Source organism: Streptomyces sp. UG1 (assembly GCF_049974585.1).
In the GTDB taxonomy this organism is placed as follows: domain Bacteria; phylum Actinomycetota; class Actinomycetes; order Streptomycetales; family Streptomycetaceae; genus Streptomyces.
Genome location: NZ_JBNGGG010000019.1, coordinates 1 through 57,671, shown reverse-complemented (window position 1 = coordinate 57,671; position 57,671 = coordinate 1). Strand labels below are relative to the sequence as shown.

General features: G+C 71.7%; 45 protein-coding genes and 3 pseudogenes (1 of these 48 running past the window's edge). 20 read left to right on the top strand and 28 right to left on the bottom strand.

The window, feature by feature from the left end; genetic code table 11:
• Nucleotides 1–550, bottom strand: partial view of a DUF4232 domain-containing protein gene (locus tag ACP4J3_RS21855; RefSeq protein WP_426536927.1) — the 5' portion only. 134 nt of this gene lie to the left of the window's left edge; 550 of the gene's 684 nt are visible here — the first part of the coding sequence; the start codon lies at nt 548–550; the stop codon falls past the left edge of the window.
• Nucleotides 551–578: 28 nt separating this feature from the next.
• On the bottom strand, nt 579–2,966 hold the full coding sequence (locus ACP4J3_RS21850; RefSeq protein WP_426536925.1) for a SpoIIE family protein phosphatase: 2,388 nt from the start codon (nt 2,964–2,966) through the stop codon (nt 579–581).
• A gap of 143 nt (nt 2,967–3,109) precedes the next feature.
• Here ACP4J3_RS21850 and ACP4J3_RS21845 point away from each other — a divergent pair, with 143 nt between their 5' ends.
• Nucleotides 3,110–6,217, top strand: coding sequence for a glycoside hydrolase family 2 TIM barrel-domain containing protein (locus tag ACP4J3_RS21845; protein ID WP_426536923.1), 3,108 nt, complete (start codon nt 3,110–3,112; stop codon nt 6,215–6,217).
• Nucleotides 6,218–6,366: 149 nt separating this feature from the next.
• The gene (locus ACP4J3_RS21840; RefSeq protein ID WP_426536921.1) at nt 6,367–8,610 is read left to right on the top strand and encodes a glycoside hydrolase family 9 protein; all 2,244 of its coding nucleotides are present in this window, start codon (nt 6,367–6,369) and stop codon (nt 8,608–8,610) included.
• Between the two features lie 12 nt (nt 8,611–8,622).
• Here the strand turns inward: ACP4J3_RS21840 and ACP4J3_RS21835 are convergent, their stop codons facing one another.
• The 3 genes from ACP4J3_RS21835 to sigJ form a co-directional block, all read right to left on the bottom strand.
• Nucleotides 8,623–9,411: an acyl carrier protein gene (locus ACP4J3_RS21835; protein WP_426536919.1), complete on the bottom strand. Its 789-nt coding sequence runs from the start codon at nt 9,409–9,411 to the stop codon at nt 8,623–8,625.
• Nucleotides 9,412–9,568: 157 nt separating this feature from the next.
• Nucleotides 9,569–11,035, bottom strand: coding sequence for a cytochrome b (locus ACP4J3_RS21830; RefSeq protein ID WP_426536917.1), 1,467 nt, complete (start codon nt 11,033–11,035; stop codon nt 9,569–9,571).
• Nucleotides 11,032–11,955: an RNA polymerase sigma factor SigJ gene (gene sigJ / locus ACP4J3_RS21825; protein ID WP_426536915.1), complete on the bottom strand. Its 924-nt coding sequence runs from the start codon at nt 11,953–11,955 to the stop codon at nt 11,032–11,034. The genes ACP4J3_RS21830 and sigJ overlap by 4 nt, the downstream gene beginning before the upstream one ends.
• Nucleotides 11,956–12,151: 196 nt before the next feature.
• Here sigJ and ACP4J3_RS21820 point away from each other — a divergent pair, with 196 nt between their 5' ends.
• The 3 genes from ACP4J3_RS21820 to ACP4J3_RS21810 all read left to right on the top strand — a co-directional run bounded on the left by ACP4J3_RS21820 (nt 12,152) and on the right by ACP4J3_RS21810 (nt 14,853).
• Complete coding sequence (locus ACP4J3_RS21820) at nt 12,152–12,397, top strand: hypothetical protein (protein WP_426536914.1); 246 nt, start codon at nt 12,152–12,154, stop codon at nt 12,395–12,397.
• 3 nt (nt 12,398–12,400) lie between these two features.
• Complete coding sequence (locus ACP4J3_RS21815; RefSeq protein WP_426536912.1) at nt 12,401–12,778, top strand: toxin Doc; 378 nt, start codon at nt 12,401–12,403, stop codon at nt 12,776–12,778.
• 458 nt (nt 12,779–13,236) lie between these two features.
• Complete coding sequence (locus ACP4J3_RS21810; protein WP_426536910.1) at nt 13,237–14,853, top strand: RICIN domain-containing protein; 1,617 nt, start codon at nt 13,237–13,239, stop codon at nt 14,851–14,853.
• A 396-nt stretch (nt 14,854–15,249) separates the two neighbouring features.
• Here ACP4J3_RS21810 and ACP4J3_RS21805 read toward each other — a convergent pair whose 3' ends face one another.
• The 3 genes and pseudogenes from ACP4J3_RS21805 to ACP4J3_RS21795 all read right to left on the bottom strand — a co-directional run bounded on the left by ACP4J3_RS21805 (nt 15,250) and on the right by ACP4J3_RS21795 (nt 17,782).
• Nucleotides 15,250–16,419 (bottom strand): alpha-hydroxy-acid oxidizing protein, encoded by a 1,170-nt coding sequence (locus ACP4J3_RS21805; protein ID WP_426536908.1) that lies wholly within the window; start codon nt 16,417–16,419, stop codon nt 15,250–15,252.
• 73 nt (nt 16,420–16,492) lie between these two features.
• Nucleotides 16,493–17,184: pseudogene (locus tag ACP4J3_RS21800) on the bottom strand (alpha/beta fold hydrolase).
• Between the two features lie 40 nt (nt 17,185–17,224).
• Nucleotides 17,225–17,782, bottom strand: coding sequence for a hypothetical protein (locus ACP4J3_RS21795; RefSeq protein ID WP_426536906.1), 558 nt, complete (start codon nt 17,780–17,782; stop codon nt 17,225–17,227).
• A 325-nt stretch (nt 17,783–18,107) separates the two neighbouring features.
• On the opposite strand from ACP4J3_RS21795, the gene ACP4J3_RS21790 reads away from it, so the two are divergent.
• On the top strand, nt 18,108–18,542 hold the full coding sequence (locus ACP4J3_RS21790; protein WP_426536904.1) for a protease inhibitor: 435 nt from the start codon (nt 18,108–18,110) through the stop codon (nt 18,540–18,542).
• A 140-nt stretch (nt 18,543–18,682) separates the two neighbouring features.
• Here ACP4J3_RS21790 and ACP4J3_RS21785 read toward each other — a convergent pair whose 3' ends face one another.
• Nucleotides 18,683–19,105, bottom strand: a complete 423-nt coding sequence (locus tag ACP4J3_RS21785; protein ID WP_426536902.1) for an STAS domain-containing protein — start codon at nt 19,103–19,105, stop codon at nt 18,683–18,685.
• A 208-nt stretch (nt 19,106–19,313) separates the two neighbouring features.
• On the opposite strand from ACP4J3_RS21785, the gene ACP4J3_RS21780 reads away from it, so the two are divergent.
• Nucleotides 19,314–19,682, top strand: coding sequence for an ArsR/SmtB family transcription factor (locus ACP4J3_RS21780; protein ID WP_426536900.1), 369 nt, complete (start codon nt 19,314–19,316; stop codon nt 19,680–19,682).
• Nucleotides 19,679–20,209: an SRPBCC family protein gene (locus ACP4J3_RS21775; protein WP_426536898.1), complete on the top strand. Its 531-nt coding sequence runs from the start codon at nt 19,679–19,681 to the stop codon at nt 20,207–20,209. Before ACP4J3_RS21780 ends, ACP4J3_RS21775 begins: the two co-directional genes overlap by 4 nt.
• Before the next feature lie 4 nt (nt 20,210–20,213).
• Here the strand turns inward: ACP4J3_RS21775 and ACP4J3_RS21770 are convergent, their stop codons facing one another.
• The 5 genes from ACP4J3_RS21770 to ACP4J3_RS21750 form a co-directional block, all read right to left on the bottom strand.
• On the bottom strand, nt 20,214–23,030 hold the full coding sequence (locus tag ACP4J3_RS21770; RefSeq protein ID WP_426536896.1) for an NHLP bacteriocin export ABC transporter permease/ATPase subunit: 2,817 nt from the start codon (nt 23,028–23,030) through the stop codon (nt 20,214–20,216).
• 1 nt (nt 23,031) lies between these two features.
• Entirely contained in the window at nt 23,032–25,254 is a 2,223-nt protein-coding gene (locus tag ACP4J3_RS21765) for an NHLP family bacteriocin export ABC transporter peptidase/permease/ATPase subunit (RefSeq protein ID WP_426536894.1), read from the bottom strand.
• On the bottom strand, nt 25,251–26,057 hold the full coding sequence (locus tag ACP4J3_RS21760; protein ID WP_426536892.1) for an HlyD family efflux transporter periplasmic adaptor subunit: 807 nt from the start codon (nt 26,055–26,057) through the stop codon (nt 25,251–25,253). The genes ACP4J3_RS21765 and ACP4J3_RS21760 overlap by 4 nt, the downstream gene beginning before the upstream one ends.
• A 94-nt stretch (nt 26,058–26,151) precedes the next feature.
• Entirely contained in the window at nt 26,152–26,367 is a 216-nt protein-coding gene (locus ACP4J3_RS21755) for a type A2 lantipeptide (protein ID WP_194049189.1), read from the bottom strand.
• Between the two features lie 475 nt (nt 26,368–26,842).
• Nucleotides 26,843–27,256: a PaaI family thioesterase gene (locus ACP4J3_RS21750; protein ID WP_426536889.1), complete on the bottom strand. Its 414-nt coding sequence runs from the start codon at nt 27,254–27,256 to the stop codon at nt 26,843–26,845.
• A 190-nt stretch (nt 27,257–27,446) separates the two neighbouring features.
• Between ACP4J3_RS21750 and ACP4J3_RS21745 the strand changes: the two genes are divergently transcribed.
• Nucleotides 27,447–28,787 (top strand): S1 family peptidase, encoded by a 1,341-nt coding sequence (locus ACP4J3_RS21745; protein WP_426536887.1) that lies wholly within the window; start codon nt 27,447–27,449, stop codon nt 28,785–28,787.
• A gap of 173 nt (nt 28,788–28,960) precedes the next feature.
• Here the strand turns inward: ACP4J3_RS21745 and ACP4J3_RS21740 are convergent, their stop codons facing one another.
• Nucleotides 28,961–31,111: a SpoIIE family protein phosphatase gene (locus ACP4J3_RS21740; protein ID WP_426536885.1), complete on the bottom strand. Its 2,151-nt coding sequence runs from the start codon at nt 31,109–31,111 to the stop codon at nt 28,961–28,963.
• 193 nt (nt 31,112–31,304) lie between these two features.
• Between ACP4J3_RS21740 and ACP4J3_RS21735 the strand changes: the two genes are divergently transcribed.
• The 5 genes from ACP4J3_RS21735 to ACP4J3_RS21715 all read left to right on the top strand — a co-directional run bounded on the left by ACP4J3_RS21735 (nt 31,305) and on the right by ACP4J3_RS21715 (nt 37,569).
• The gene (locus ACP4J3_RS21735; protein WP_426536883.1) at nt 31,305–33,761 is read left to right on the top strand and encodes a SpoIIE family protein phosphatase; all 2,457 of its coding nucleotides are present in this window, start codon (nt 31,305–31,307) and stop codon (nt 33,759–33,761) included.
• A gap of 95 nt (nt 33,762–33,856) precedes the next feature.
• Nucleotides 33,857–34,924, top strand: a complete 1,068-nt coding sequence (locus ACP4J3_RS21730) for a glucose-1-phosphate thymidylyltransferase (protein WP_426536881.1) — start codon at nt 33,857–33,859, stop codon at nt 34,922–34,924.
• Nucleotides 34,921–35,901, top strand: a complete 981-nt coding sequence (gene rfbB / locus ACP4J3_RS21725) for a dTDP-glucose 4,6-dehydratase (RefSeq protein ID WP_426536879.1) — start codon at nt 34,921–34,923, stop codon at nt 35,899–35,901. The genes ACP4J3_RS21730 and rfbB overlap by 4 nt, the downstream gene beginning before the upstream one ends.
• The gene (rfbD, locus tag ACP4J3_RS21720; RefSeq protein ID WP_426536877.1) at nt 35,898–36,779 is read left to right on the top strand and encodes a dTDP-4-dehydrorhamnose reductase; all 882 of its coding nucleotides are present in this window, start codon (nt 35,898–35,900) and stop codon (nt 36,777–36,779) included. Before rfbB ends, rfbD begins: the two co-directional genes overlap by 4 nt.
• Nucleotides 36,766–37,569 carry a class I SAM-dependent methyltransferase gene (locus ACP4J3_RS21715; RefSeq protein WP_426536875.1) on the top strand — a complete coding sequence of 268 codons (804 nt, stop codon included), beginning with the start codon at nt 36,766–36,768 and terminating at the stop codon, nt 37,567–37,569. The genes rfbD and ACP4J3_RS21715 overlap by 14 nt, the downstream gene beginning before the upstream one ends.
• On the opposite strand, the gene rfbC is transcribed toward ACP4J3_RS21715, so the two are convergent.
• Nucleotides 37,563–38,180, bottom strand: coding sequence for a dTDP-4-dehydrorhamnose 3,5-epimerase (gene rfbC, locus ACP4J3_RS21710; protein ID WP_426536873.1), 618 nt, complete (start codon nt 38,178–38,180; stop codon nt 37,563–37,565). The genes ACP4J3_RS21715 and rfbC overlap by 7 nt on opposite strands.
• Nucleotides 38,181–38,184: 4 nt before the next feature.
• Nucleotides 38,185–40,122, bottom strand: coding sequence for a glycosyltransferase family 2 protein (locus ACP4J3_RS21705; protein WP_426536871.1), 1,938 nt, complete (start codon nt 40,120–40,122; stop codon nt 38,185–38,187).
• Nucleotides 40,123–40,279: 157 nt separating this feature from the next.
• Here ACP4J3_RS21705 and ACP4J3_RS21700 point away from each other — a divergent pair, with 157 nt between their 5' ends.
• On the top strand, nt 40,280–40,786 hold the full coding sequence (locus ACP4J3_RS21700) for a metallophosphoesterase family protein (RefSeq protein WP_426536869.1): 507 nt from the start codon (nt 40,280–40,282) through the stop codon (nt 40,784–40,786).
• A gap of 217 nt (nt 40,787–41,003) precedes the next feature.
• Here ACP4J3_RS21700 and ACP4J3_RS21695 read toward each other — a convergent pair whose 3' ends face one another.
• The 7 genes from ACP4J3_RS21695 to ACP4J3_RS21665 are packed head-to-tail and all read right to left on the bottom strand — an operon-like array spanning nt 41,004 to nt 48,719.
• The gene (locus ACP4J3_RS21695) at nt 41,004–41,612 is read right to left on the bottom strand and encodes an SRPBCC family protein (RefSeq protein ID WP_426536867.1); all 609 of its coding nucleotides are present in this window, start codon (nt 41,610–41,612) and stop codon (nt 41,004–41,006) included.
• 32 nt (nt 41,613–41,644) lie between these two features.
• A complete protein-coding gene (locus ACP4J3_RS21690; RefSeq protein ID WP_426536865.1) occupies nt 41,645–42,751 on the bottom strand; it encodes an XdhC family protein in 1,107 nt (368 codons plus the stop codon).
• On the bottom strand, nt 42,744–44,144 hold the full coding sequence (locus tag ACP4J3_RS21685; protein WP_426536863.1) for a vWA domain-containing protein: 1,401 nt from the start codon (nt 44,142–44,144) through the stop codon (nt 42,744–42,746). The genes ACP4J3_RS21690 and ACP4J3_RS21685 overlap by 8 nt, the downstream gene beginning before the upstream one ends.
• Nucleotides 44,145–44,149: 5 nt before the next feature.
• Nucleotides 44,150–45,025: an AAA family ATPase gene (locus tag ACP4J3_RS21680; RefSeq protein ID WP_426536861.1), complete on the bottom strand. Its 876-nt coding sequence runs from the start codon at nt 45,023–45,025 to the stop codon at nt 44,150–44,152.
• Nucleotides 45,026–45,040: 15 nt separating this feature from the next.
• Nucleotides 45,041–45,895, bottom strand: a complete 855-nt coding sequence (locus tag ACP4J3_RS21675) for an FAD binding domain-containing protein (RefSeq protein ID WP_426536859.1) — start codon at nt 45,893–45,895, stop codon at nt 45,041–45,043.
• Nucleotides 45,892–48,252 carry a xanthine dehydrogenase family protein molybdopterin-binding subunit gene (locus ACP4J3_RS21670; RefSeq protein WP_426536857.1) on the bottom strand — a complete coding sequence of 787 codons (2,361 nt, stop codon included), beginning with the start codon at nt 48,250–48,252 and terminating at the stop codon, nt 45,892–45,894. The genes ACP4J3_RS21675 and ACP4J3_RS21670 overlap by 4 nt, the downstream gene beginning before the upstream one ends.
• Entirely contained in the window at nt 48,249–48,719 is a 471-nt protein-coding gene (locus ACP4J3_RS21665; RefSeq protein WP_426536855.1) for a (2Fe-2S)-binding protein, read from the bottom strand. The genes ACP4J3_RS21670 and ACP4J3_RS21665 overlap by 4 nt, the downstream gene beginning before the upstream one ends.
• Nucleotides 48,720–48,971: 252 nt before the next feature.
• Here ACP4J3_RS21665 and ACP4J3_RS21660 point away from each other — a divergent pair, with 252 nt between their 5' ends.
• The 4 genes and pseudogenes from ACP4J3_RS21660 to ACP4J3_RS21645 all read left to right on the top strand — a co-directional run.
• Complete coding sequence (locus ACP4J3_RS21660; protein WP_426536853.1) at nt 48,972–50,942, top strand: GTP-binding protein; 1,971 nt, start codon at nt 48,972–48,974, stop codon at nt 50,940–50,942.
• Nucleotides 50,943–51,015: 73 nt separating this feature from the next.
• Nucleotides 51,016–52,875 (top strand): cellulase family glycosylhydrolase, encoded by a 1,860-nt coding sequence (locus tag ACP4J3_RS21655; RefSeq protein ID WP_426536851.1) that lies wholly within the window; start codon nt 51,016–51,018, stop codon nt 52,873–52,875.
• A gap of 65 nt (nt 52,876–52,940) precedes the next feature.
• Nucleotides 52,941–53,105 (top strand): annotated as a pseudogene (locus ACP4J3_RS21650) (MerR family transcriptional regulator); the annotation flags it as partial.
• A 2-nt stretch (nt 53,106–53,107) separates the two neighbouring features.
• Nucleotides 53,108–53,413 (top strand): annotated as a pseudogene (locus ACP4J3_RS21645) (nucleotide disphospho-sugar-binding domain-containing protein); the annotation flags it as partial.
• On the opposite strand, the gene ACP4J3_RS21640 reads toward ACP4J3_RS21645, so the two are convergent.
• On the bottom strand, nt 53,414–54,661 hold the full coding sequence (locus ACP4J3_RS21640) for a YncE family protein (protein WP_426536849.1): 1,248 nt from the start codon (nt 54,659–54,661) through the stop codon (nt 53,414–53,416).
• A 147-nt stretch (nt 54,662–54,808) separates the two neighbouring features.
• Between ACP4J3_RS21640 and ACP4J3_RS21635 the strand changes: the two genes are divergently transcribed.
• Nucleotides 54,809–55,471, top strand: coding sequence for a TetR/AcrR family transcriptional regulator (locus ACP4J3_RS21635; protein WP_426536847.1), 663 nt, complete (start codon nt 54,809–54,811; stop codon nt 55,469–55,471).
• A 100-nt stretch (nt 55,472–55,571) separates the two neighbouring features.
• Here ACP4J3_RS21635 and ACP4J3_RS21630 read toward each other — a convergent pair whose 3' ends face one another.
• The 3 genes from ACP4J3_RS21630 to ACP4J3_RS21620 all read right to left on the bottom strand — a co-directional run.
• Nucleotides 55,572–56,783, bottom strand: a complete 1,212-nt coding sequence (locus ACP4J3_RS21630) for a glycosyltransferase (protein ID WP_426537144.1) — start codon at nt 56,781–56,783, stop codon at nt 55,572–55,574.
• Between the two features lie 173 nt (nt 56,784–56,956).
• A complete protein-coding gene (locus tag ACP4J3_RS21625) occupies nt 56,957–57,280 on the bottom strand; it encodes a hypothetical protein (protein ID WP_426536845.1) in 324 nt (107 codons plus the stop codon).
• Nucleotides 57,277–57,671 (bottom strand): cbb3-type cytochrome c oxidase subunit I (locus ACP4J3_RS21620; RefSeq protein ID WP_426536843.1); only part of this gene is annotated, 395 nt, incomplete at its 5' end. The genes ACP4J3_RS21620 and ACP4J3_RS21625, both read right to left, overlap by 4 nt.

The window sequence follows — 57,671 nt, the reverse complement described above, 5'->3', positions numbered from 1 at the left end:
GCACGGCGGTGCGGGCGCCGCTGATCTCGGGGCTGGCGAAGGTCAGGCCGGCCCAGGCACTGCTGCCCGGGGTCAGTGTGACGGTCATGGGCGTGTCGGGGGTGCGCTTCGGGTCCGGGCCGAGCTGCTTGCCCGACGCGTCCACGAACGCGGCACCGGGATAGCCGTGCAGGGTGCAGGTGTGGCCGCCGGTGTTGGTCAGCACGATCGGGAAGTTGCGCTGCCCGGCCCCCGGGCTGGGCCGGCCGATCGCCGCGCGCAACTCGGAGGTGTGGCAGCGGCTGCCGGGCCCCGCGGACTGGGTCGCGGGGCTGGCGGTGTCGGCGGCGCCCGGTGAGGTCGTGCCCGGCTCGGGCGTGGGGCTCCCGGTGCCGGTCGCGGCCGGTGCCGTCGTACGGCCGGCCGTGCCGGGCGGTGTCGACACGGCGCCGGTGGTGTCGCCGCCGTTGCCGCACGCCGTGAGCAGGCTCAGCAGTGCGACCGCGCCGACGAGGGGAGTCGCCCGGTGTGTCGCCCGGTGTAAGGAGGGGCATACCCGTGCAGGTCCCATGTATCACGACTCCCCGTTATGGCGTCGGTTACTCGCCCTCTTCGAGAAGTGCGATCTCGGCCCAGATCGTCTTGCCGTCGGCCGTGTGCCTGTTGCCCCAGCGCTGGGTGAGCTGCGCGACCAGCAGCAGTCCGCGGCCGCCCTCGTCGAAGGTCTTGGCGCGGCGCAGATGCGGTGCCGTGTGGCTGGTGTCGGACACCTCGCAGATCAGCCTGGCCGCGTCATGGATCAGCCGGAGCCGGATGGGTCGGGTGCCGTAGCGGATCGCGTTCGTCACCAGCTCGCTCACCACCAGCTCCGTGGTGAACGACGCCATGGTCAGGTTCCAGACGCCGAGTTGGTCCAGGACCTGCTTGCGGATCGGCGCGACGAGGGCCGGGTCCGCCGGGATGTCCCAGGTCGCCACCCGCGAGGCGGGCAGCCCCTGGGTGCGGGCCAGCAGCAGCGCCACGTCGTCCGCGGCGCCGCCCTGCGGGAGCAGCGCGTGCAGAACGCGGTCGCAGGCCTCGTCCAGCGAGTCCGACAAGCCCGACAGCGCGTCGCACAGGATCGCGCGGCCGGCGTCGACATCGCGCTCCCGGCTCTCGATCAGGCCGTCGGTGAACAGGGCGAGCACCGTGCCCTCGCGCAGTTCGAACTCGGCGGACTCGAACGGCAGCCCGCCCAGGCCCAGCGGCGGCCCGGCGGGCAGCTCGATCTCCCGCGGCGCGCCGCCGGGCGGGATCATCACGGGCGAGGGGTGTCCGGCCCGGGCCAGGGTGCAGCGCCGGGAGACCGGGTCGTACACCGCGTACAGACAGGTGGCGCCGACCTCGCCGGAGCCGCCCTCGTGGCCCGCCTCGTCCGACAGCCGCACGACCAGGTCGTCGAGGTGGGTGAGCAGTTCGTCGGGCGCCAGGTCGATGTCGGCCAGGGTGCGCACGGCGGTGCGCAGCCGGCCCATGGTGGCCGAGGCCTGGATGCCGTGGCCGACGACGTCCCCGACGACCATCGCCACCCGCATCCCGGACAGCGGGATCACGTCGAACCAGTCGCCGCCCACCCCCGAGCGCGCCGCCGGGAGATAGCGCGACGCCGCCTCCACCGCGGCCGTGCGCGGCAGGGAGCGCGGCAGCAGGCTGCGCTGCAGGGCGAGGGCGGTCTCGCGTTCGCGCGAGTAGCGGCGGGCGTTGTCGATGCAGACCGCGGCGCGGGCCGTCACCTCCTCGGCCAGCAGTGCGTCGTCCGGCGTGAACGGCTGGGAGTTCCGGAACCGGGTGAGCACGGCGACGCCCAGGGTGGTGCCGCGGGCCTGGATCGGTACGGACATGGTGGTGTGGATGCCGTATTCGCGGATCCGCTCGGCGCGCACCGGGTCCCAGGCGAGCCACTCCTGCAGGTCGCCGGTCGACATCGAGGCCACGATGGTGTGGCCCGCCAGCAGCGCGTCGGCCTGCGGTGACGGGGCGGGGTACACATCCAGATGCCCGGGCTCGACCACGGCCTCGGGGCTGCCCGGATTGACGGACTGGTGCGCCATCCTGCGCAGGGCGATCGGTGCGGTCAGCCGGCCGGTGGGCGATTCGCCGCCGTGCTCCGGGGGGTCCAGCAGATCGACGCTGATGAAGTCGGCGAGGGCGGGGACGCAGATGTCCGCCAGTTCCTGGGCCGTGCGGGTGACGTCGAGGGTGGTGCCGATACGGACGCTGGCCTCGTTCACGAGCTGGAGCCGCTTCTGGGCCAGGTACTGCTCGGTGAAGTCGTGCGCGGCGACGGTCACGCCGCGCACCCGGCCCTTGGCATCGGTGATCGGGGCCAGCCGGGCCAGCCAGGTGTTCGCGCGGTCGTCGCCGACCGGGACGTAGGTCCGTACGTCCGTGCCCCGGCCCGTGGTGAGCACGCGAAGCAGTTGCCGCTCGATGTCCTGGCTCTGCGGTCTGCCGGTCAGCTCGGGCACCCGCAGCCCGCGCACATGCTCCTCGGAGAGGCTGAGGATCTCCGCCATGACGGGGTTGATCCTGCGCAGCCGGAGCCGCTCGTCGTAGATCGCGACGGCACACGGGGACGCGAGGAGCCCGACGTCGTCCAGCGGGTCGTCGGGCAGCCGGGGGCCGTCCCCCTCGATCGGGGTGACCACGAGCCACTGGTGGTGGCCGTCGTCCCGCGGCCGCACCCGGTGGGCCAGCAGCCACACGGACACGGTGCCGCCGTCGCGGTGGCGCAGCGTGAGGATGCCGTCCCAACGGTCGCCGTCCGGGGTGCGGGACCCGCGGCCCGCCTCGCCGGCCAGGAGCTCCGCGGCGGGCCGCCCCACGACTTCGGCGGCCCGGTGGCCCAGCAGCCGCTCGGCGCCCGCGTTCCACTCGACGAGCAGACCGTCGTCGTCGACGACCGCTCGAGCTGTCGCGGCGTCGTCGAACGGATACTCCGGGCTCATTGCTCCAGGCTAGTCCGTTCCAGCCCCGTCCAACCCTGATCCCACTGGCCGCACTCTTGACTGTCCCGCGCGCCCACCAGTCAGAATCTGTTCGCTCACGATCAGTTGTGAGTACTTCTGGGCCCTGATGAGGGAGAGCCGCCATGACAGTCACTCGAAGATCGTTACTGCTCGCCGGCACGGCCGCGCCGGCCGCCGGAGCCCTGCTGAACACCTCGACGGCACACGCCGCTCAGGCCGTCGCGGCCGCCGGGAAAACCTCCGGCCGCCGCACGGTCCCGCTGCGCGACGGCTGGCGCTTCGCCCTGGTGAACCCGAGCGGGATCACCGACCCGACCGGTGCCCACGCCGACGCCGCCGAGCCCGGCCACGACGACTCGGACTGGCGCGAGGTCGCCGTGCCGCACGACTGGTCCATCGAGTCCGCCCCGACCACCGAGCACGGCACCACCAGCGGCACCGGCTTCTTCCCGGGCGGCCTGGGCTGGTACCGCCTCACCTTCACCCTGCCGCCCGCGCTCGCGGGCAAGCGGATATCGGTGGAGTTCGACGGCGTCTACATGGACTCGTACATCTACTGCAACGGCACGGAGGCCGGCCGTCACCCCTACGGCTACACCGGATTCGCCCTCGACCTCACCGACCTGCTGCACACCGACGGCAGCACCGAGAACGTCCTCGCGGTCAAGGTGCAGAACCGGTTGCCCAGCAGCCGCTGGTACTCGGGCAGCGGCATCTACCGCGAGGCCCGCCTCGTCGTCACCGAGCCCGTGCACGTGGCGCGCTGGGGCACCCACGTCACGACGCCGGAGATCACCGAGGAGCGGGGCGTGGTCCGGGTGCGGACCTCGGTGGTGAACGCCTCCGGCGGCGGCACGGACGTCGAGATCGTCTCGCGGATCGTCGATCCCCGGGGCCGTACCGTCGCCCGTACGTCCGCCACGGCCGCCGTCACCGACAGGGCGACCGAGACCCACGAACTCACCGTCCCCGACCCGAAACTGTGGGACTTCGCGACCCCGCACCACCGCTACACCCTGAAGACGGAGCTGCGCGTCGGCGGCAGGACCACCGACACCTACCGCACCACCTTCGGCTTCCGCACCTTCCGCTTCGACCCGGACGAGGGCTTCCACCTCAACGGCGAGTACAGCAAGATCAAGGGCGTCGACCTCCACCACGACCTCGGAGCCCTGGGCGCCGCCGTCAGCATCGACGCGATCCGGCGGCAGATGACCATCATGAAGTCGATGGGCGTCAACGCCTTCCGCACCTCCCACAACCCGCCCTCGCCGGAGATGATCCGGGTCTGCGAGGAGCTGGGCATCGTGATGCTGGTGGAGGCTTTCGACTGCTGGCGGACCGGCAAGACGCGCTACGACTACGGGCGGTTCTTCGAGGAGTGGTGCGAGAAGGACGCCACCGAGATGGTGCTCGCGGCCCGCAACTCGCCCGCCGTGCTCATGTGGTCCATCGGCAACGAGGTCCCCGACTCCACCTCCGCCGCCGGGCTCGCCATGGCCGACCGCGTCATCGACGCCATCAAGGCCGCCGACGACACCCGCCCGCTGATCATCGGTTCCGACAAGTACCGCAGCCTGCCCGCCAAGGGCTCGGCGGCCGATCTGATGCTGGCCAAGCTGGACGGCCTCGGCCTCAACTACAACACCGCCAAGTCGGTGGACCAACTGCACGCGGCCTACCCGCACCTGTTCCTCTTCGAGTCCGAGTCGTCCTCCGAGACCTCCACCCGCGGCACGTACCAGGAGCCCGAGCGTCTCAACACGGGTGAGAACCACACGCCGGGCAAGCGGGCGACCTCGTCGTACGACAACAACCTCGCCTCCTGGACGATGAGCGGAGAGTACGGGCACAAGAAGGACCGGGACCGGAAGTGGTTCGCCGGGCAGTTCCTGTGGTCGGGCATCGACTACATCGGCGAGCCCACGCCGTACGACGTCTTCCCGGTGAAGGCGTCCTTCTTCGGCGCGGTCGACACGGCCGGCTTCCCGAAGGACATGTACTACCTGTTCCAGAGCCAGTGGGTCGACGAGCCGATGGTCCACCTGCTGCCGATGACCTGGAATCACCGGGAGGGCGACACGGTCGAGGTGTGGGCGTACTCCAATGTCGACACCGTCGAGCTGTTCCTCAACGGCAAGTCCCTCGGCACCCGGACCTTCGACACCAAGAAGACCCTCGACGGCCGCGCCTACCTGGAGACCACCGAGGCGACCGGCGACGACAAGACCTTCACCGACGGGCCCTACCCCGGCAGCTACACCAGCCCCAACGGCAGCGCGGGCAAACTCCACCTCACCTGGAAAGTGCCGTACCGGGCAGGGGAGTTGAAGGCCGTGGCCCGCAGGCACGGCAAGGTGGTCGCCACCGACGCGCTGCGTACGGCCGGTGCGCCGACGGCCGTGCGGCTGACCGCCGACCGCACGGCACTGACCGCGGACGGCCATTCGCTGGTCTTCGTGACCGCCGAGGTCGTGGACGCCCGGGGCGTGCTCGTGCCCGACGCCGAGCACCTGATCACCTTCGAGGTGGCGGGCGGATCGCTCGCCGGGCTCGACAACGGGCGGCAGGAGAGCGCCGAGCGCTATCAGGCGAGCACGCGCACCGCCTTCCATGGCAAGGCGCTCGCGATCGTACGGTCCGGGACGAAGCCGGGCACCCTGAAGGTGACCGCACGGGCGGAGGGGCTGCGGCCGGGCGGCGTGGCCGTCAAGCAGACCCCGGCCCGGTCGGTGGCGCTCACCCCGGCCGCGGTCTTCGAGCCCGACCACCCGGCGCCCCCGGAGTACCCCTTCGCGGACGCCAGTTACTCCGGCAGGGCGGACACCCTCCCCGCCGCCATGCTCGACGGCGACCCGGCCACCGGCTGGTCCAACGGCTTCTCAAAGGCGGCGACCGCGCTGCTGCCCTCCTTCGACGGGGCCAGGACCGAGGACTGGGTGTCCATCGACTTCGGACGGGCACGGACGTTCGACCGGGTGGAGGTCTCCTTCACCGTGGACGCCACGCACACCCTGCCCGCGTCCGTCGCGGCCGAGGTGTGGGACGGCCGCCGGTATCTGCCGGCCGAGGGGGCGGACGTCGACTGGGCCGACACCTCGGACACCCCGACCGCCATCACCTTCGATGCCGTACGCGGCTCCCGGCTACGGCTCACGCTGGTCAGCGCCCATCCGGGGGAGGCGCGTGGGGCGGTGCGGATCAGCAGGCTGGAGGTGCCGACGAGCTGAGCCGCTGAGCGGTCCGGACGGGACGCTCTCCCGCCAGTCACGTCCGGACCGTTGACGGACTGTCATGTCGGCAACAAGCATGGCTGCGTCCGCATCTGGGAGCGCTCCCACCGCGAGCGTCACCCGCACCTCACCCGAGGAGCCCAGACGTGAAACGACGCAGAACCGCCCTGTTGTCCCTGACGGCCCTGCTGGCGGCGGGGCTCATCGCACTCCCGGCCGCCCCGGCCGGCGCCGAAGAGGTGGAGCAACTCAAGAACGGCACCTTCGACAGCACCACCGAGCCGTGGTGGGCGACCAGCAACGTCACCGCGGGCCTGTCCGACGGACAGCTCTGTGCCGACGTCCCCGGCGGCACCGCCAACCGCTGGGACGCCGCCGTCGGCCAGAACGACATCACGCTGGTGAAGGGGGAGTCGTACCGCCTCTCCTTCACCGCGAACGGCTCGCCCGCGGGGCACGTCGTGCGCGCCCTCGTCGGCCTGTCGGCGGAGCCGTACGACACCTACTTCGAGGTGACGCCGGAGCTGAGCGTCTCCGGGAACTCCTACGCGTACACCTTCACCTCACCCGTCGACACCCCGCAGGGCCAGGTCGCCTTCCAGCTCGGCGGCAGCGCCGACGCCTGGCGCTTCTGCATGGACGACGCCTCGCTCCTCGGCGGTGTCCCGCCCGAGGTGTACGAGCCCGACACCGGACCCCGGGTGCGGGTGAACCAGGTCGCCTATCTGCCCGCCGGGCCGAAGAACGCCACGCTCGTCACCGACGCCACCGCTCGGCTCCCCTGGAAGCTGAAGAACGCCGGTGGTGCCGTGGTCGCCCACGGCTGGACCGTTCCGCGCGGCACCGACGTCTCCTCCGCGCAGAACGTCCACTCCATCGACTTCGGCGCCTACCGCAAACAGGGCCAGGGCTTCACGCTGGTCGCCGACGGCGAGGAGAGCCGGCCCTTCGACATCGGGACGGCCGCCTATGAGCGGCTGCGCCTGGACTCCGCGAAGTACTACTACACGCAGCGCAGCGGCATCGCGATCCGCGACGATCTGCGCCCGGGCTATGCCCGCCCCGCCGGACACGTCGACGTCGCACCCAACCGGGGCGACGGGGCCGTGCCCTGCCAGCCGGGGGTGTGCGACTACACGCTCGACGTCACCGGCGGCTGGTACGACGCCGGCGACCACGGCAAGTACGTCGTCAACGGCGGCATCTCGGTGTGGGAGCTGCTGAGCACGTACGAGCGTGAACTGCTGGCCCGCACCGGCAAGCCGGGAAAGCTGCGGGACGGCACGCTCGCCATCCCGGAGAGCGGCAACAAGGTGCCGGACCTCCTGGACGAGGTCCGCTGGGAGCTGGAGTTCCTGCTGAAGATGCAGGTGCCCGCGGGGCAGCCACTGGCCGGCATGGCGCACCACAAGATCCATGACGAGCAGTGGACGGGCCTGCCGCTGATGCCGCACGACGATCCGCAAAAGCGCGAGCTGCATCCGCCGTCCACCGCGGCCACCCTGAACCTGGCCGCGACGGCCGCGCAGGCCGCGCGCCTGTACAAGCCGTACGACAAGCGGTTCGCGGCGAAGACACTGGCCGCCGCCCGCACGGCGTGGTCGGCGGCGCTCGCCCACCCCGACCGGTACGCCTCCGAGAGCGACGGCGTCGGCGGCGGCGCCTACGCCGACAGCGACGTCACCGACGAGTTCTACTGGGCCGCGGCCGAGCTGTATCTGACCACGGGGGAGAAGCAGTTCGCGGACCGCGTCCTGAACTCGCCCGTGCACACCGCCGACGTCTTCGGCGCCCTCGGCTACGACTGGGCCAGGACCGCCGCGGCGGCCCGGCTGGACCTCGCGACCGTGCCGAGCAAGCTGCCCGGCCGGGACAAGGTCCGCCGCTCGGTGATCAAGGGCGCCGACCGCTACCTGGCCACCCTGAAGGCACAGCCGTACGGCATGCCCTACGCCCCCGAAGGCAACCTCTACGACTGGGGCTCCAATCACCAGATCCTGCACAACGCCGTCGTCATCGCCACCGCGTACGACATCACCGGCGCCTCGAAGTACCGCGACGGCGCCGTGCAGAGCATGGACTACCTCTTCGGCCGCAACGCGCTGAACATCTCGTACGTCACCGGCTACGGCGAGGTCAACGCCCACAACCAGCACGCCCGTTGGTATGCCCACCAGCTCGACCCGAGCCAGCCGAACCCGCCCGACGGCACGCTCGCGGGCGGGCCGAACTCGAGCATCCAGGACCCCTACGCACAGAGCAAACTCCAGGGCTGCGTCGGCCAGTTCTGCTACATCGACGACATCCAGTCCTGGTCGACGAACGAGCACACGATCAACTGGAACTCCGCCCTGACCCGGATGGCCTCGTTCGTGGCCGACCAGGGATGAGGACAGCCCTGGTCAAGGAGTGACGTTCTTGACCGGGAGGTCCTTGCTCGCGCCCGCCACGTAGTAGTCCTTGGGCGCGGAGAAGATCACGAACTCGTTGTCGTAGTCCCGGATCTTGGCGCGGACGGTGAAGTTGCCGCGGGCGTCCGTGGTGGTCTGGGCGTTGTGGGAGCTCTCGAAGTACGTCCGCAGGAACACCCGGGTGCCGGCGATCGGGCCGTGCCCGGCGGGCCAGGCGATCCTGCCCTTCACCACGAGGGTGTCGCCCTCGCGCACCGTGGTCTTGTTCACCCGGTACGCGAGGGCGCTGGTGACCGGCCGCACCTTGACGGTCGTGTCCGCGAACGCCATGTGGAAGTCGGTGGGATCGGTGTCGTAGACCGCCCGGAACATCACTTCGTGCCGCGGGAACAGATACGGGCTGGGCGTGCTCTCCACCCGGTCCGCGGGGACGTCCTCGAGGGTGAAGTGCCCCTCGGCGTCCGTGCGGACGGTGCCCAGGTCACGGGTCTCCCACTCGGTCGGGTCGATGGGGTCGCCCCATGGGTTCCAGGTGTCGAACAGCACGGACTCCTCGAGCCGGACCGGCGCGTCGGCCACGGGCGTGCCGTCGGTGCGGGTCAGGGTGCCGGTCAGGTCGACCGTGCGGTGGGCGTAGTCGGTCGTGGCGGTGCTGCTGTCGAGCGTCACCACGTACTCGTCGCCGTCCGCCGCGTGGGCGGGCGGTAAGGCCACCGCCGAGGCGGCGACGAGCAGGACGGCGACGGCGGTCGATCGGGCTGCCGTTGAGCGCAGGTGCATGGGAACTCCGTTGGTGAGGTGAGCCGTTGTCGTGCCCGAGGCACCGAAGGTGTCGGTATGGGGTGTGACAGCGGGCCGGCACCGCGGGTTGTAAGGGGCCGTGCGGCGTTACGGCCCCAGTACACGCCGTTCGACTGCTGGTCGCCTTCCCGTTGCCCTACGGTTCGTGCTCGACCAGCTCGCCGGGCCGTTCATGAGCGGTGAGGGTGTGGAGCCGGGCCTGGCTCAGCGGCTCGTGCACCTCGACGTACTCGCCGTGCGGGAGCCGCTTGATCACACCGGTCTCGCGGCCGTGCGCCACCCGCTCCCGGTCCCGTAGTTGCAGCCCCAGGCAGATGCGGCGGGTGACGACGAACACGGCCACCGGGACGACGAGCGTCGCGATACGGATCGCCCAGGTCACGGTGTTGATCGACAGATGGAGGCGGGTCGCCACGATGTCGTTTCCGCCGCCGGCCAGCAGGATCAGATAGAGGCTGATCCAGGCCGCGCCGAGCCCCGTACGGACCGGCCGGTTGCGCGGGCGGTCGAGGATGTGGTGCTCACCCCTGTCGCGCGTGACGCGGGCCTCCAGGAAGGGATACACGCCGATGAGGACCAGCAGCAGCGGGAAGACCACGACCGGGATCAGCACCCCGAGCACCAGCGTGTGCCCCCACAGGGTGATCTCCCAGCCCGGCATGATCCGCACCAGGCCCTCGGCGAAACCCAGGTACCAGTCGGGCTGGGCGCCGGTGGAGACCTGGTCGGCGCGGAAGGGGCCGTAGGACCAGACCGGGTTGATCGTCGCCACGGCCGCCATCAGGGCGAGCGCGCCGAAGACCAGGAAGAAGAACCCGCCCGCCTTCGCCATGTACACCGGCATGAACGGGGCGCCGATCACATTGCGCTCGGTGCGCCCCGGGCCCGCGAACTGGGTGTGCTTGTGGTACACGACCAGCAGGATGTGCGCCACGACCAGCGCCGCCATGATGCCCGGGACCACCAGGATGTGCAGCGAGTAGAAGCGGGCCACGATGTCGTCCCCCGGGAACTCGCCGCCGAACAGGAACATCGACAGATACGTCCCGACGATCGGGACCGACAGCAGCGCCCCGTTCACGAACCGCAGGCCCGTCCCCGACAGCAGGTCGTCCGGCAGCGAGTAGCCGAACAGCCCCTCGAACATGCCGAGGAACAGCAGCGTCCAGCCGAACAGCCAGTTGACCTCCCGCGGCTTGCGGAACGAGCCGGTGAAGAAGTGCCGCATCATGTGCGCGAGCATCCCGGCGACGAACACCAGCGCCGCCCAGTGGTGCACCTGCCGCATCAGCAGCCCGCCGCGCACGTCGAAGCTGATGTCCAGCGTGGAGGCGTACGCCTCGGACATGCGCACGCCGTTCAGCGGGAGGTAACTGCCGTGATACGTCACCTCGTTCATCGAGGGATGGAAGAAGAAGGTCAGATACACGCCGGTCAGGATCAGCACGACGAAGCTGTACAGACAGATCTCGCCGAGCAGGAAGGACCAGTGGTCCGGGAAGACCTTGCGCAGGTACTTCCGGCCCAGGGAGCGGGTGCCGAGCCGGCCGTCGAACCAGTCCGCCACCCGCTCACCCCGCCCCGGCAGTTCGCGCGCGCTCATGCCTCCCCCCGCTGCACATGCGTGAGCTTGTCCGGATTGGCCACGACGTAGACGCCGGACACCTGCTCGCCGTCCGGCGTCAGGTCCAGGACCAGGACGGCGTACGGCTCCTCGCCCTGGAACAGCACCGCCGCGTCGTCGCCGTTGACCCGCCGGTAGTGCAGGTCCAGATGACGGCCGCCCCGGCGTGCCAGCGAGTCGAAGAGCCGGGCCGCCTTGTCCCGGCCGTGCACCGGACGCAGCCCCGCCCCCTTGCGCTTGCCGCCGCCGTCCGCCCACACCGTCACGTCCGGCGCCAGGATCTCCATCAGCTCGGCGATGTCCCCGCCCACCGCGGCCCGTACGAACCGCTCGGTCGCCTCCCGCCGCACCCGCGGATGCGCCTCGTACAACGGCCGCCGGGCGTGCACATGCCCGCGCGCACGATGCGCGAGCTGCCGTACGGCCGCCGGGCTGCGCTCGATGATCTCCGCGATCTCGGTGTGCGCGTAGCCGAACACCTCGTGCAGCACGAACACCGCACGCTCCAGCGGCGTCAGCGACTCCAGCACGACCAGCATCGCCAGCGACACGGACTCGGTGCGCAGCGCCGGGTCCTCGACGCCGTCCTCCTCGCCCTGGGCGACCAGCGGCTCCGGCAGCCACGGGCCGACGTACGTCTCCTGCCGGCGGCTGATCGCGGCCCGTCGCGTCAGCGCGTGGTTGACGGCGATCCGCACCAGATACGCCCGCGGGTTTGCGACCCCGTCGAGCGGCGAGCCGCCTCCGCGCGCCGTCCACGACAGCCAGGTCTCCTGCAGGACGTCCTCGGTGTCGGCGACGCTGCCGAGCATGTTGTAGACGACGCCGAACATCAGCTCACGGTGCTCGACGAAGACGGCGGTCGCGTCGTCGGTGACGGGTACGGGGATGTCGGACATACGGGGGCCTCCTGTGCGCGCTCACTACTGCGAGGCCCGGCGGGGGTCGGAATGTGACATCCCACGGTCGAATGTGACCCACGTCTCCTCTGCCGAATGTCCGGCGGCGGTGCTCCGGTGCCGCCCGGTACCAGTGTGCATCACGCTTGACCAGCGAGTATTTACGGGTAAGTACCCGAGCGGTACCGTGAGAGCCATGCCAGCTCTCAATGTGGAGTTCAGCGACCGCGAACTAGAGGACCTGCGGCAGATCGCCAAGGAACGCGGTACGTCGATGAAGGCGCTCGTCCGGGAGGCCGCCGCGGCCGACATAGCACGGCATCGGGCGCTGCAGGAGGGCGCCGAGGCGTTCCGCCGGTTCTTCGCGACGCACGCCGACGAATTCGCGGCCGCCTTCCCCGACGACGAACCGCCCGTCAAGAGCGAGGGGCGGGCCGCCTGACCGATGGCACCCGTCCTTCACATCGACGTGCCCTGGCTGCTCCAGCGGCACGAAGAGGTCCTGCCGGACCAGCCCACGATCAACGACTTCTCCGCGTTGGTCGCAGCCGTCGCCCGCCATCGCGTCGATCCGCCCCGTCTGGGCGTCGACTCCGACCCGGCCTGGCGGGCCGCCGCGCTGCTGCACACCCTCGCCCTGCTCAAGCCGCTTCCCTCGGCCAACGCCCGCTTCGCCTGCGCCTCCGCGGTGGCCTACATGTTCGTCAGCGGCGTCGGCATCGACCCGCCCTACGGCGCCCTCGTCGACCTCGCCCGTGACCTGATCTCCGGCAAGGTCGATGTCTACGCGGCGGCCGACCGGCTGCGCTCCTGGCAGATCTGACCCCGCCCCGCCGCGCGGTCCCCGTTCCCTCCGCCCCGGGGCCGCCGACCGAGGGCGGGGGGAACGGAGCCTTCCCGGAGGGCCGCTCCCAGTGGACTACGCGGGGGCGTGCGCCGGGGAGCGTGCGTGGTGCTCCGGCGCGCGCGTCGGTTTCACACGGGGCGCGGGGAATGTCGAATGGTGACACGGCCGCGGCGAGTCGGCACCGTATCTGACCTTCTTTCAGTGTGACGGATGTTGCTCAAGTGCCTTGTTGGTCATGAGCGTGCTGTGCAAGGGTGAACATACCCGTGGGGGGTGGAAAAGGCCGGGCTCATGCGTTCCGTGGGGAACCGGTGCGGATGGACGTCGCCGAATTCCCGCTCCCCGCGCTCGTGTCGAAGAGGTACACACCAAGTCACCCCGTCCTTTTCGGCACCGGAACTCCTGTGTCATGCGCGTGGGAAGGAATCCGTTCAGTGCCCACCCCCCACCCCCCTCGCCCTCCTTACCCCCCACCCGGCGGTGTTCCGGAGGAATCCGACGAAGGCCTCGCCGCCAGACTCCGGGGCCGCCCGGACGGTGAGGCCGCTCCGTCCGTCGCGCTGCTCATGGCGCGGCACTGGCAACCGGCCCACGAATACGCGGTGATCTGTCTCGCCTCCCCGGCCGAGGCCGCGAACCTGGTCACCGCGGCCGCGTTCCACCACGTCCTCGACCGTCTGGCGATGGGCGAACCGGCCGCCGCGCTGCGCCCGCGGCTCCTCGTCGCGGTCCGGGACGCGGTCCGGCAGTGGTCGGCCGACGAACGAATAGCGGGCGTTCTGCCGGAAGTGAGGAAACCGGCGGGCGGACGTGGTATGCGTACCGCGAAGTCCATGACGCCCGAAAATCGGAAGCTTGCCGATCGGTCATTCCAGGCGCTTCCGGGAGTTTCCCGATGTCTGCTCTGGCACACCGAGGTCGAAGCCGAGCCGCTAAGCGTCCCCGCCGGTCTGCTGGGCATGGATACCGTTACCGCTTCGGCCGCGCTCGAACAAGCGCGTGATAAATTCCGCGAAGGCTGTGTACATGCCCATCGGGAACTCGCTCCGACGAAGGATTGCCGGTTCTACAACCGCCTGCTCGATGTCCCGATTCGCCGGGGCGGGGCCCTGTTGCCGGATGTACAGCAGCATCTGACGGAATGCCGCTACTGCCGTAACGCCGCCGAACAACTGAGCCATTTCGAGGGCGGGTTGGGCGTACTCATCGCCGAGGCGGTGCTCGGCTGGGGCGCACGCCGCTATCTGGACACCCGTCCCGGCCGTACCCGGGGCAGCGCGCCCCGAGCGCGTGGCTCCGCCCGGCACGGCTCCGCGCGCCGGCGCCTCCTGCCCCGCCTCCCCGGGCAGATCCGCAGATCGCCCGGCGGCCCGCGGGCCTCACGGACGGTGCTCACGGGGGTGGGGGTGGCCTCGGCCGGGCTGATCGCGATCCTGCTCGCCACCGGCCTGCCGTCGGACGACGACGGCGTCGACCCCGCCGCCACGGCCACCGGAGGCGACACCGGATCCCAGCTCCCGCCCGCGGTGTCCACCGCGCCCCCGGGCACCGCCGGGCTCCCCAACGCACCGCAGCAGACCAGGCTGCGCAACGCCGACGCCGAGCTGTGCCTCGACATCCGGGGCAAGCCCGAGGCGGGGGCCGGCACCGAGCTGGCCGAGTGCTCCGACGCCGACACCCAGCGGTGGTCGTACGAGAAGGACGGCCTGCTGCGCAGCGACGCGGACCGCGACCTGTGCCTGGACTCGCATGTGGACGCCGGTGTGGTGATCCTCGGCAAGTGTGCCGACGACGACTCCGAGCGCGCCGACGACGTGCGCTACGACCTCACCGTGCAGGGCGAGTTGCTGCCCCGCTGGGACGAGCAGCTCGCCCTGACCTTCACGACCGCGGACGTGGGCGCTGACATCGTCGTCAAGGTCCGCGACGGCTCCGAGTCGCAGCGCTGGCTGACGGATCCGCCGACGTCGGCGAGCCCCGGGGCGCTGTCGAGTGAGGAGGTGGAGACGCCTCAGGCGCGGGCGGTGCGGTTGAGGGAGGAGGAGGCGTAGGCGCTCCGCTGGGAGGGGGGTGTTGGTTTTCTGCGGCGCCGTTGGGGCTGGTCGCGCCCCGCGGCGGAGCCGCATATCGATACAGCCCCGCGCCCCTCTGGGGGCGTTTTGCCGAACCCCGCCTGGTCAGTTCACCACGTCCTGCGGCGGCCCGCCCGACAGGAAGTCGGTCACGTTCTGGGCCGCCGCCAGGGCGATGCGGACCAGGGTCGCGCGGGTGACGCCGCAGGCCAGGGCGCCTCGCGCTGGGCGACTTCGGGCCCGATCCGGCCCAGCCCCACGATGCCCAGCGCCTTGCCGCACAGCTCGGTCACTGACCGCTGCGCACCCCGCACTCGCGTGCCGCGTCCGCGGCGACGTGCGGTGCGATGACGGCGAGGACGTTCTTCGGGGCGGTCATGCGGAGTCCTCGATGAGATCGGAGGGGCTGATCGTCGCGGGGGTGGCGTGCCCGGACAGGGCGAGGGTGAGGTCGAGTTCGGCGAGCAGACAGCGGATGACGTGCTCGACGCCCGCCTGTCCGTCGAGGCCGAGCCCGTAGGCGTACGGCCGGCCGACGAGGACGGCCCGCGCGCCGAGGGCGAGGGCCTTGAAGATGTCGTCGCCGGTGCGGATGCCGCTGTCGAACAGCACGGTCAGCCGGTCGCCGACCGCCGCCACGACGCGGGGCAGGGCGTCCGCCGCCCCGACGGCGCCGGCCACCTGGCGGCCGCCGTGGTTGGAGACGATCACCCCGTCCATCCCGGCGTCGGCGGCCGCGCGGGCGTCGTCCGGGTGCAGGATGCCTTTCAGGACGATCGGGCCGTCCCAGTTCTCCCGCAGGAACGCCAGGTCCGGCCAGGTTTTCGCGGGGTCCGAGAACATCCCGACGAAATGCATGACCGCGGCGTTCGGATCCTCGTGCACCGGCTTGGCCAGGCCGGCCTGGAAGGCCGGGTCGGAGAAGTAGTTGGCCGTGCCCACGCCGTGCAGGAACGGCAGATACGCCTGGTCGAGATCGCGGGGCCGCCAGGCGAGCATCGGGGTGTCCAGGGTGACGACGAGCGCGCTGAACCCGGCCGCCTTCGCCCGGGTCAGGAAACTCCGCCCCACTTCCGGATCCTTCGGCCAGTAGAGCTGGAACCAGCGCTCGCCGTCCCCCATGGCCTCCGCCACCTGCTCCATCGGTGTGCTGGACGCCGAGGACAGGGTGAACGGCACGCCCTGCGCGGCGGCGGCACGGGCGGCCGCGCACTCGGCGTCCGGGTGCATGATCGACAGCACCCCGACCGGCGCCAGCGCCAGCGGAGCGGGCAGCGCACGGCCCAACACCTCGACGGACAGGTCCCGTTCGTGCACGTCCCGCAGCATCCGGGGCACGATCCGGCGCCGCCGCAGGGCCGCCCGGTTGGCGCGGGCGGTGCTCCCGTCGCCCGCGCTGCCCGCCACATAGCCGACGGGGCCGGGGCCGAGACGCCGCTCGGTCAGCTCCTCCAGCCGGGTCAGATCGGTGGGCAGCCGGGGCACGGCCCCCGACATCCCGTTCAGATAGATCTCGTACTGGAAGTCAGCCCAGTGCTTGCCCATGGGTACGCCCCGTCTCTCGCCACTGAGAACGCGCTGTAGGCAGACCATACCGACCGGTAGGCGGGGAAGTGGATCAAGGGGCGGTCACGGACTCGTGGAGGATGCCGGCCAGTTGGCGCGGCCGGGAGAACATCGGCCAGTGGCCGGTGTCCAGGTTCACCAGCTCCCAGCGCTCGCTCTTGAGGAGTTCGGCCGCAGCGCCCCACGGTTCGTCCCCGTCGAGGAGGCACTTGATGTACGTCCCCGCGAGCTCGCCCAGATCGCCGGTAAGCACGGCCGGTTCCGTCGCCGTGGCACCCGGGTGCGGGGTCGCGGGTCTATGAAGCGGGCGATCTGCTCGTCCGTGAGGTCCTGTCCCGCGCAGTCCTCGGCGGTCGGCGTCGGCCAGAAACCGGTCGCCTCGATGGCCTTGCGCACCTCGTCGCTCGGCCAGCCCGAGAGGAACGGCTCGCCGTCGACCGGAACATTCGCGTCGACGAACACCACACGGGTCAACCGGTCCCGTATCCGCTCGGCCGCCTGGCCGACCGGCACGCCGGAGTAGCTGTGTCCGACCAGGACGACGTCCCGCAGATCGAGACGCTCGATCTCGTCGACGATGTCTTGGACATGGGTCTGCTGCCCGGCGGGCTCACCCTGTCTCTCCGCGAGCCCGGACAACGTCAGCGGATGGACGCCGTGCCCGGCCGCACGCAGTGCCGCCGCCACCTCGTCCCACGCCCACGCTCCGAGCCACGCTCCTGCCACCAGTACGAAGTTGGTCATGCCCGCAACGTAGCCGACGGGTCTGACAACGACTCCTGCGTCAGTCGGTGTCCGTGTCCGTGGCCGCGTCCTCCGGCTCGCTGTCCGGCCCCTGTGCCCGGACCCGCTGGACGTTCTCCAGGGACTCGCGCAGGTCGGTGAGCCAGTCGTCGGTGTGCCGCTGGACCAGCCGTACGCACCAGGCGAGGGCCTCGCTGCGGCTGCGGGCGACACCGCCGGCGATCAGGGTGTCGAGGACCTGGCGCTCGGGCTGCCGCAGCCGGGTCATCACCGGCGCGGCGACATGCGTGAACAGGGCGCGCTCGCCGTCGCACTCCACGCCCCAGGAGACCTTCCTGCGGAACCGGCGCTCCGCGTCCCGGGCCACCTCGATCCGAGCTTCCCGGGTGCGCTCCCGGAACTCCTGGATCCGGCCCTCCACGGCCGCCTCCCGCTCGGTGTCCGAGACGCCCTCGGCCAGGTGGGGTGCGGGAATGCGGCCGATCACCGTGATCTCCTCGCGGTCGACCGTGACCTCGGTCAGCTCCTCGAAGAGGTCGTCCGGGAGGCGGCCGGCGAACCAGCCGCGCAGCTTCTCTCGTTGTTCGCTGGTAATCATGTAATCACGATTACTCCGCATCGCCGCGAACACAAGAGCGTGGCGGGCGTGTCAGCCGAGGGCTCAACCGGAATGTTTCAGGCCTATTAATCAGCATGCGCAATCCGGCCACTTGGCGCGTTGGAACGATCAAGAGGCGCCAAGTTACGGCGTTGGAACGTTCGAACTCCGTCACTTCGCGCCACTGATTCAATACGCAAGGTTACTGAAACCGGTGGTGTCGATGTGAGTTTCGGGGCCGGACTCGGCAGACTCCCGGTCGTCGTTCCGGCACCGATCGCGCCGGAGCCGGCACACCCTCGATTCCAGCGGAAGGATGCACACAATGCGGAACACCGCGCGTTGGGCAGCGACCCTCGGCCTCACGGCCACCGCCGTCTGCGGACCTCTCACCGGATCCGCCCTGGCCGACACGGACGCCGCCCCCGCCTCTCTCTACGCCCCCTCGGCCCTGGTGCTCACCGTGGCCCACGGTGACGCCGCCGCCATGACCACCCCGGTGCGCGCGGTGACTCTGAGCTGCGCCCCGAAGCCCTCGGGCACCCATCCCGCGCCTGGGTCGGCCTGCGCCGAACTGCGTGGGGTGAACGGGGACTTCGACGCCCTCGGAGGCAGAGACGGCGTGCTGTGCACCAAGCAGTACGACCCCGTGGTGGTCACGGTCGACGGGGTGTGGCAGGGCAAGCGCGTGTCCTACGAGCGCACCTTCGGCAACGAGTGCGTGAAGGGCTCCTACGGGACAAGCCTCTTCGCGTTCTAAAGGACCGGGATCGCACGGTCCCCGTGCAGTTCGGCAGCGGCTCGCGGATGGGGAGTGCGAGCTGAGCCGAGGAGGCCCTGCGATCTCGCATCGGGGGCCGGCCGGGCGGAGTGGGGCCGCCCGGCCGGCGCCTCGTAGTGCTACTGAAGTGCGCCCTGCTCGCCGGGGATTCCGGGGAGGAGGGGAAAGCGCCCCAGCAGGCCCGCGCCGCGCAACAGCCGCCGGATCCGCGGCGCGTCCGACACGACCCGCAGCCGGCCGCCCCGGTCCCTGGCCCGGGTCTCGGCCCGGCACAGGACGCGCAGCCCCGAGCAGTCGAAGAAGGCCACCCGCCGCAGATCGACCAGCACGTCCGACTCGGGGCCGGCGGTCGCGGCGGCCAGATGCTCGGCGAGGAGCGCCTCGGTCGCCAGATCGATCTCGCCCATGACCTCGACCACCGTGAACGAACCGCATCTGCGCGTGCGGGCATGGGCGTTCGCCGGGGGCGGCGCGGACCGGGAGGGGTCCATGGCCAGGCCCTCGATCGGATAAGGGGCGCGGTCGTCGGCATCCGGCGTCATGTCCGCTCCACCTCGGCAGGGGCGCATTTGATCGGGGTTGTTACCCGGGGGTGAGGCTCAGCATCCCTGCCGCGCCGCACGCAAGATCTAGTTCACTCGACCTGATGAATTTCGCCCAGCAGGGCTTGACCTTTCGTCGGTCCGTTCCGTTCCGCCGCCCAGCTCATATTCCTTGACAGGTATATAACTGTCGAGGCATGTTGGTGCCATGTCCGACGACGCCTCCCTCTGGAGCGCCCTCGCCGACCCCCGTCGGCGGGCCATCGTCGCGCTGCTCCTCGAGCGGCCGAGGTCCGTCGGGGAGATTGTGGAGGAGTGCGGGCTGAGCCAGCCGAGTACCTCGAAGCATCTGAAGGTGCTGCGGGAGGCCGGCCTGGTGCGGGTGCGGCAGGACGCGCAGCGGCGTGTCTACGCCCTCGACCCGGGCCCGATCGCCGAGCTGGACGCCTGGCTGGCGCCGTACCGGAAGCTGTGGAACGAGAGCCTCGACGCCCTGGGGCGCCGCCTGGACGCGGCGGCGTCGGACACCCCCGAGGAACCCGCGAGGAAGCCGCCCCGAAGGACTGATCCGCCATGACCACCGAGCTCACCGGCACCTATCTGACCCTGGACGACGGCCGCCCGGCCGTCCGCTTCAGCCGTACCTACGACCACCCCGTCGAGCGCGTCTGGCACTTCGTGACCGACGCCGACGAACTCGCCGCCTGGTTCCCGTTCCGCGCGGAGTTCGATCTGCGTCCCGGCGGCGCGGTCACCTTCCCCGACGACCCGGACATGGCGGATCTCCCGGGCACGGTCATCGCCGTCGACGCGCCCCGCCACCTGTCGTACGAGTGGGGCGGCGACGAGCTGCACTTCGACCTGGAGGAGATCGACGAGAAGCGCACCCGCTTCACCCTCACCAACGTCCTGGCCGCCGAGGACACCGCCGCCCGCACCAGCGCCGGATGGGAGGTGTGCCTCGCCGCCCTCGACGCCAAGGCGCGCGGCGAGAGGTTCGAGGAGCCGCACGCCGGGGTCGACGCGCCGTGGCAGGGCGTCTACGACGGCTATGTCGCCGCCGGATTCCCCTCGGGGGCACCGATCCCCGGCACCGAGGCCTGACCCCTCACGCCATCTGCCGGCGCACCAGCTCGTGCAGCCGCCCGTTCACATCGGCGAGCAGCTGCGCGGGCGGGCCCTGCTGGGCGACCTTGCCGTCCTCCATCACGATCACGCGGTCGGCGTCCAGCACGGTGGACAGGCGGTGCGCGATGACGACGCGGGTGGCGTTGAGCGCCTTGGTGGACTCGATGACCGTGCGCTGGGTCTCGTTGTCGAGGGCGCTGGTCGCCTCGTCGAAGAAGAGGATGCGCGGCCGACGGATCAGCGCCTGGGCGATCATCAGGCGCTGGCGCTGTCCGCCGGAGACCGCGCCGCTGCCCGAGACGATGGTGTGCAGGCCCATCGGCATCCGTTTGATGTCCTCGGCGAGCCCCGCCATCTCGGCCGCCGCCATCGCCTCCTCCGGCGTGTACGGCTCCGTACCGCAGATGACGTCCAGAATGGAGCCGGTGAACGGCTGGGCGTGCTGGAGCACGACCCCGCACTGCCGCCGCACGGCCGACTGGTCGAGCGCCGCGAGGTCCTGGCCGTCGTAGAGCACACTGCCCGAGACCGGCTTGTCGAAGCCGATCAGCAGCCTGAGCAGCGTCGACTTGCCGCAGCCGCTGGGGCCGACGATCGCCACGAACTCGCCCGGCCGGACGTCGAAGGACACGTCGTCGAGGACCAGGGGACCGTCGTCGGAGTACCGGAAGGACAGACGGCGCGCCTCGATCGATCCCGTCAGCGGGCCCGGTCGGGTGCTCGCCGTGCGCACCTCGGGCGTGCCGTCAAGCACCGGCTTGATCTGCTCGAACAGCGGCAGCGCGGCCACCGCCGACACGAACGAGCCCGTGAGTTGGGTGACCGAGGTCAGCAGCATCGTCACCGAGGTGTTGAAGGTGAGGAACGCCGCCGCCGACATCGACCCGCGCGCCGGGCCCGCAAGCAGCATGAACATCAGCAGCGTGCACAGCGGCAGATAGACCGCGCCCATCACCGTGGTGAGGTTCTTGATCCGCCCCACCTTCTGCTGGAGCTCACGGCTGCGCGCGAACTGCGAAGCCCAGGCCGCGTACGCGTAGTTCTCCGCCGCCGCGACCCGCAGCTTCGGCAGCCCGCGCAGCGTCTGGAACGCCTGGTTGTTGAGCTTGTTGCTCAGCACCACGAGCCGCCGCTGCCAGCGCACCTGCCACAGCCCGAGCCCCAGGAACACCGAGGCGATGACGACGAGCATGCCGATCGCCGCCATCGCCATCGGCACGCTGTACCAGAACAGCAGGGCCAGGTTCATCGCGCCGACGGTCACCGACGAGGCGACCACGGGGCCGACTCCGGCCATCAGACGGCGGATCGCGCTGATGCCCATGGCCTGGCTCGCCAGCTCGCCGGTCGAGCGCTCGGTGAAGAACTTCGTCGGCAGCCGCAGCAGCCGGTCCCACAGGGCCGGCTGGAGCGTCGCCTCGATACGGCCCTCCAGGCGCAGGATCGTGAGGTTCTGCAGCAGCATGAAGGCCGCGGCCACGATGCTGCTGATCATCACGGCCAGACAGAACTGCACGATCAGCCCGCTCTGGGCCTTCGGCACGAACTCACCGAGCACCTTGCCGGTGGCGATCGGCACCAGCGCCCCGATCGCCACCGTCACCAGTCCGCTGACCAGGAGGTTCGTCAGGTCGCCGCCCGTGCCCCGCATGCTGAACCGCAGCAGCCGCAGCGGGCTCAACGCGCGGTCGGGCAGCGGACGGTAGAACATCACCGCACGCGGCTCGAACTCCTCCGCGTTGGCCTTCTCGATCGGCGTCTCACGCCCGGTCGACGGATGGACGGCGACATAACCGCCGCGCCGCCACAGCAGCGCCACCGGCGCACCGGACAGCGCCCGGTGGCCGACCAGCGGTCCGACGTTGTCCCGCCACCACCGTCCGTCAAGGCGTACGGCCCGGGTGCGCACCCGCGAGGCGATGGCGACCCGCTCGACCGGGTCCAGCCGGTCGCTCTCGGTGCCGCTCTGCGCGGGCTCGGACAGCGTGATCCCGGCCGCGTGGGCGACCAGCTTGCAGGCGGCGTAGCTCGCGTCCGCGTCGGCCGCGGTCGTGCGCTTGTCGCCGCGCTTGCCGATGGATGCCAGCAGCGTCCGATCGGCCTGCGCGCGCACCGCCTCGCCGGCCTTGATGCCCTCGGCGGTGCGCGTCTCGTGGGTGCGCTCCAGTTGCTCGATCCAGCGGTCGAGCGTGGTCAGCAGGCGGTACTGCTGGTCGACCATGGACTGCCAGACCGCCGGGTCCATCAGCAGGTCGGCCGCCGCCTCCGCGCCGTACAGGGAGCCGTACTGCACACTGCCCGGCGGCACCTGCATCCAGAACACGTCGTCGTCCGTCACTTCGGCCGCCCGCTCGGTGGCCATCGGCGCCTGGAAGAGGATGGAGAGACTGCGTCCGACGCCCAGGGCGAGGGCGTACTCCAGGGGGCTCGTCGTCGGGGGGACGTACTGCGGGTTGCCGTACTCGTCGTACGACCACGTCTGGGTCTGGGCCGGCTGGTACAGCTCGCGCAGCCCGATGCGGTGCACGACGCAGTCCCTGAGCGGGCGCGCCACCAGCGTGTGCTGCGGTCCGGCGACCGGTCCGAGCAGCAGCGAGCCGGCCTCCAGACGGCCGAGGTGGTGCCAGTGGCCCTGCTGTCCGGCGTCGACCGCGAACAGGTCGACCGCGCCGGACGCGACCAGCCACAGCACCTGCGGGCCTTCGAGGTCCAGGCGGTTGAATCCGGCGCAGTCGATGCGCGCGCCCATCTGCCCGAGCGCGCCCAGGACGAGGTCACCCTCATGGACGGAGGTCATCTCACCGCTCCTTGACCAGGGCCGCGTACGCGCCGCCGCGCGCCACCAACTCCTCGTGCCGCCCGCGTTCGACGATCGTGCCGTGCTGGAGTACGACGATCTCGTCGCTGTCGCGCACGGTGCTGAGCCGGTGCGCGATCACCACGCACGCGCAGCCGCGCTTGCGCAGGTTGTCCATCACGACCAGCTCGGTCTCGGCGTCCAACGCGCTCGTCACCTCGTCGAGGACCAGGATGCTGGGGCGGCGCACCAGCGCCCGGGCGATCTCCAGGCGCTGGCGCTGCCCGCCGGAGAAGTTGCGGCCGTCCTGCTCGACCCTGCTGTGGATGCCGCCCGGGCGGCGCATGACCACGTCGTACAGTGCCGCGTCGCGCAGCGCGTCCACCACCGCGTCGTCCGGGATCGACGGGTCCCACAGGGCCACGTTGTCGCGGACGGTGCCCTCGAAGAGGAACACCTCCTGGTCCACGAAGGAGACCGAGGCCGCGAGGGCGCCGCGCGGGATGTCCTCGATGCGCTGGTCGTCGATGCGGATGACGCCCTCCCACGGGGCGTACAGACCCGAGATCAGCCGGGAGACGGTGGACTTGCCGCTGCCCGAGCCGCCGACCAGGGCGACTTGCTGACCCGGGCCGACCGTCAGGTCGAAGCCCGACAGCAGGGGCTTGTCGAGCGGGCTGTAGCCGAAGGTGATGTTCTGCAGCTCGACGTGGCCATGCAGCCGGCGGGTGGACTCGCCGGCGCCGGGGCGGCCGTAGAGCGGGTCCGCCTCGAAGTTCTCCACGTCCTTCAGGCGTGCCACGTCGGCGGCGAAGTCCTGGATGCGGCCCGCGACCCCGTTCAGCCGGGTGATCGGGGCGGTGAAGCGGGTGACCAGGGCCTGGAAGGCGACCAGCAGGCCGACGGATATGCCGCCCTCGATCGCGCGCATGCCGCCGATCCAGAGGATGAGCGCGCTGTTGAGGGTGGCGAGGGTGGGCGCCACCACGCCCAGCCAGGCGCTCGGCACACCGAGGCGCTGCTGCTCCTCCAGGGTCGTGGCGTGCTGCCCGGCCCACTTGCGGAAGTAGCCGTCCTCGCCGCCGGTCGCCTTCATCGTCTCGATCAGTTGGAGACCGGTGTAGGCGGTGTTGGTGAGCCGGGCGTTGTCCGCGCGCAGCTTCGCGGTGCGGGTGGCGCGCAGTCGGATGACGACCCGCATCGCGACGACGTTCAGCAGGGCGACGCCGATGCCGACGAACGTGAGCTGCGGGTCGTAGGTGTAGAGCAGGAGCGCGTAGAGGACGACGACCACCGCGTCCACGCCCGCCGCCGCGAGGTCGCGGGCCAGGGTCTCGGCGACGGCGTCGTTCGACTGGAGCCGCTGCACCAGGTCGGCCGGGCTGCGCTGGGAGAAGAACGTCACCGGCAGCCGCAGCAGATGGCGCAGGAAGCGGGCGCTGGACAGGGTCGAGGAGATGATGCGGCCGCGCAGCAGGTTCGCCTGTTGCAGCCAGGTCAGTACGACGGTGAGCGCGACGCACGTCCCCATCGAGGCGAACAGCACGCTCAGCAGGGAGGTCTGGCCGCCGATGAGGAACATGTCGATGTAGGTGCGGCTCAGCGCGGGCACCGCCGCGCCGACCACCACCAGCAGCAGGCTCGCCAGGACGGCCGCGGGCATCGTGCCGGCGGTGCCGCGCAGCCGGGCCGGCATCGCGCCCAGGATGCCCGGTTTGCGGCCGCCCTTGGAGAAGTCCTCGCCGGGCTCCATCACCAGGACGACGCCGGTGAAGCTGCCGTCGAAGTCCTCCATGGGCACAAAACGGCGGCCCTTGGCGGGGTCGTTGATGTAGACGCCGCGGCGGCCGAAGCGGCGGCCCATGCCGTCGTAGACGACGTAGTGGTTGAACTCCCAGAACAGGATGGCCGGCGTCTTGACCTCGGCGAGGGCGGCCGTGTCCATCTGCATGCCCTTGGCCGTCAGGCCGTAGGAGCGGGCCGCCTTCAGCAGGTTGCTGGCGCGCGAGCCGTCGCGGGAGACGCCGCATGCGATGCGCAGCTCCTCCAGCGGGACATGGCGGCCGTAGTGGCCGAGCACCATCGCCAGGGAGGCGGCGCCGCACTCCACGGCCTCCATCTGGAGCACGGTGGGTGTGCGCACGGTCTTCACCCGGCCCTTGGGCACGGGGCGCTTCGGCGGGGCGGCGCGGCGCCGGCTGCGGGTCTGCTGTGCGGCGCTCACGGCAGCAGCCAGTCGACGGGACGCTCGTCGGCCAGGCGGATCGAGCCCGAGGCCAGGGTCATGGAGGTGAGGCCGAAGGGCGGTCCGTCCGCGGACGACCACTTGTAGCCGCTCTTCGTGCTCGACGTGCGGTCCAGCTTCACCAGTACGGCGACCGGCCGGCCGTCCTTGGTGAACTGCTCGCCGAGCTGGTTGTCGCCGAGGAACGCGGCGATCTGCCGGGCCGACTGCGCGGCGCGGTCCACCGACTTCACATGGCCGCGCAGCACCCCGTACTCCTGGGTGGGCACGGAGGAGACGGTCAGGTCCACGGGGGCCTTGTCGGGGATGGAGGCCGCGTTCTCGGCGGGGACGTACACCGTGGCGTAGAGCGGATCCCTGGCGCCGGCGACCTTCTCGACGGCGGCGACGTTCGCGCCGGTGGAGATGATCTGCCCGATGGTGGCGGCCAGCGCGGTGACCCGGCCCGCGGCGACCGTGCGCACGACCGTCTCGCCGTCGGCGGTACGGACCTTCAGCACGGGCGACTTGGCGGGGAGCCGCTGGCCCTCCTCGGCGACGACCGCGGTGACCTGGCCGGCGACCGGGCTCTGGAGGATGTAGCTGCCCTGGCCGTGGGTGAGGATGGCGGGCGCGCTGACGGTGGAGGCGACCGAGCCGGTCACCGCCCACACGGACGCGGCGGCCATGACCACCAGGGTCACGGAGAGGACCAGCCAGCCCTGGGGACGGGCGAAGCGCACCGGGAGGTCGAGCTCCTCCGGTGACTGGAGCTTGGCGAGGGCCTGTTGGCGGAACTGCACGGAACTTTCCCTCACCTGAGGATGAGTTTTCGGGCACCCGAGAGCCCCGGAACCGGGGAATGGCTCCGGGACTCAGCGGTTACAAAAGGTGCGATCAGAGACCGGCGACCAGGTTGGTGACCGGGGCGGTCTGCAGGCCGGTGACACCCTCCACGGTGCCGACGACCGTGTCGACCAGGCCGGAGACCGGGGCGATGCCGTTGACAGCGTCCAGGGCACCGTTCACGGCGTTGACCTGCAGGCCGCCGGAGACGTTGTCGAGCTCGGCGTCGGAGATCTCGACGGTCTCAACCTGGGGGGTGGAGTTCATGATGGAACTTCCCTTCCTAATGGATATCTCACAAGGGGGAGCGGCCCCCTCTGGGGACAGATGACGGCCGCGACCGCAGGCGCCTGGCGCCCGTTTCCGGAAAGCCGTTGGCGGCCCCGCGATGCGTTGGATGAAAGCACGCTGCGGGCGCGTGCTTCCAATCAAACATCCGTCTCACCAGGGCACTTGGGCCTCAGGGGCCTCGATCCGTGCAGACGCGGGCACGTCTTGTCGGCGACTTCTTCACATGCGTCACAGCATCGGCCCGGACGGGCTGTTGCATCCGCCCGGGAGTGCTCGAACCTTCGTGGCGGCGAATCCGACACACCCGGCCCAATGACGTAACCGGCGGTAGGGGCTTGTGCAGAACCCTGGTCCACGGTGACTTCGTTGAGTATTGAATGTGCGGATTCGTTGAAGCTCGGATTCCGCTCGGTGTTCTCGACCGACCGTTACTGATCGGTAGCAGATCGTGTCAGCCCAATAGCGCGTAGACCGTGCTCGCCCGGGCCGCGATGTCCGACGAACTCTCCTCCGTCATGGAGACGTCGGCGAACGCCATACGGCGGCCCAGCTTGGTGACGACCGCTTCGATCAGGACATCCGAACCGATCACCGCCCGCTGGAACGACGTCGACTGCTGGACCGTCGTCATCGGTCCGTACGCCCCGCGCGCCGCCGACACGGCGATCACGGTGGCGGTGTCGGCGGCGGCCATCAGCGCCTGCCCGGACAGCGCGCCGCCCTCCCGGGCCAGCTCCTGTGACCAGGGCATGCGCAGAACGGCGCGGTGGTCCTCCACCGCCTCGACCGTCAGACCCAGGGCGAGGACCCAGGGGGCGAAGTTGGCGGAGAGGATCTTGTCGGCTTCAGCGGTGGTCATCGTCATATGGGGGATTGTTCCCGCACTCGGGCCCTCGGACGCGGTGCCTGGCCGAATAGGCGTCCCGACTCCGGCGCCCGTAAACGGAATTGAACGCACCACCGGACCCGTGCGTACCCATGGCCAACCAGGCGCCCCGAAGAGCTGCCGCAGATACGGCGGCACAGACCCCGTCCCCCCCAGGAGGTCGAGAAGTTTGAGTCACAAGCGAATTCCGAAGCGCAAGGCCGCGATAGCCGCGGGCAGCGTGGTGGCGCTCGGAGCGGCCGCGATCCTGTTGCCGAACGCCAACGCGTCGCAGGACGGCGCGTCGGACGACGCCGCCGCCCCCAAGACCCTGAAGGCGGCGGACGCCTCGGATCTCGCCTCGCAGCTCTCGGGACTGCTCGGCGACGCCTTCGCCGGTTCGTACTACGACGCCGAGAGCCGGCAGCTCGTCGTCAACGTCATCCCCGGCGACAACAACAACGTGGTCGTCCAGGCGAAGAAGGCCGGCGCGAAGGTCCGCGAGGTCGAGAACAGCCTCGCCGAGCTTGAGTCCGGCGCGCAGACCCTGAAGTCCGAGGCGACCATCCCCGGTACGTCCTGGGCGGTCGACCCCAGAACGAACAAGATCCTCGTCACCGCCGACTCCACCGTCACCGGCGACAACTGGGACCGGCTCGAGTCGACCGTCGACAGCCTCGGCTCCGGCATGGCGACCATCAAGAAGTCGGCCGGCACCTTCAAGACCTTCCTCTCCGGCGGCGACGCCATCTTCGCCGGCGGCTCACGCTGCTCCGCGGGCTTCAACGTCACCGCGGGCGACGGCACCCCCGCCTTCCTGACCGCCGGTCACTGCGGCGTCGCGGCCGAGCAGTGGTCGGACGCCGAGGGCGGCCAGCCGATCGCCACCGTCGACCAGGCCACCTTCCCCGGCGACGGCGACTTCGCGCTGGTCAAGTACGACGACCCGGCTACCGAGGCGCCCAGCGAGGTCAACCTCGGCAACCAGACCGTCGCGATCAGCCAGGCCGCGGAAGCCGAGGTCGGCCTCCAGGTCTTCCGGATGGGCAGCACCACCGGGCTGAGCGACGGCCAGGTCCTCGGGCTCGACGCCACCGTGAACTACCCGGAGGGCACGGTCACCGGGCTCATCCAGACCAACGTCTGTGCCGAGCCCGGCGACAGCGGCGGCTCCCTGTTCACCCAGGACGGCCAGGCCATCGGCCTGACCTCCGGCGGCAGCGGCGACTGCACCGTCGGCGGCGAGACCTTCTTCCAGCCGGTGACCACCGCCCTGGAGGCGGTCGGCGCGACCCTCGGCGACGCCGCGGGCGGCGGCGCGGGCGCCGGTGGCGAGGGCGGCGCCGGCGACGAAGCGGGCGCGGGCGACGACGGTGCCGGTGAGGGAGCCGACGCGGGCGAAGAGGCCGGTGCCGGTGAGGAAGCCGGCGCCGGTGAAGAGGCCGGCGCCGGTCAGGGAGTCGGCAACGGCAACGCCGACGGCACGGGCAACGGCCTCGGCGAGATCGTCGGCAACGGCGTCGGGAACTGACACCCGGAATCCGACACACGGAAACCGACACACGGAACCGCCTGATCCATAAGGACACACGCGGATCCGAGTGACGGGTGACCCGGACGAGAACGTGGTCCGGCCCTCCGGCGGGAGGGCCGGACCGCTCCGTCTCCCGGGCCGTCAGCCACGCGCCCGCAACAACAGCGCTGTCAGCCACGCGCCCGCAACAACAGCAACGCCACGTCGTCGACCCGCTCCCGCCCCGCCCCGCCGTGCCGCACGAGCAGGTCGGCCAGCTCGTCCAGGGGCCGCTCCCCGGCATCCTCCAGCAGCCGCCCGAGCTCGGCGAGCGCGTCCTCGATGTCGACGCCGGGAGACTCGATCAGACCGTCGGTGTACAGCACGAGCACACAGCCGGGCGTGAGATCGACCTGTGCCGTCGGGTAGGCGGGCGTGCCGTCGATGCCCAGCAGCGGGCCGCCCGCGAGGTCCAGCACCCGCACCCGCCCGTCCGGCCGTCTCAGCAGCGGCGGCGGATGCCCGGCCCGGGCCATCACCGCCCGGCCGTGCTCCGGGTCCAGGGACAGATACACACAACTGGCGAACAGGTCGGAGCCCAGGTCGATCAGCAGCCGGTTGGTGCTGCGCATGACCTCCTGCGGCGCCTGGCCCACCGTCGTGTACGCCCGTACCGCGGTGCGGATCTGTCCCATCAGCCCGGCCGCGGTGACGTTGTGGCCCTGCACGTCCCCGATCACCGCCGCCGCCAGGCCGTGGTCCGTCGGCACCAGGTCGTAGAAGTCGCCGCCGATCTCCATGCCCTGCGTGGCCGGCAGATAGCGCGCGGCCGCCTCGATGCCGGTCAGTGTCGGCAGCGTGTGGGGCAGCAGCGCGGCCTGCAGCCCGTGCGCCAACTGGTGCTTGGCGTCGTAGAGCTGGGCGCGCTCCAGGGCCTGTGCGATGAGCCCGCCCAGGCTGGTCAGGACCGCGCGTTCGTCCGCCGGGAAGGGATGCGGCTCGGTGTAGGCGAGCACACAGGTGCCCACCGGCCGGCCGGAGGCGATCAGCGGCAGATACGCCCAGGCCGCGAAGGAGTCGGAGGCGGCGTCCCGCGCCGGATACAGCCGCTCCAGTTCCTGCCGGGAGCCGAAGAACGCCGGCACCCCGGTGCTCAGGACCTGTCCGCCCGGGGTCCGCTCGGCCAGCGGCAGCCCGTCGAACCGCTCCACGCTGTGCGGGTCCGGAAAACCGCGGTGGCCGAGCACATGCAGCCGGCCCGACCGCGAGCCCAGGACGACCAGCGCCTGACTGCCGACGGCCGGGACGATCTCGTCCGCGACGAGCTGCACCACGTCCTGCACGCCCGCCGCCTCGGTCAGCGCACCGGCCAGGCTCAGCACCTGCGAGATGGTCACCAGCCGGGCCGGCGCGTCACCCGGCTGCGGCACCCGGCGCCCCATCTCCGCCACCGCGCGGGCCCTGCTGATGCGCACGGTCAGCCCGGTCGTACTCGGATACATGCGAAACGACAGCCAGTCGCCGGGCGGGCGCAGCGCCACGAACGACGTGGTCTGCTGGCTCAGCAGCGCGGCCCGGTAGCGGTCCTCGTAGACGGGGTCGTTGAGCCAGGGCACCGCCGCCCAGAGCTGGTTGCCCAGCAGCCGGCTGACGGGGACCCCGATCAGCTCGGCCGCCGCCGGGTTGGCGAAGCTGATCCGGCCGTGCAGATCGAGCGAGCACAGCCCGTACGGCAGCCGCTGCACCATGCGCGCCGCCTCCACCGTGCCGAACACGCCGGCCGCGCCGGCAAACGCCGGACCGGCCAGCAGATCCGGCTCCGGCAGCGGCGGACGGCTCGCCTCGATGGCCCGCTCCAGCCGCACCGCGAGCCGCCGGCAGGCCGCGGTCAGATGGTCCCGGTCCCGGGCCGACAGCTCCGGCGGGTGCGAGCCGGGCCAGGTCACGAAGATCGCGCCGTAGGCCGTGGTCTCGGTGGCCACCGGCAGCGCGGCCAGCGCGAACGGATACGGCAGCACGACCGCGATCCGCGGATACCGCACCGCCATGTCCTCCTCGCCCCCGACCCACACCAGCCGCCGCTCGCGCACCGCCTCCGCGACCGGCACCGGCGCGCTCAGCCCGACCCGCTCCCACGGCGCCGCGAACGCCCTGGGCAGCCCCGCCATGACCGCCATCTCCAGCACCGGCTCGTCGGCCGCCAGCAGATACACGCCGCCGGAGTGCGCGTGCACCTCCTCCATCATCGAGGCCAGCGCCAGCGACAGCAGCGGCCGGCCGACCCGCGTCCTCGCGGCCGCCGGCGCCTGGGCGGACGTCTGCCCGTCGGACACGCCGACCACCTCCTCCGCAGGAGCCGCGCGACGGGTCCCCAGGGCACAAATCTCCCTCTTCGCGGCCCGCCGCGCACGGCGAGCGGCACCGAGCCCCCCCAAGGGCCGGCGGTCGCGTGTTCGACGCCTTTCGAGCATCCGCCGCCCAGGCCCCTTCACAGAACGCGCCCAGGGGCTGCGCAGGTGACTCATAAGCGCTGTAATGGCGGACGTGGTCACAGAGGGCGCCGCGGGACGCAGGACGAGGAGACTGCGTGCCGAGGTGGCCCTGAAGGCGTTTGCCGTCGCCCCGGACACGCCCGAGCGGCTGCGGCGCGTCCTCGAGCAGGCGCTCGTCTTCGGCGGGGCGTCGCTGGCCGCCGTGTACACGCCGAGCGAGGACGGCGAGCTGCTCTGCCTGGTCGAGTCCGTCGGCGTGCCCCGCACCCTGTACGGACTGCGCGACGGCTACGCCCCGACCGGAGGGTCCCCGCTCGCCGACGCCCACCGCGGCGGCCGTCCCGTGTGGCTCGGACCGGAGCAGCTCGCCGACCGCGCGGAGTCACGGCGGGTGCCGTCGCGGGACTTCTCCCTCGCCGTCCTGCCCGCCCACGGCGACGCCGGCAGCGGCTGTCTGCTGGCCGTGAGTGAGCGCCCCGGCGGCTTCGACGCCGAGGACCGCGCGTGCCTGGAGCTGATCGCCGAGGCCGTCGCCCTGCCCGCGCCGACCACGGCCGCCGAAGCGGGCGAGCTGCAGGCCAACGCCTTCAGCCTCGCCATGGACACCGGCCGCGTCGAGGTCGGCGACACCATCCTGGACCTCTTCGGCCTCGGCCCGGACGAGTTCGACGGCAAGGTCGAGACCCTGCTCGGACTGACCGTCCCCGAGGACCTGCCGTCGCTGATGTCCGTCGTCGAGGCCGACCACATGTCCATCGGCGACCGCGAGTTGGAGTTCCGGGTCCTGCAGCCCGCCGGCCCGCCCAGGTGGCTGAGGCTGCGCGGCCGTCTCCTGCCCGGCGGCGAGGGCCGCCCGGCCCGTCTCGTCGGCACCGTCGCCGACGCCTCCACCCTGCGAGCCGAGGTCACCGACGTGGCCCGCGTCCAGCGCCTCGCCGCCGCCCTCGCCACCGCCGGCACCGTCCGCGACGTCAGCCACGCCGTCGTCACCGCCCTGCGCAAGCCGCTGCGCGCCGACCGCATCGCGCTGGCCGAGCTGGAGCACGACCGCCTCGTCGTCACCGTCCTCGACCCGCCCGAACCCGAGTCCTGGCCGGAGCTGTGGCGCCTGGAGTGGCGTACCGAGTGGCCGGACGCCCCCGTGCGGGCCATGCCCACCCTCGCCGCCGCGCTGCGCGAGGGCCGCGCCCGGATCTGGCCCGCCGGCACCCCGCTGGAACCCGCCCTCGCCGACGTCGGTCCGGGCGGCCTCGCCGTGCTGCCGCTGCCCGCCGGGGGCCGCATGGCCGGCGCCTGTCTGATCGGCTGGGATGACCCCCACCGGTTCGGCGCCGACGAGCGTGCCCTGCTCACCGCCTCCGCCGGCCTCGCCGGACAGGCCCTGCTGCGCGCCCACGCCTTCGACGCCGAGCACGAACTCGTCGGCATGCTCCAGCGCCAGTTGCTGCCGCGCCGGCTGCCCCGGCTGCCCGGCGCGGAGGCCGTCGCCCGCTATCTGCCGACCACGGCCGGCCTGGAGGTCGGCGGCGACTGGTACGACGTGATCCCGCTGCCCGACAACCACGTCGCCCTCGTCATCGGCGACGTCCAGGGCCACAGCGCGGCCGCCGCCACCCTCATGGGCCAGATGCGCACCGCGCTGCGCGCCTACGCCGCCGAAGGACACCCCCCGGACGTGGTGGTCCACCACGCCAACCGGCTCCTGATGGACATGGAGACCGACCTCTTCGCCACCTGCTGCTACGTCGACGTCGACCTGGAGGAGGGCTCAGCCTGGTACGTCCGCGCCGGCCACCTCCCGCCCGTACTGCGCCACCCGGACGGCCGGACCGAGATCACCGAGGCCGAGGGCGGCCCGCCGCTCGGGGTGCTGCGGCAGGCCGACTTCCCGATGAGCCCGCTCGGGCTGGCACCCGGCACCGTCGTCGCCCTCACCACGGACGGCCTCGTCGAGTCCGCCGAGGACGACATCGACACCGGCATGGACCGGCTCGCCCACCAGCTCGCCGGCTCCGACCCCGCCCACCTCGGCCTCGTCGCCGACACCCTGCTGGTGGGGGCACGCCGCAACGACGACATCGCGCTGCTCCTGCTGCGCTACGACGGCATGGCCGTACGGCCGCTGCGCGACACCTGGACGGTCTGGCGCGTCCCGGAGGCCGTCGGCCACGCCCGCCGCTTCACCCGCCGCACCCTGCGCGCCTGGCGGCTGGCGCCGCAGGACCTGGACGCCGCACTGCTCGTCGTCTCCGAACTGGTCACCAACGCCCTCGTGCACACCGACGGCCGGGTCCGCCTCGACCTCACCCTCGTCCACGACCGGCTGCGCGTCGCGGTCGCCGACGCCTCGCCGCGCACCCCCGTCAAGCCGACGAGCGTGAGCTGGGAGGCCACCGGAGGGCGCGGGATCCTGCTGGTCGAGGCCATGTCGGTGGAGTGGGGCACGGTGCCGGTCAGTGGCGGAAAACAGGTGTGGAGCGAGATCGCCCTGGGCGTGTGAAGACCGGCTCCGGTGAACGCACGACGGCACGGCGGTGACGAACCGGCCAACCCCTCCAGCCTCAAAACGGCCGAATCGGGGCTAAGGTGAAGCAGATGAAGGCTCTCGTGCTGTCCGGTGGCGCCGGTACGCGCTTGAGGCCGATCACGCACACTTCGGCCAAACAGCTCGTGCCGGTGGCCAACAAGTCCGTTCTCTTCTACGGGTTGGAGTCCATCGCCGCGGCCGGCATCACCGACGTCGGAGTGATCGTCGGTGACACCGCCACGGAGATCCAGGACGCCGTCGGCGACGGCTCCAAGTTCGGCCTGGAGATCACCTACATTCCGCAGGAACGCCCGCTGGGGCTGGCGCACGCCGTGCTCATCGCCCGTGACTACCTGGGCGACGACGACTTCGTGATGTACCTCGGCGACAACTTCATCGTCGGCGGAATCGCCGACCTCGTCGACGAGTTCCGGCGCGACCGCCCGGACGCCCGGATCCTGCTGACCCAGGTGCAGGATCCCCGGGCCTTCGGTGTCGCCGAACTCGACGACAGCGGCCAGGTCATCGGCCTGGAGGAGAAACCCGAGCACCCCAAGAGCGACCTCGCGCTGGTCGGGGTCTATCTGTTCACGCCGCTGATCCACGACGCGGTCCGCGCCATCACCCCGTCCTGGCGCGGCGAACTGGAGATCACCCACGCCGTCCAGCACCTGATCGACTGCCGCGCCGACGTGCGCTGCACCGTCATCAAGGGCTACTGGAAGGACACCGGGAACGTCGGCGACATGCTGGAGGTGAACCGCACCGTCCTGGAGGACCTCACCCGTCGTATCGACGGCGACGTCGACGAGCCGTCGCAGACCGTCGGGCGCGTGGTCGTCGAGGAGGGCGCGCGCGTCGTCAACTCACGCATCGTCGGCCCCGCCCTCGTCGGCTCCGGCACCGTCGTCGAGGACTCCTACATAGGCCCCTTCACCTCCATCGCGGAGAACTGCCGGGTCATCGACAGCGAGCTGGAGTTCTCCATCGTGCTGCGGGACTCCACGATCCACGGGGTGGGCCGGATCGAGTCCTCGCTCATCGGTCGGCACGTCGAGGTCACCCCCGCGCCCAGCGTCCCCAGCGCCCACCGCCTCGTCCTCGGAGACCACAGCAAGGTGCAGATCCACCCATGAACCTTCTCGTCACCGGCGCCGCCGGCTTCATCGGCTCGACCTACGTCCGCACGCTCCTCGCCCACGACACCCCCGAAGCGCCACGGATCACGGTGCTGGACAAGCTCACCTACGCCGGCACCCTCGACGACCTCGAACTCGACCACCCCCGACTTCAGTTCGTGCGCGGCGACATCCGGAACGCCGAACTCGTCGACAAGCTGATGGCCGAGGCCGACCAGGTGGTGCACTTCGCCGCCGAGTCCCACGTGGACCGCTCGATCGACGGGGCCGGCGACTTCGTCCTCACCAACGTGGTCGGCACCCAGACCCTGCTGGACGCGGCCCTGCGCTACCGCGTCGAACCCTTCGTGCACGTATCGACCGACGAGGTCTACGGCTCCGTCGCGGCCGGCTCGTCCACCGAGCAGGACATCCTGCGGCCCAGCTCGCCGTACTCCGCCTCCAAGGCCTCCTCCGACCTGCTCGCCCTCGCCTACCACCGCACCCACGGCCTCGACGTCAGAGTCACCCGTTGCTCCAACAACTACGGACCGCGCCAGTTCCCCGAGAAGGTCGTCCCGCTGTTCATCACCAACCTCCTCGACGGGCTCCAAGTCCCGCTCTACGGCGAGGGCCTGAACGTCCGCGACTGGCTGCACGTCGACGACCACTGCCACGGCGTCGAACTCGTGCGCACGCAGGGCCGCCCCGGCGAGATCTACAACATCGGCGGCGGCACCGAACTGAGCAACAGGGACCTCACCGGGCTCCTGCTGACGGCCTGCGGCGCCGACTGGGACCGGGTGCGGCACGTCGAGGACCGCAAGGGCCACGACCTGCGCTACTGCGTCGACTGGACCAAGGCCCGCACCGAACTCGGCTACCGGCCCCGCCACGACTTCGCCTCGGGCCTCGCCGCCACCGTCGACTGGTACCGCGAGCACCGCGCCTGGTGGGAACCCCTCAAGCGGCGCGCCGGCGGGGAGCACGGATGAGGTGGCTGGTCACCGGCGCGGGCGGCATGCTCGGGCGCGACCTGGTCGAGGAACTGAGCACCCGCGGCGAGCAGGTGACGGGCCTGGACCACAGGGACCTCGACATCACCGACGCCGAGGCCGCCGACCGCGCCCTCGCGGCACACCGCCCCGAACTCGTCGTCAACTGCGCCGCGTACACGGCCGTCGACGACGCCGAGCAGGACGAGGAGCGGGCCCTGCGCGTCAACGGCGACGGCCCGCGCCAGCTCGCACGGGCCTGCGCCGCGCACCAGGCCCGCATGATCCAGATCTCCACCGACTACGTCTTCGCCGGGGACGCCCGCACCCTCTACACGGAGGACGACCCCCCGGCCCCGCGCACCGCCTACGGCCGCACCAAACTGGCGGGCGAGCAAGGCGTGTCGGACGAGCTCCCCGCCGCGAGCACCGTCGTACGCACCGCCTGGCTGTACGGCGTCCACGGCCGCAGCTTCGTCCGCACGATGATCGGCCTCGAGTCCCGCCTGGACACCGTCGACGTCGTCGACGACCAGCGAGGCCAGCCCACTTGGAGCGCCGACCTCGCCTCGCTCATCGCCGACCTCGGCCCACGCGTCGGCCATGACGCGCCCGGCGTCCTGCACGCCACCAACTCCGGCGAGGCCACCTGGTACGACCTGGCCCGCGAGGTGTTCCGGCTCCTCGGCGCCGACCCCGCACGGGTGCGCCCCGTCACCAGCGAGGCGTTCGTCCGCCCCGCGCCCCGCCCGGCATACAGCGTCCTCGCGCACGGCCGCCTGCGACAGCTCGGCCCCGCGCCACCGCGCGACTGGCGCACCGCCCTGCACGAAGCACTGCCCCGGATCCGCAAGGAGACCCTTCGTGAAACGCCATGAGTTCCTGAAGGAACTGCACAAGGTCAGCGGCAACCGCAACTACCTGGAGATCGGCGTCAACGACGGCCGCAGCCTCCGGCTCTCCCGCGTCCCCACCATCGCCGTCGACCCCGCCTTCAAGGTCGTCACGGAGATCCGCTGCGACGTCCACCTGGTCAAGGCCACCAGCGACGACTTCTTCGCCCGCGACAACCCGCTCGCCCACCTCAGGGGCGGCCGGCACCCGCTGCGGAACCTGCGGCGCGGGCGCAGTCCGCTCGGGTACTGGCGGCGTACCGTCCTCGACCTGTCGTTCATCGACGGCATGCACCTGTTCGAGTACGCCCTGCGGGACTTCATGAACATCGAGCGGCACTCCGACTGGACCAGCGTGATCGTCTTCGACGACATGCTGCCGCGCAACGTCGACGAGGCGGCCCGGGACCGGCACACCGGCGCGTGGACCGGGGACGTCTACAAGATCGCCGAGATCCTGGGGCGGTACCGCCCCGACCTGGTGACGGTACCGGTGGACACACAGCCGACCGGGCAGCTCGTGGTGTTCGGGGCGGATCGGCGCAACACCGTGCTGCGCGACCGGTACGACGAGATCGTCGCCGAGTACGAGGTGCCCGATCCGCAGAAGGTGCCGGAGACGATCCTGGACCGGGCGGGGGCGGTGGCACCGGAGGCGCTGGTGGAGGCGAGCTTCTGGCGGCCGCTGGCGAGGACCCGTGCCCTGGGTGTGGGGCGGTCGCGGGGGTGGGAGGCGCTGCGGAAAGCCGTCGAAGGGGTTGGTGGCGGTCACTGAGCGGGCGTCGGACCGTCTCCTGTGCGCAAGCGGTCGTAGTGGGCTCTGCATGCCTCGTACGACGGGAGCAGCCCGGTCTCCCGTGCCTCCGACAGTGACGGAGCCCGGGCGTCCTTGGGGGAGAGGACCGGTGGGATGTGCTCGGGCCAGGTGAGGCCCAGCTCCGGGTCCAGGGGGTGCACGCCGTGTTCGCGCTCCGGGGCATAGCCCGTCGAGCACAGGTAGGCCACGGTCGCGTCGTCGGTGAGGGCCATGAAGGCGTGGCCGAGGCCCTCCGCGAGGAACACCGCGTGGTGGCCGTCGTCGTCGAGGCGGAGCGCCTCCCAGCGGCCGAAGGTGGGGGAGCCGACGCGCAGGTCGACCACCACGTCGAGGACGGCGCCGCGCAGACAGGTGACGTACTTGGCCTGGCCGGGCGGTACGTCGGAGAAGTGGACGCCGCGCAGGACGCCGCAGCGGGAGACCGAGCAGTTGGCCTGGGCCAGGGACAGGTCGTAGCCGGTGGCCTCGCGGAACTCCGCGGCGCGGTACCACTCGTGGAAGCTGCCCCGGTCGTCCGGGAAGACCTTGGGCTCCAGCGCCCAGGCGCCTTCGATGCCGAGGGATCGCACGGCCTCACCTCCTGCGGGCGGCCCGGGCGCGCAGCCGGGCCGCCGTCCGGCCCAGCGCCGTGCCGAGCCTGCGTCGTGCCTTGCGGTCGAGTCGTCGTAGGGCGCTGGGGCGGGGGCGGTGCACGACGTGCAGGCCGGCGGCCTGGGCGCGCAGGGCGAAGGGCAGTGCGAGGAAGCGCGGGCCCGGCGCGCCGAGCGCCACGCGCCAGGTTCTCCCGCGCAGTTCGGCGAGGGGCAGCACCGCATCCAGCAGCGCGCCGGGGCCTTGCGGGGACAGCGTGGCGGGTACGTCGTGGGTGGTGTGGGAGGAGGTCAGGCGCAGCGATGTCCGGGTGCCCGCGCGAGGGACGTGCAGGGGGAGCGGCACGCGCAGCAGGTCGGCCGAGGCCGTCACGGCGTCCCGTGCGAGGGTCGCCAGGCCGAGGTCGTGGGTCGCGCGGTCGACGTCCAGGGCGAGATGGGCGTGCGGTGAGGTCCAGTACGGCAGCACCAGGTGGTCGCCGACCAGGGCGGCGGGCGGCGTGGGACGGGCCGCTCGGGGGGCCGGGCCGAGCCGGCATTCCTTGGTCCAGCCGCCCAGCTTGACCCGGACGAAGGCGTCCCAGACGCCGGCGCGGTCGAGGGCGCCGGGGTCGACGGTGGCGGTCGCGCGCAGCATCAGGCGGACCTGGCCGTCGTCGCCGACCGGCACCTCCTCCCGGGTGAACTCCACCGGCTGGAAGTACTGGGCGGCGCTCGCGCGCTCGCGCACGAGCAGGTCCGCGGTGGCCCCCTTGAACCGGGCGGTCGTGTCGGCGCCCACCCAGGCGACGGCCGCGGCCAGGTTCTCGGGCGGGCCGTCGAGGGGCGTGCGGGCCGCCCCGGCGGGGAAGGCCATCGGCTCGCCGACGGAGGTGTACTCGGCGGTGAAGCCGACCCGCAGGGTGCCGTCCTCCCAGGCCACGCGTTCCGGTACGGCCGTGAGGGCGATGCCGGCCTCCCACTCGGCGAAGGCCTCGACGCCGTCGTAGCGGCCGGCGGCGATCAGCGCGGCGACGACCTGCTGCGTCGGCTGGAGCCCGGCCGCGACACCGGGCCCGAAGCGCTCCACGACGACCTGGTGCATCTCCTCGAACAGCTCCCGGCGGTAGTCCGCCGGCATGGCGAGCAGCCGCCGCCCGCGCATCCGCTCGACCATCTCCACCCGCAGCCAGCGCCTGAACAGCCGGTCGCGCAACCGCCCCGGCTCGGTGTACCGCTCGACGACGTCCAGGGCCTCCCGGAGGTTCTTGAAGTAGCCACCGGGGTCGAAGCGCTGGAATCCGGCGTTCGAGGCGTCGTCCCGCCGGACGTGGTAGTAGCAGACGTAGTCGCCGAGCACCGAGACGTTGCCCGCGCGCAGATACGCCTCCGTGACGAAGACGTGGTCCTCCAGTCGCCGCCTGCCCTCGGGGAAGCGCAGGCCGATGGCGTCGAGGAAGGCCCGGCGGAACATCTTGTGCGGGGTGAGGCTGTCGATCAGCGGCGCGTTCTCGACGGTGGCGCGCGGGTGGTTGCGGCGGAACAGCTCCACCGGGACCCCGCGGCCCTTCCCGGCCATCTTGCCGACCACGACGTCGGCGTCGTGGGACACGCCGTAGTCGTACATCCGCTCCAGGGCCTCGTCGCCGAGGTGGTCGTCGTTGTCGACGAACATCACGTACTCGCCCTGGGCGGCGGCGATACCGACGTTGCGGGGCTTGCCCGACCAGCCGGAGTTCTCCTGGTGAACGACCTTCACCCGGGGTTCCGCGGCGGCCAGCTCGTCCAGCCGGGCGGGCGTGCCGTCCGTGGAGCCGTCGTCCACGAAGATCACTTCGTACTGGTCCGGCGGCAACGACTGCCGCAGCAGCGAGTCGATGCAGTCCTCGACATAGACCCCCGGGTTGTACACGGGGACCACCACGCTGACCTTGATCGGCATCGGTCTCCATGCCCCCTGGGGGTCGCTGGGTGTTTGCACCGGATTACTGCGCTCGTGGCCAAATGCTAACCCTGTCACTGGGTTTGTCCACCGCTCAACCACACCGAGCGGGCCCGGAGAGCCGCCCCGAGGATCTTTACGCCGCTAGCCTGACGGGGTGCGACTGCTGCTGATGTCCGACACCCACCTGCCCAAGCGCGCCAAGGCCCTGCCCGATCGGCTGCTCGCCGAACTCCCGGGCGCCGACGTCGTGTTCCACGCGGGGGACTGGGTCGACACGGCCACGCTCGACCTGCTCGAGAGCCGCTGCCGCCGCCTCGTCGCCGTCCACGGCAACAACGACGGACCGGACCTGCGGGCCAGGCTCCCCGAAACGGCGTACGCCGAACTCGGCGGCCTGCGCTTCGGCGTCGTCCACGACACGGGCCCCGCCCAGGGCCGCGAGGCGCGCTGCGCCGCCCGCTTCCCCGACATCGACGTCCTGGTGTTCGGGCACAGTCACATCCCCTGGGACACGACCACCGCCACCGGCCTGCGCCTGCTCAATCCCGGCTCCCCGACGGACCGCCGCCGGCAGCCCCACTGCACCTACATGACCGCGACCGCGACCGTGGCCGGGGGACGCCTCACCGACGTGGCACTCCACCGGCTGCCACCGCGCTGACGGCCGCCATCAACGGCGAATGGGCCCGGCACAAGATCCGGGCCGCTCCTCGCGTATGGAAGCGGCCCGGGCGCTGCAGTGCGCTGTCATGGACCTCCTTCCCGCTCAGAGGCTGGGTTCGGGGGCACGTATGCCTCCGCTGTGCCGCGACTACCCCCTCGCGCCCGCCGTACACCCACCGATTTCCGGCCATACGCGGCTGATCGGTGGCCGGGGGTCACCTCCGACGGCCCCGCCGCCACCGCCGTACCCACACCATCAGCAGCACCACGCCGACCACCGCCCCCACCACCGCGGCGCGCTTGGCCACCGGCGCCCCGGCCGTGCGGAACAGGTCCAGCGGCTCGTCCGGCCGCTCCCCGGCCACCGTCGCTTCGCTCGCGGGCGCGGCCAGCCGCTCCGACAGACAGGCCGCGAACTGCCCGACCAGCCGGTCGCCGACCTCGGCCAGCACCCCGCGTCCGAACTGCGCCGGACGCCCGGTCACTGTCAGATCGGTGCGCACCGACACGGTCGTGGCGCCGTCGTGCTCGCTGAGCGTGCTGGTGACCGTGGCCCGTGCGGTGCCCTGCCCGTGGGTCTCGCGGCCGCTGGCGATCAGCACCATGCGGTGCGCCGTCTCGTCCTGCTCCTCGAAGACCGCGGTGCCCTTGTACGTCACGGTGACCGGGCCCACCTTGACCTTGACCGCGCCGTTCACGGTCTTGCCGTCGTACTCCTCGACGCTCGCCCCGGGCATACAGGGCGCGACGCGCTCGATGTCGAGAAGGGTGCGCCAGGCGTCGTCGACCGGGACGGGGACGGTGAACTCGTGGTGCAGCTCCATGACTTCCTCCAACCGGCTGCCGTGCGGGACTTTCAGAACACCCCCTGGGGATGGATCGCGCCCGCCGTGGCCGTCAGTGGTGCGCCGCTGCCGCCCCAGCGCAGTGCGACGATCTCGGCGGCGACGGACACGGCGACCTCCTCGGGCGTACGGGCCCCGAGGTCGAGCCCGACCGGCGAGCGCAGCCGGGCCAACTCGTCCTCGCCGAGCCCGGCTTCGCTCAGGCGCTTCATGCGGTCGTCGTGGGTGCGGCGGCTGCCCATCGCCCCGATGTAGGCCGCCGGGCGCCGCAGTGCCACCTCCAGCAGCGGCACGTCGAACTTCGGATCGTGGGTGAGCACACAGATCACCGTGCGCTCGTCGGTGTCGGTGCCGCCGAGGTAGCGGTGCGGCCAGTCCACGACCACCTCGACGCCCGGCGGGAAGCGCTTCGGCGTGGCGAAGACCGGGCGGGCGTCGCACACCGTGACCCGGTAGCCGAGGAAGTCGCCGATGCGGGCGACCGCGGCCGCGTAGTCGATGGCGCCGAACACCAGCATGCGGGGCGGCGGCGCGAAGGAGTGCAGGAAGACGGTGACCGCGTCCTCGCGCCGCTCGCCGTGCGGGCCGTAGTGCCGCAGGCCCGTGGCGCCGAGGGCGAGTTCACCGCGCGCGTCGGCCGTCACCGCCACGTCCAGGCCGGGCGTGCCCAGCGTGCCCGCGACCCGGTCGGGCCACACGGCGAGCGTCGCACCGCGCGGCGCCGGACCGTCGGTCACCGTCGCCACGGTCACCGGACGGCCCGCCGCGACCGACTCCGCGACCTCGCCGAACGACGGATCGCCCGCCGGCGTCACCGGCCGCACCAACAGGGTGATCTCACCACCGCAGGTCAGCCCTACCGCGAACGCGTCCTCGTCGCTGTAGCCGAAGGTCTCCAGGCGTGCCTCGCCGCTCGCCACCACCTCCTGCGCCAGCTCGAAGACCGCGCCCTCCACACAGCCCCCGGACACACTGCCCACGACCTCGTCGTCCGGGCCCACCGCCATCGCCGCACCGGGATCGCGCGGGGCGCTGCGGCTGGTGGCGACCACCGTGGCGAGTCCGAACGGCACCCCGGCCGCGTACCAGCCGCCGAGCGCCGGAAGAATCTCACGCATCGCCCGCTCCTCTCACCACCGCCGCCAGCCGCTCCAGTGCGGCCAGGCTGTGCCCCTCGACGAAGGCGTCCACGCTCGGCAGCGCCGCCGCCATACCGGCCGCCAGGGGCGCGTAGCCGGGGCGTGCCTTGCGCGGGTTGGCCCAGATCACCCGGTGGGCCAGCCGGTGCAGACGGCGCATCTGGGCGCCCAGTAGCTCCGGATCGCCGCGCTCCCAGCCGTCGGACAGCACCACCACGATCGCACCGCGCGCCATCCCGCGCTGCCCCCACCGGTCCAGGAACGCCCGCAGCAACTCGCCCAGCCGGGTGCCCCCGCGCCAGTCCGGCACCGCCGCCCCGACCGCGGTCATCGCCAGGTCCGGATCGCGGTGCGCCATCTCCCGTGTCACCCGGGTCAGCCGGGTGCCGATCGTGAACACCTCCGTACGACTGCCCCGGGCGGCCGCGTGCGCGAAGCGCAGCAGCGCGTCCGCGTACGGGGCCATGGAGCCGCTGACGTCCACGAGCAGCACCACACGCCGGGGCCGCTCGGTCCGTGTGTGCCGGCGCGGCCGCGCGGGCTCCCCGCCGCGCCGCAGCAGCTCACGCACCGTCCGATGCGGATCGACCGCCCCGCGCCGGGCCGGCCGCCGCCGCGCCGATCTCCGCGCCTCGCCGCGCAGCGCGAACGCGGCCAGCAGCCGGCGCACCTCCTCCCGCCCGGTCGCGTCCAGGCCGGCGATGTCGCGGTGCCGCAGCACCTCGGCGGAGCTGGCGAGGGCGGCCGTGGGCGTCGTCCCGTGGTCGTCGGAGGCGGGCGCGCGGCGCTCGGTCTCCGAGTCCCGCAGGACCGGGCGAAGCCGGGGCGCGGGAGCCTGGGCCGGCCTCCGCTCGGCGGGCTCCCCGCCGCCGAAGCAGGCCGCGAAGACCCGCTCGTACCGCTCCAGGTCGTCCCGGTCCCCGCACAGCGTCAGCCGCCCCGCCCAGTACACGTCCGCCCGCATCCCCGGCCGCAGACCGTGCCTCGGATCTCCCGCCTGCGCCCAGACCCCCGCACGCCTCTCGAGCGCTCCCGCACCCTCCCGCCCGAACCGCCCTTCGCACGGCTGGAGAGGGGGGCACCCCCACGCCGCCGCTGCGCCCGCGCGTCGCGCGGGCGACGGTGGTTCGGGTGGGAGGTGCCTTCCCGTCGCTGCTGTGTCCGTGCGTTGCGTGGATGACGGTGGTTCGGGTGGGAGGCCCCTCCCCGCCGCCGCTGCGCCCGTGCCCCGTGCGGACGACGGGACCTCCCGCACCCGACCCAGGGCGTCCACCGCGCACAGAAACGCGTACACCCGCTCGGCGCTCGCGTCGACGCCCGCCTCGCGCAGGGCGCGGGCGAAGCCGAGGAGGGCGGCGTCGGCGGCGAGCATGGCCCTCACGCTCCTCGGACGGCGAGCACCGCGGCGAAGTCCAGCCCCCGTGCCCGCTCCGCGTCCTCCCGGTACTTCAGCACCGACCCCAGCGTGGCCGTCGCCAGCTCCGCGTCCACCTCGTCGGCGCCCAGCGCGTCCAGGGCCTCGGCCCAGTCGATCGTCTCGGCGACACCCGGCGGCTTGAGCAGATCGTGGCCGCGCAGCTCCTGCACCAGCGCCGTCACCTGCTCCGCCAGCCGTGCCGAGACCCCCGGCAACCGCCGCCGCACGATGGCCAGTTCACGGGCGAAGCCGGGGTGGTCGAACCATTGGTACAGGCAGCGCCGCTTCAGCGCGTCGTGCACCTCGCGGGTGCGGTTGGAGGTCAGCACCACCACCGGCGGCGTCTTTGCCCGCAGCGTGCCGAGCTCCGGGATGGTGACCGAGAACTCCGACAGCAGCTCCAGCAGGAACGCCTCGAACTCGTCGTCGGCCCGGTCGATCTCGTCGATCAGCAGCACCGACGGCTGTGTCTCCAGGGCCCGCAGCAGCGGCCGGGAGATCAGGAAGCGCCGGTCGTACAGCTCGCCCTCCAGCCGGTCGGCGTCGGTCACCCCGGCGGCCTCGGCGGCTCGCAGCCGCAGCAGCTGACGCGGGAAGTCCCAGTCGTACAGGGCCTGCGAGGCATCGATGCCCTCGTGGCACTGCAACCGGATCAGCGGGGCGTCGAGCGCCTCGGCGAGGGCGGAGGCGAGCGCGGTCTTGCCGACGCCCGCGTCGCCCTCGCAGAACAGCGGCCGGCCCAGCCGCAGGGCCAGGTAGCAGGCGATGGCCAGCCCTTCGTCGACGAGATATCCCGTCTCCTCCAGGCGGGCCCGCACCTGCTCCGGGCCGTCCATCACGGTGATCGTCGCTCACCCCATCCCGGCGGCCGCCAGCACCGCCCGCTTGGTGAGCACCCGCGCCAGATGCGCCCGGTACTCGGGCGAGCCCGAGGTGTCCTGTGCGGGTCGGGTGCCTTCCGCGGCCTCGTCGGCGGCCCGGGCCACCGCGTCCGGATCCGCCGCGCCGGACAGCGCCTCTTCGGCCGTGGCGGCGCGCAGGGGCGTGGTGCCCATGTTGGACAGCCCGACGCGCGCCTCGGCGATGCGGCCGTCGTCCCGGCGCACCAGAGCGGCCACGCCGACGATCGGCCACGCCTGGGCGACCCGGTGGAACTTCTCGTACTTGAAGCCCCAGCCGTCCGTCTTGGGCACCCGCACCTCCAGCAGGATCTCGTCGGGCGCGAGCGCGGTCTGCAGATAGTCGACGAAGAACTCCCGCGCCGGGATCACCCGCCGCCCCCGCGGACCGACCGCCACCAGCTCGCCGTCCAGGGCCAGCACCACCGCCGGCAGGTCCCCGGCCGGGTCGGCGTGCGCGAGCGAGCCGCCGAGGGTGCCGCGATGCCGTACGGCGGGGTCCGCGACCGTGGCCGTGGCGGCGGCCAGCACACCGGCGTGCCGGCGCACCAGCGGGTCGTGGAGCACCTGGTGGTGGCTCGTCATGGCGCCGATGACGAGCGTGCCGTCGTCCTCGCGCACCCCGCGCAGCTCGGGGACGCGGCCGAGGTCGACGAGCAGCTCGGGGAAGGCCAGCCGCATCCGCAGCAGCGGCAGCAGGCTCTGCCCGCCGGCCAGCACCTTGGCGTCCTCGCCGCCGTCGGCGAGCACGCGCACCGCCTCGTCGACGCTCGTCGGACGGGCGTAGTCGAATGCCGGAGGAATCATGACCGTGCCTCCTCGATCGCCTTCCAGACCCGCTCGGGCGTACAGGGCATGCGGACGTCCTTCACGCCCAGGGGGCGCAGTGCGTCCACGACCGCGTTGACGACGGCGGGTGTGGAGGCGATGGTCCCGGCCTCGCCGACTCCCTTGACGCCCAAGGCGTTCGACGTCGCTGGTGTCTCCGTCCGGTCCGTCACGAACTCGGGCAGGTCCGGCGCCGACGGCACCAGATAGTCGGCCATCGTGCCGGAGACCAGGTTGCCCTCCTCGTCGTAGACGGCCTCCTCGAACAGCGCCTGTGCGATGCCCTGGGCGAGGCCGCCGTGCACCTGTCCCTCGACGATCATCGGGTTGACCACCCGGCCGACGTCGTCGACACAGACGTACGACCGGATGTGGGTCTGCCCGGTCTCCGTGTCGACCTCGACCGCGCACAGGTGGGTGCCGTGCGGGTAGGAGAAGGTGTCCGGGTCGAGCAGGTGCTCGGCGTTGATGGTGGGTTCCATGCCGTCGGGCAGGTCGTGCGAGGAGAACGTCTCGAAGGCGACCTCCTGGATGGTCTTGCGCGCCTCCGGGGAGCCCTTCACCGAGAAGACCCCGCCGGCGAAGTCCAGGTCCTGCTCGCTGGCCTCCAGCAGGTGGGCGGCCACCTTGCGGGCCTTGTCCACCACCTTCAGCGCCGCGTGGTGGACGGCCGTCCCGCCGACCACGAGCGAACGGGAGCCGTAGGTGTCCATGCCCTGCGGGGCCGCCTTGGTGTCGCCGTGCACGACCTCGACGTCGTCGAACGGCACCCCCAGCACATCGGCGGCGATCTGGCTCCAGCACGTCACATGGCCCTGCCCGTGCGGGCTGGTGCCGGTGACCACCTCGACCTTGCCGGTGGGCAGCATGCGGATGCTCGCCGCCTCCCAGCCGCCGGCCGCGTACCGCAGGTCCCTCAGGATCCGGCTCGGCGCCAGGCCGCACATCTCGGTGTACGTCGAGACGCCGATGCCGAGCCGTACGGTGTCCGACCGGGCGTTGCGGTCGGCCTGCTCGGCGCGCAGTTTGTCGTAGTCGAACAGCTCCAGCGCCTTCGCCGTGGCCGCCTCGTAGTTGCCGCTGTCGTAGGTCAGGCCCGCGACGGAGGTGTGCGGGAACTCCTCGTGCCGGATCCAGTTCCGGCGCCGCAACTCGACCGGGTCCATGCCGAGTTCGACGGCCAGCTCGTCCATCGTGCGCTCGATGGCGAACGTCGCCTCGGGGCGCCCGGCCCCGCGGTAGGCGTCGGTCGGCGTCCTGGTCGTGAAGACGCCCGTGCAGGTGAAATCGTAGGCGTCCATCTTGTAGATGCCCGGGTACATGAACGCCCCGAGCAGCGGGGTGCCCGGCGTGATCAGCATCAGATAGGCGCCCATGTCGGCCAGCAGGTCGACCTTGAGCCCGAGCACCCTGCCGTCGCGCATCGCGGCGATCTCGACGTCCTGGATCATGCCGCGCCCGTGGTGGGTCGCCAGATAGCCCTCGGACCGGGACTCGGTCCACTTCACCGGCCGGCCGAGGCGCCGGGCGAGAGCGAGGGCGATGGCCTCCTCGCCGTACACCTGGAGCTTGGAGCCGAAGCCGCCGCCGACGTCCGGGGCGATGACCCGGATCTTGTTCTCGGGGATGCCCGTGACCATGGCCATCAGCACGCGCACGATGTGCGGGACCTGGGTCGAGGAGTACAGCGTGTACTCGCCGGACGACGCGAGCGGCGTGACCACGACCGCGCGGGGCTCCATCGCGTTCGGGATGAGCCGCTGCTGGTGGTAGCGGCGCTTCAGCGTCACCTCGGCGCGCTGCCGTACGGAGTCGAAGTCCTCGCCCGTCCTCAGCGGCCAGGTGTAGCAGCGGTTGGTGCCCTTGTCGGCGTGCACCAGCGGGGCGTCGGGCTCCAGCGCGGCCTCCAGGTCGAGGACCGGGGGCAGGGGCTCGTAGTCGACCTCGATCGCCTCCAGCGCGTCGCCCGCGGCGTACCGGTCGCGGGCCACGACGACGGCCACCGGGTCGCCCGCGTGGCGCACCTCGTCGACGGCGATCGGCGGGTGGTCGGGCATCACGATGTCCTCGGTCACCGGCCAGACGCAGGGCATCGAGCCGAGGCCCTCGGCGAGGTCGGCGCCGCTGAACGCGGCGATGACGCCGGGGCGTTCGAGGGCTGGGGAGAGGTCGACGCGCTCGATGCGGGCGTGCGCCATCGGGCTGCGCAGGAGCGCGAAGTGCAGCAGTCCGTTGACGCCGATGTTGTCGGTCCAGTTGGTCTGGCCGGTGATCAGGTGGGCGTCCTCCTTGCGGGGCCGGGCGCGGCCGACCTCCCGCTGCACCGTCTCGGTCATGTCGTGACCTCCTGCTCGGAGGCGTCCAGGACGGCCTGCACGATGTTCTGGTAGCCGGTGCAGCGGCAGAGGTTGCCCTCCAGGCCGTGCCGTACCTCGTCCGGTGTGGGGTGCGGGTGCTCGCGCAGCAGATCGCGGGCCGCCATGATCATGCCGGGGGTGCAGTAGCCGCACTGGAGGGCGTGCCGTGCGTGGAACGCCTTCTGCAGCTCGGACCACTCCCCGTCGTGGGCGAGTCCCTGCACCGTGGTGACCTCGCCGCCGTCCGCCTGGACGGCGAGCAGCGAGCAGCTCTTGACGCTCGCGCCGTCGAGGTCGACCGTGCAGGACCCGCAGTTCGAGGTGTCACAGCCGATCGGGGTACCGGTCAGACCGAGGCGGTCGCGCAGGTAGTGGATCAGGAGGAGACGGGGTTCCACGTCGTCCTCGTAGGTCGTGCCGTCCACCTTCAGCGAGATGTGGGTCATGTGCCCTCCAGAGGCCGAGTGGGAATGGACAGGGAAACATCGGCCGGGCGTGATGCACGTCACTCTAGGGCCGCTCCGGTGCCGCGGCGAGTGCTGCGGCAGCGTTCGTTGAGCGTTAATCCATTGCCTGCTCGGGTCCGGGCCTGGTCCACTTCACGGGTCCCGTCGTCACGCAACGAGGAGCGAAGATGCGCACTGCGTTCATGTCCACCCAGGAAGGAACCACCCCCTCATCGAAGGACATGACGCTTCGTGCACCTGCTCAACCTCGGGATCCTCGCCCACGTCGACGCCGGTAAGACCAGCCTCACCGAGCGCCTGCTGCACTCGGCCGGCGTGATCGACGAGATCGGCAGCGTCGACGCCGGGAACACCCGGACCGACTCCCTCGCGCTGGAGCGCCGGCGCGGCATCACCATCAAGTCCGCCGTCGTCTCCTTCGCGCTGGACGACGTGACGGTCAACCTCATCGACACCCCCGGCCACCCGGACTTCATCGCCGAGGTGGAGCGGGTGCTCGGCGTCCTCGACGGCGCCGTGCTGGTCGTCTCGGCCGTCGAGGGCGTCCAGCCGCAGACCCGCGTCCTGATGCGCACACTTCAACGCCTGCGCATTCCCACGCTCGTCCTCGTGAACAAGATCGACCGGCGCGGGGCCCGGTACGACGCCGTTCTGCGGGCCCTGTCGCAGCGGCTGACGGCGGCCGTCGTGCCCATGGGGACCGCCGAGGGCCTGGGCACCCGCGCCGCCCGCTTCGTCCCCGGCCCGACCCCGTCGGCGCTCGACGTCCTCGCCGGCCACGACGACGAACTCCTCGCGGCCTACGTCGAGGACACCGTCTCCCACAGCCGTCTGCACGCTGCCCTCGTCGACCAGACCCGGCAGACGCTCGTCCATCCGGTGTACTTCGGCTCCGCCATCACGGGCGCGGGGGTCGACGCGCTGATCGGCGGGATCCGGGAGCTGCTGCCCGCTGCCGACGGGGACCCGGAGGGACCCGTCTCGGGCACCGTTTTCAAGGTCGAGCGCGGTCCGGCGGGGGAGAAGGTGGCGTATGCGCGGATGTTCTCCGGCACGCTGCGCACCCGCGACCGGATCCGCCTCGGCGACACCGGCGCCGAGGGCAGGATCACCGCGATCAGCGTCTTCGACCAGGGCGCGGACGTCCGGGAGGGGTCGGTGGCGGCGGGCCGGATCGCCAAGCTGTGGGGCCTGGCCGACGTCAGGATCGGTGACGCGATCGGCGAGCCCCGCAAGGCGACCGGGCACCACTTCGCCCCACCCACCTTGGAGACGATCGTCGCCCCGGCCGACGGCACCGACCGGCGGGCCCTGCACCGCGCGCTCACCCTCCTGGCCGAGCAGGACCCGCTGATCGACCTGCGCCACGACGAAGTGCGGCAGGAGACCTTCGTCTCCCTCTACGGCGAGGTGCAGAAGGAGGTCATCCAGGCCACGCTCGCCGACGACTTCGGCCTCGACGTCACCTTCCGCGAGACGACGCCGCTGTGCGTCGAGCGGCCCGTCGGCCCGGGCGCGGCGGTCGAGTTCAACGGCAAGGACGGCAACCCCTTCCTCGCCACGGTCGGCCTGCGCGTCGAGCCGGCCCCGGTCGGATCCGGCGTCGAGTTCCGCCTGGAGGTGGAGCTGGGCTCCATGCCGTACGCCTTCTTCAAGGCCGTCGAGGACACCGTCCGCGAGACCCTCGGCCAGGGTCTGTACGGCTGGCGGATCCCCGACTGCACGGTCACCATGACCCACTCCGGCTACTCGCCCCGGCAGAGCCACGCCCATCAGGGCTTCGACAAGAGCATGTCCAGCACGGGCTACGACTTCCGCGGACTGACCCCGCTGGTCCTGATCGAGGCGCTGCGCCGGGCGGGCACCCGAGTGCACGAGCCGATGCACCGCTTCCGCATCGAGACCCCGAGCGACACCCTGGCCGCGCTGCTGCCGGTCCTGGCCAGGCTGCGCGCGGTGCCGCGGACCACGCAGACCCACGGCGCCTCCTGCTCGCTGGAGGGCTCGGTGCCCGCGGCCCATGTCCACGAACTGGAGCAGCAGCTACCGGGGCTGACCCGCGGCGAGGGCGAGCTGGAGAGCGCCTTCGACCACTACGCCCCGGCCGTCCGCGGTGCGGAGCCCGAGCGCCGGCGCACCGATCTCAATCCGCTGAGCCGGAAGGAGTATCTGCTGAACCTGACGCGCAGGGTGGGCAACTGAGCTGACTGAGAATCAACTTACTAGGAAGTCAGAAGTGTTGACGGTGTCCTGATATCGCCGGACTGTAGTGGACATGCCGAACATTCGGACGCGTCTCCTGGTTGTCCTGGTCGTCCTCTTCGGATCCCTGTCGGTGGCGGGCCCCTCTCCCGCCACCGCCGCCACCCTCCCCGACTCCCTCTGGTTCGACGAAACGCCCCTCACCGTGCGCAACGGCCGCTTCGTCGACGGAAACGGCCGCGAGGTCGTCCTGCGCGGCTACAACGTCTCCGGCGAGACGAAACTCAAGGAGAACAACGGTCTGCCCTTCGCGTCGACCGCCGACGCGAAGAAGTCCGCGACCGCGCTGCGCGCCCTCGGCGGCGCCAACTCGGTGCGCTTCCTGCTGTCCTGGGCCTACGCCGAGCCCGTGCGCGGCCAGGTCGACACCGCCTACCTCGCGAAGGCCACCGACCAGATGCGCGCCTTCCTGGACGCCGGGATCCGCGTGTACCCCGACTTCCACCAGGACCTGTACTCCCGCTGGCTGTTCGACCCGGACAGCTGGTACACCGGCGACGGCGCCCCCAAGTGGGCGGTCGACCTCGGCGACTATCCCGACGAATACTGCGGGATCTGCCCGTTCTGGGGTCAGAACATCACCTCGAACGAGGCCGTGAAGCAGTCGACGTACGACTTCTGGCACAACGAGTACGGCCTCCAGGACTCCTTCCTCGACACCGCCCAGAAGGCGATGACGTACGTACGGCAGAACCTCACCGCCGCCCAGTTCGCGGGCGTCGTCGGGTTCGACCCGTGGAACGAGCCGCACGCGGGCCGCTACGACTCCGGCCAGACCAGCCGGGCGTGGGAGAAGGACGTGCTGTGGCCCTTCTACGTCAAGTTCCGCGCCCGCATGGACGCGGCGGGCTGGCAGGCCAAACCGGCCTTCGTCGAGCCCACCCTCTTCTGGAACGCCAACCTCGACTTCCAGAAGGAGGAGGGCGGACTGCTGGACGCCGGCACCCTCGGACCGCGCTACGTGTTCAACACCCACTTCTACGACCAGATGGCCATCTCCGGCATCTTCATGTGGGGCAAGGCGGCCGACGGGCAGTACGTGCGCGACTTCGGGACCGTCCGCGACCGCGCCTCGGCGACCGGGACGGCCGCGATCGTCAGCGAGTTCGGGCACCCGCTCACCGGAACCGTCTCCGACAAGGCGCCGACGGTCTACAAGGCGATGTACCAGGCCCTGGACTCCCGGGTGAAGGGCGCGAACTGGTGGTCGAACCCGGCGGGTTCCGGTCCTGTCCTCTCCGGCACCCAGTGGCAGTGGGACATCTACAACGGCCGGCACCGCGAGCTGATGAACGACAACCCGGACAAGGTGCAGACCGGCGGCGACGCCTGGAACGGCGAGGACCTGTCCGCCGTACGCCTCGACGACTCGGGCACGCCGGTGCTGCGGCAGGACGCCCGCCTGCTCGACCGGATCTACCCGAGCGCCACCTCCGGTTCGACCGTCGCCTTCACCTACGAGGACCGCTCCCGGGACGGCTCCACGACCCTGACCTGGAACCCGGTGCCCAGCTCACTGCCGAACGTGGCGCGTCTGGTGGGATCGGGCCAGTACGGGCTGCTGCTGTGGCGCTCCGGCAGCGGCACGGCACCGACCGAACTGCACCTGCCGGCGTCCTTCCCGACCGGCTCCACGACCGTGGTCTCCGACCTCGGCACGGCGTACGCGCCGCCGCCGTACACCTCGGCCACCCCGGTCGGCGTGGCCGCGGAACCCGGCGGCACGGGCAGCCGCCGGCTGCTGCTCACCGACACCGACTCCGGGGTCCTGCACTACGCCCTGGTCACGAACGGGGCGAGCGCACCCTCCACCGCCCTGCTCGACGCCGCGAGGTCCGAACTCTCCTCCTGGGCCGCGCGGAACGCCGGATAAGACACCCCCGTTTGACCCTCCCCTTACGTCAGGCTGCACGCTGTACCCGACGAAAGGGCAGGTGAATGAGCTATCCCGTGGGGCAGGTCGCGGCCTTCGCCGGGGTGACCGTGCGCACGCTGCACCACTACGACCGGGCGGGGCTGCTCTCGCCCGGCGGCCGCAGCGGCGCCGGTTACCGGCTGTACAGCGACACCGACCTGGCCAGGCTCCGGCAGATCCTCTTCTACGCGCTGGGCTCGCGGCCGCCGGTGTCGGCGTCCTGACCATCGGCGACGTACCGCATGAGCTGCTGTTCCCGAGGACGGCCGCCGTGGTCCACCACGCCGGGGCGGGCACCTCGGCGGCAGCACTGCGCGCCGCGGTGCCCGCGGTCCCGGTGCCGGTGACGGCCGATCAGCCGTTCTGGGCGGCACGGCTCGCCGACGCGCTCGGCCGGGTCGTGCGGAAGCCGTCGTACGCCCGTGCCGCCTCGGTCGCCGCACGGCTCATGGCGACCGAGGACGCGGTGGGGGCGGTGCTGAAGGCCCTGGGATGATCAACCGGCGGACGGGCTGGTCCAGTTGGCCGCCACATGGCCCAGTCGGACCCGCTGCGGATGGTCGCCGACCGGGACCGACACCTGCTTCCGCCCGGTCGCGAAGTCGATGGCCGTGACCTGGTCGGTGCCGCTCTCGGAGACCACGCAGGACTTCCCGTCACCGCTGACCGTGGCCCAGTAGGGCTTGGAGGCGGTGACCAGCGGGCCCTCCTGGAGAGTGGAGCGGTTCACGACCGTGGCGTAGTCGTCCATCGTGCCCGCGACGCACAGCTTGCTGCCGTCCGGGCTCATCGACAGGCCGTGGTGGCGCGAGTCGTTGACGAAGGACGTGCGGTCGTCGCTGGTCGCCGGGTTCTTCGGCAGGGTCTTGGTGCGGGTGATCCTGTCGGAGGCCAGGTCGTACTCGAAGAAGCCGTTGAAGAACGACACCTGGAAGTACAGCTTCGACTCGTCCGGCGAGAACACGGCCGGGCGGACCGCGTCCGAGTAGTCATTGAGGCCGAGGGCGTCCAGCTTCGGGCGCATGTCGATGACCTTGACCTGCTGGTACGTGGTCGCGTCGACGACGGTGATGCGCCGGTCGCCCTTCGTCCAGTCCAGCCAGGGGGCGTCGGTCTGGGTGTTCACGTCACCGATCGCCATGTTGTAGATGTACTTGCCGTCCTGGGTGAAGATGTTCTCGTGCGGCTTGTCGCCGGTGGCGAACTTGCCCAGCTCCTTGCCGGTCTCGATGTCCAGCACATGCACGGTGTTGGACGTCGACGCCGACACCGCCACCCGCTTGCCGTCGGGGGAGATCGCCATGTGGTCGGCGCGGTAACCGGACACCGCAAAGCGCCAGTTGACCTTCCCGGTGGCCAGGTCCAGGGAGACCACGTCGGCGAAGCTCGGACGCGAGACCACCACGGACCTGCCGTCGGGCGTCGAGTACATGTCGTCGACGAACTGGTCGTGGCCCTCGCCGACGCTGTTGCGGATCGCCATGAAGTAGATCCACTTGATGGGGTTGGCGTTGATCTCCGCCATCCGCTCGTCCTTGTCGGGGATGACGTTGATCCGGCCGATCCTCGCGAAGTCGCCGGAGGACTTGATGACATCGGCCGTGCCGTCCCAGTTGTTGCCGACGAACATGACCTCGCGCAGGGCGGCGGAGGAGTCGGCGGCGGTGGCGGTCGCGGGGGCGGTCACGGTCAGGGCGAGGGCGGCGGCTACGGAGCACAGGTGCCTGGGTCTGATGGCAGGCATGACTGCTCTCTTCCTCTGAGGGGGGAATCTGAACACAGGTGCTTTCAGAATCAACTTACTGAAAAGTAAGGAGGAGGCGCCCTTCTCCACAAGACTGCGTACACGACAAAATTGGCCGTCGGGTCGGCGAGGTGGCGGGAGGACAGCGTGGCGGGCAGGCTCAAGGCGCCCACCGGCCGTTACGGCGGCAAGTCGGCCAAGGAGCGACAGGCCGAGCGACGGCGGCGCTTCCTCGACGCGGCGCTCCAGCTCTTCGGCGACAGCCCCGGCTACCGGGGCACCACCGTCGCCGCGCTGAGCGAGGCCGCCGGGCTGTCGACCCGTCAGTTCTACGAGGAGTTCCGCACCCTCGAAGACGTCCTGGCCGCCCTCCACCTCGAGGTCAACGCGTGGGCGGAGACGGCCCTGCTGGCCGCCGCGGCGGAAGCGGACCACCTCCCGCTCGCCGAACGCGCCACCGCGATGTTCCGCGCGTACGCCGGGAACGTCACCGCCGATCCGCGCCGCATCCGCATCACCTTCGTCGAGATCATCGGCGTCAGTGCCGCCATGGAGAAGCAGCGCCTGGCCCGCCGCGCCCGCTGGATCGACCTCGTCTGCGCCGAGGTGGCGGCCGCCGTCGCCCGCGGAGAGGCGGCCCCGCGCGACTACCGCCTCGCCGTGACGGCGTTCATCGGCAGCGTCAACGGGCTGCTGCACGACTGGAGCGCGGGCTGGGTGGACGCGACCCTCGACGAGGTCGTCGACGAACTGGTCCGCATCCTCCTCGGCATCCTCCAGCCCTCGGGACCGCCGCTCGCCGGGGGCTGAGGTGCGGGCGACGACGCGAGAGGACCGGGCGACTCGAGGGCCGAGCCGGTTCAACGTCGGGGTCTGGCGCGAGGCTGACGACGCGAGAGGACCGGGCGGTTCAGCCGCCGAGCCCGTTCACCGCGTCCAGTACGGGAGCCATGCCGTCCTCGGCGCGCAGCCCCTCGGCCAGGGCCCGGGCGCGACGGCCGTAGGACGGGTCCTCGGTCGCCCGGCGCACGGCCGCCGTCAGCGCCTCGGCCGTGAACCTCCGCAGCGGCACGACGGCGGGCGCCACCCCGAGGCCGACCAGGCGCGCGGCCCAGAAGCCCTCGTCGAACTGGACCGGCATCGGCACGGCCGGCACCCCGGCGCGCAGCCCGGCCGCGGTCGTGCCCGCGCCGCAGTGGTGGATCACGGCGGCCATGCGCGGGAACAGCGCGCAGTGCGGCACCTCGCCGATGGTCAGGACGTCGTCCCCGGCGCCCTCCAGACCGCCCCAGCCCCGCTGGATCACCGCGCGCAGCCCGGCCGCCCGCAGGGCTCGCACCACCGTGGCGCTCAGCCGCGCGGGATCCGGCACGGTCGCGCTGCCCAGGCCCACGAAGACCGGCGGCTCACCCGCGTCGAGGAAGTCCAGCAACTCCGGCGGGAGCCGGGCGTCGCCGACGTACGGCCACCAGTAGCCGGTCACGCGCAGCTGCGGACCCCAGTCGTGCGGCCGGGGCACCACCAGGGTGCTGAAGCCATGGAGCACCGGGCCCCTTCGAGCGCCGCGCGTCCTGGTGCGGGCCGGCCCGAGCCGTGCGCGTGCATCCTGTACGGCCGCGGAGAAGACCCGCTCGATGGCCAGGTTCACGCCATGCGCGGCGACCCGGTTGCCGAGTCCGCCCCAGGAGCCGCCCCCGAGCATCGGCGGCGCGAACTCCCGGGTGGGGGCGAGTGGTTGGAGCGGCAGCTCGATGCTGGGCAGCGACAGGCCCTCGGCGATGGTGTGCCCGAGCGGCGCCGTCGAGCCCGCCAGGAGCAGGAGGTCGCTCGAACGCGCGGCGGCCAGCATGTCGTCCGTCATCGTCCCGGCCAGGCTCCGCGCCATGCCCACCACGCGCACCAGCTTGCCCACGCCGCTGCCGCTGCGGTGCAGACCCCGCCCGCGCTCGGACTCCAGCTCGGCCAGCGGATCTATCGGCAGCGCGTGGAAGCGCATGCCCGCCCCCGCCACGAGCTGCTCGAAACGGCCGTGCGTCACCAGGGTCACCTCGTGTCCGGCCCGGGACAGTGCGTGCCCGAGTCCGGTGTAGGGGGCCACGTCGCCCCGCGAGCCCGCCGTCATGATCGCTACGCGCACCTCGCCAGTATGGCGGCGCCGGCGGTGAAGGGCACCCAACCGGCGGTGCGAACGGGCGACTTCAGGTCTGTCTCATCCGTTGACTTCTCCCACGACGGCTCGCCAGAACGTTGCCACCACCGGCACGAGTTACACCATCGCCGGCACCGATCCCGGCCCTAGGCGAGGCACACCACAAGGACACCGAGGGCCACCGCGCAGGTCAGCAGCCAGCCGGCCAGCGCCCGGCGCCGCAGGTCGCGGTACCTCGCCTCGTACTCGTCCCGCAGCCTCCCGGCACGCTCCGCCGTGAGCCGCCAGGAGGTGCGGGCCAGTGCGAGGTACTCCGCCTCGAACCGCCGCTCCACCTCGCCCCGTTGGGCGTCCGTCAGCCAGTGCAGGGGCGCGCTGAAACGCGCGGCGGCCGTACGGCCCTCCTGGCGGGTCGCGGCGAGCAGCAGATGCCCCTCGATGTCGCTCAGGAACTTGTCGGTGATGCTCACAGAGTGGTCAACTCCCTCTCCGGCGCAGGGGCGTGGTGCAGGTCGAACGCCGGGGATTCGGAGCGGATCCGCGGCAGGGTGCGGAAGTTGTGGCGCGGCGGCGGGCAGGAGGTCGTCCATTCCAGGGAGCGGCCGTAGCCCCACGGGTCGTCGGAGGTGACCTTCTCGCCGTACCTCGCGGTCTTCCAGATGTTGTAGAAGAACGGCAGGAACGACAGCCCGAGCACGAACGAGAAGACGGTCGACAGCGTGTTGAGCGTCGTCAGCCCCTCCACCGCCAGATAGTCCGGAATCCGGCGCTGCATTCCGTTCGTGCCCAGCCAGTGCTGGACCAGGAAGGTGCCGTGGAAGCCGATGAACAGCGTCCAGAACGTGATCTTGCCGAGGCGCT

What these genes read in the sequence shown, in the direction of transcription:
- ACP4J3_RS21850 (WP_426536925.1), bottom strand. Translation starts at nt 2,966, where the DNA reads ATGAGCCCGGAGTATCCGTTCGACGACGCCGCGACAGCTCGAGCGGTC.
- ACP4J3_RS21845 (WP_426536923.1), top strand. Translation starts at nt 3,110, where the DNA reads ATGACAGTCACTCGAAGATCGTTACTGCTCGCCGGCACGGCCGCGCCG.
- ACP4J3_RS21835 (WP_426536919.1), bottom strand. Translation starts at nt 9,411, where the DNA reads ATGCACCTGCGCTCAACGGCAGCCCGATCGACCGCCGTCGCCGTCCTG.
- ACP4J3_RS21830 (WP_426536917.1), bottom strand. Translation starts at nt 11,035, where the DNA reads ATGAGCGCGCGCGAACTGCCGGGGCGGGGTGAGCGGGTGGCGGACTGG.
- sigJ (WP_426536915.1), bottom strand. Translation starts at nt 11,955, where the DNA reads ATGTCCGACATCCCCGTACCCGTCACCGACGACGCGACCGCCGTCTTC.
- ACP4J3_RS21820 (WP_426536914.1), top strand. Translation starts at nt 12,152, where the DNA reads ATGCCAGCTCTCAATGTGGAGTTCAGCGACCGCGAACTAGAGGACCTG.
- ACP4J3_RS21815 (WP_426536912.1), top strand. Translation starts at nt 12,401, where the DNA reads ATGGCACCCGTCCTTCACATCGACGTGCCCTGGCTGCTCCAGCGGCAC.
- ACP4J3_RS21805 (WP_426536908.1), bottom strand. Translation starts at nt 16,419, where the DNA reads ATGGGCAAGCACTGGGCTGACTTCCAGTACGAGATCTATCTGAACGGG.
- ACP4J3_RS21795 (WP_426536906.1), bottom strand. Translation starts at nt 17,782, where the DNA reads ATGATTACCAGCGAACAACGAGAGAAGCTGCGCGGCTGGTTCGCCGGC.
- ACP4J3_RS21790 (WP_426536904.1), top strand. Translation starts at nt 18,108, where the DNA reads ATGCGGAACACCGCGCGTTGGGCAGCGACCCTCGGCCTCACGGCCACC.
- ACP4J3_RS21785 (WP_426536902.1), bottom strand. Translation starts at nt 19,105, where the DNA reads ATGACGCCGGATGCCGACGACCGCGCCCCTTATCCGATCGAGGGCCTG.
- ACP4J3_RS21780 (WP_426536900.1), top strand. Translation starts at nt 19,314, where the DNA reads ATGTCCGACGACGCCTCCCTCTGGAGCGCCCTCGCCGACCCCCGTCGG.
- ACP4J3_RS21775 (WP_426536898.1), top strand. Translation starts at nt 19,679, where the DNA reads ATGACCACCGAGCTCACCGGCACCTATCTGACCCTGGACGACGGCCGC.
- ACP4J3_RS21770 (WP_426536896.1), bottom strand. Translation starts at nt 23,030, where the DNA reads ATGACCTCCGTCCATGAGGGTGACCTCGTCCTGGGCGCGCTCGGGCAG.
- ACP4J3_RS21755 (WP_194049189.1), bottom strand. Translation starts at nt 26,367, where the DNA reads ATGAACTCCACCCCCCAGGTTGAGACCGTCGAGATCTCCGACGCCGAG.
- ACP4J3_RS21750 (WP_426536889.1), bottom strand. Translation starts at nt 27,256, where the DNA reads ATGACGATGACCACCGCTGAAGCCGACAAGATCCTCTCCGCCAACTTC.
- ACP4J3_RS21735 (WP_426536883.1), top strand. Translation starts at nt 31,305, where the DNA reads ATGGCGGACGTGGTCACAGAGGGCGCCGCGGGACGCAGGACGAGGAGA.
- ACP4J3_RS21730 (WP_426536881.1), top strand. Translation starts at nt 33,857, where the DNA reads ATGAAGGCTCTCGTGCTGTCCGGTGGCGCCGGTACGCGCTTGAGGCCG.
- rfbB (WP_426536879.1), top strand. Translation starts at nt 34,921, where the DNA reads ATGAACCTTCTCGTCACCGGCGCCGCCGGCTTCATCGGCTCGACCTAC.
- rfbD (WP_426536877.1), top strand. Translation starts at nt 35,898, where the DNA reads ATGAGGTGGCTGGTCACCGGCGCGGGCGGCATGCTCGGGCGCGACCTG.
- ACP4J3_RS21705 (WP_426536871.1), bottom strand. Translation starts at nt 40,122, where the DNA reads ATGCCGATCAAGGTCAGCGTGGTGGTCCCCGTGTACAACCCGGGGGTC.
- ACP4J3_RS21695 (WP_426536867.1), bottom strand. Translation starts at nt 41,612, where the DNA reads ATGGAGCTGCACCACGAGTTCACCGTCCCCGTCCCGGTCGACGACGCC.
- ACP4J3_RS21690 (WP_426536865.1), bottom strand. Translation starts at nt 42,751, where the DNA reads ATGCGTGAGATTCTTCCGGCGCTCGGCGGCTGGTACGCGGCCGGGGTG.
- ACP4J3_RS21685 (WP_426536863.1), bottom strand. Translation starts at nt 44,144, where the DNA reads ATGCTCGCCGCCGACGCCGCCCTCCTCGGCTTCGCCCGCGCCCTGCGC.
- ACP4J3_RS21680 (WP_426536861.1), bottom strand. Translation starts at nt 45,025, where the DNA reads ATGGACGGCCCGGAGCAGGTGCGGGCCCGCCTGGAGGAGACGGGATAT.
- ACP4J3_RS21675 (WP_426536859.1), bottom strand. Translation starts at nt 45,895, where the DNA reads ATGATTCCTCCGGCATTCGACTACGCCCGTCCGACGAGCGTCGACGAG.
- ACP4J3_RS21670 (WP_426536857.1), bottom strand. Translation starts at nt 48,252, where the DNA reads ATGACCGAGACGGTGCAGCGGGAGGTCGGCCGCGCCCGGCCCCGCAAG.
- ACP4J3_RS21665 (WP_426536855.1), bottom strand. Translation starts at nt 48,719, where the DNA reads ATGACCCACATCTCGCTGAAGGTGGACGGCACGACCTACGAGGACGAC.
- ACP4J3_RS21655 (WP_426536851.1), top strand. Translation starts at nt 51,016, where the DNA reads ATGCCGAACATTCGGACGCGTCTCCTGGTTGTCCTGGTCGTCCTCTTC.
- ACP4J3_RS21640 (WP_426536849.1), bottom strand. Translation starts at nt 54,661, where the DNA reads ATGCCTGCCATCAGACCCAGGCACCTGTGCTCCGTAGCCGCCGCCCTC.
- ACP4J3_RS21630 (WP_426537144.1), bottom strand. Translation starts at nt 56,783, where the DNA reads ATGACGGCGGGCTCGCGGGGCGACGTGGCCCCCTACACCGGACTCGGG.